This is a genomic window from Enterococcus sp. (genome assembly GCF_032555305.1).
Taxonomy (GTDB): Bacteria; Bacillota; Bacilli; order Lactobacillales; family Enterococcaceae; genus Enterococcus_A.
In genome coordinates this window covers 1-57671 of the sequence record NZ_JAWGOQ010000007.1, presented here as the reverse complement: position 1 = coordinate 57671, position 57671 = coordinate 1, and the positions used below count along the sequence as shown (strand labels likewise).

Sequence of the window (57671 nt, the reverse complement as noted above, 5' to 3'; positions counted from 1 at the left end):
CTGTATGGTCGTCCGCTTCAATCCAGCGATTATTACAATGAAAATCCGGTTGTCGTGATTGATCAAACAGCGGCAAAAGCGATTCAAAAGGAAGAACCGGCTTCATTAGTGGGGCAAAGTGTTAAGATCGGCGGTCATTTGTTTGAAGTCGTCGGCATCATGGCAGATCGCAATGCAGGTTCACTTGTGTCAACACAGGAGGATTATGTGGTGGCGGAGGTGCCTGAAAATGCCTTCGAAAACTATTTCAATTCAGAAGATCGCAGCATGATTCAAGTAAAAATGAAGCAAACGGCCAATGTAAAAAATGTTTCGAAGGAAGCCGAAGAAACTTTAAAAAAATACGGGACTTGGAAAGAACTGGGAAGCTATAAGACTGAGGATTTAGCAGGACAAGTGGATCAATTACGGATGCTGTTAACCAGCATCACGCTTCTAATATCTGTGATCGGCGGAATCTCACTCTTTATCTCAGGGATCGGAGTCATGAACATGATCTACATCTCCGTTTCAGAACGGACCAAAGAAATCGGTGTCCGCCGAGCAATGGGCGGCACAAAAGGCAATATCATGATGCAATTCTTGCTGGAAGGGATCTCATTGACTTTAGTTGGCGGAACGATCGGCTATCTAATCGCGATGCTGCTAGGCTTTGCTATCAGTATGTTTACACCGTTGTCGGTGCGTCCAGATCTGTTCACGGTGACGCTGGCCTTTGGGTTATCAGTTGTGATCGGGATCGTCTTTAGCTGGTTGCCAGCGAAAAGTGCGGCGAAGAAAGATATTGTTTCGTTGTTGCGATAAATAGAATGAAAAATCATCGCCCGTAAACAGTTGGTTTACGGGCGATTTTCTCGTTCATCTTATAAATACAGATGCATTGGGTAAGTCATATAATCCGGTCCAGCAACTTTTTCTGCTGTAATGAAACCAGCCGGGGCTTTGATCACAGATGGAATCCGATTCACCATCGTCGCACAGGTATGAGCAACGGTATCGGGTTTATCTAATGAGAAGACCATATCCGGTTCGCCGGTGATCTCCCAATCACACATATCACCATCGGTTTCGCGATACACTTTTCCGATACATTCGACTTCCAGCTCGATGCCTTGATGGGTTTTGATCGTCGTCACAGCCGACATGCCGATCGCATCACCAGCCTTGATCGTTGCTCCCAATGTTTCTGAGTAAACATCTTCATCCAACGTGAATGGTACGCTCTTTTGAGATATGCTTTGGATCGTCCAGTTCATTTTTGAACAAATCGCTTCGCCGGCATTCCACATATAAGATGGCAGGCTTTCTGCTTGAGCGATTTCTTTGTCGAAACGTTCGAGATCATAGCCGGCACCATGGGCTTCAGCCAATGCCAAGCCGTAATCCTCCACGTTGTAACTAACGGCTCCTTTGACTTTCTTGATGTCATTCATCCCAGCCATCATCAGGCTAGGCATATTGATCCAATAAATATCCTGCATACCAGCACCCATGATCGTCACACCATTGTCTTTCGCCAACTTATCCAGCTTGTTGGTTTCGGCTGGGGAGGTATTCCATGGATAGATCGCTTCTTCACAAGTGGTGATCACATTGACCTTATTCTTCAAACACAATTCATAAAATTCGTACATTTCCGGCATGTAGCTAAAGATCGTCACTAAGGCAACATCTGCATCACAATTGTCAAAAACTTCCTGCGCATTATCCGAAATCTTGATTCCTGTAGCATACCCCAACTCCGCGAACTCACCAATATCTTTTCCAACAACCTCAGGGTTTGTATCAATCGCACCAACAATTTCAGCCCCATGTTTGTACAGATAATTGATGATTACCTTTGCCATCTTGCCGCACCCAAACTGAACAACTTTGATCTTTTGTAAACCCAATGAAATGTCCTCCTTTTTTATTGTGTTGTATTTCACAATAATAGTATAATGTCTATAGTAACTATAGAGTCAAGGGAGAGTTTGTGGAATGTTTGCGAAAATGAAGATCGGGCACTTTGCGAAGTACAACAATATCTCTGTTCAAACCCTGCGCTACTATGAACAGATCGATTTACTGCATCCGGCATTTATCGATGAAGAGAGTAATTACCGCTATTATCATATCAATCAATCGGCTGCCGTCGATAATATCCAATTTTTGAAGCAGTTCAATTTTTCATTGGAGGAGATCAAGCATATCATGAATGACACGGAGGGCTTGGCGGAGCTCAGCCAGACAGTCGAGCGGAAGAAAGAGGAGCTCTTGGAGCAGCGGGCTGCCTTAGATCAGCAGCTTGAAGATATTGATTCCTTTCAGGCGGGAGCACTGATTTTTCAGGAGAAGAAAAACCAAACCGAGATCGAGGTGGCTCATTTTCCAGCTCGTCCGGTCTTGACCTATCCCATCGACAAAAATATTTATGAGATGTCAGATGAGGAATATGAATATTACTTACGTGCATTCAAGAATCATGTGAGTCAATTAAAAATGCCGATCGGCCGCTTTAATCGAGTAGGTTCGATTATGTCTAAGAAGCAATTTTTAGCAGAAGACTTTGTCTCGCAGGAGCTGTTCATTTTTACGCCAAGTCATTTTGATCATAAGGAAAGCCTGAAGAGCGGGTTGTACGCGACCTTTTATTGTCATTCCTTCAAGGAGGAGCTGCCGGCTTTGAGTCAGTTCAAAGCGGCGCTTCAGCAGGAAAATTATCAAATCGTAGGCGATTATGTCTGCGAAGTCGTCTATGAAAAAAATAAAACCGATGCCATGAATCGAAGGATGTTTATTCGGATGCAGATCCCAGTCAAGAAACGAGTAGAAAATTTATGGAAATAAATACAGTCTGTGACTGTATTTTTTTGTTATTTTGACAGTTATTTAAAACCGTTCAATAGTCAGTTCCATACCATAATCGTTGTGTTTTATTCATTTTTTTAAAAAATATAACGTCGAAAGGGTAGAAAAAAACGAGTAATGGGCTAGCTTTTTTCTTAACTGAGAGTTATTTTTAAATTATAAAGTTTGTAGAACGAGGGAATGAAAGCGTTATATGAGACGTATGTGTGTTTATATTACTACTGAAAAATGATTAGAGGAGTGGAAGAGGATGCAAATGAAGCGCTTGGAAAAACGGCAGCTGTTCAATATGCTGGGCAGTAATCTTGAAAAACGAATCATCAAATTTTACGGTGAGACCAAAGATGTCTCGACGGTCATTGAATATGTGGTCACGCTCTTGGTACGGCAAGCGTTGACGTTGAACTTTTCTGATATTCCCTTTATCTGTCAGGACGTAATCAGAGAAATATTTCTGAACGCAGCACCCACTAATACATTGCGTCGCTTTAGCGTGTTCTTTGAGGACTACTTCGATAAAAATGAGTGGAAAATAATTAGCGCTCGCCTGTATCGTGACAACACTAACTTTCTTGCTGCCACTGAGGAAGCGCGTTTATATAAAGCGTATCTGAAGGAAAAGGACCCGACGAGAACGGATGAATTGGCTGATCATCAATTTGTCCTCAAATCTGTTTTTATAGGAGCGAATGGGCGAAAACATACCTGGACGCTGAAGAATGCCCATCCAACGAAGAACCGGGAAGAAGTTGCGGGTGCCTTGAAAATCCTGACGATGCTGACAATATTCGAGACGAATGGCGTCCGAAAATTCTGCGAATTCGTTGATTTTCATCGCGACGCGTTCAAGCCGGATCTGCAATTTATTGAAGAAGAAGAACAAGCCGAGGCGGTTGAGGAGACTGCGGAAAAGAACCCGCCGAAACCGAAAAGCAGCAAGAAAGCCGCTGGCAAAAAGACTGAAAAGCAACCGAAAAACACTCCGATTGGAAATTACGAGGACAGTAAAGATCTACCAGTCAGAGATTTGATTGATAGGCAATTGGCTGATCAAAGTATTTCAAGCGAACGCGATCCGAATGAATCGGCAGAGCAGTCTTCAGGAACGCTGGAGACACCGCCCGATTCAACGAAGGAAAAGGATCCGCCTGCTGATCAGCATTCGAGCGCTAAAAAGCAGAAAAAAGCTGGTAAACAGGAAACCAATCAGACTTCTGGAAAAAGCCAAGAACAGAGAGACAAGGAGAAAGATGAAAGGAAGCTTCGAAACAAAGTCGCGAAATACTTTAAGAAAAGGGGAAAATAAGAAAATGAATGTGGAAGCAGTATTTACCAATGGCGTGGGGCAAACCCATAGCTGGAGTTTCAACAATAGTGAGGAGCAATCGAATAAAAGTATTCATCAAACGTTAGAGAGTTTGACGACGGCCAAGCTTTTTGATGAAAAGGGGATCGAAATCTTCAAAACGCTGGAAGCGGCTTATGCTGTCAAAAGGACGGAGACAGTACTCTTTGGCGACCCATTCGAAGCGTATCCTGAGGAAGACGAAGAAGACAAGATCATCCAATCCTTCGAGCGGCTTTTACCACATGAGGCCCCGCGCCTGTTAACAGAAAAAGTTGATTTTCTAATGAAGCAATGGCCAGCTGGGACTTATTTGAAAGGATTTCAATTTGTGTCCTTGTGGGACACGGAGGATGAAGAAGAGGAGCCCAAGGTTATTTTGCGATCGATGAATGACCTGTTGTAAAACCATAAAGCGTTTTATATACTTTTACTAAGGGGCAAAACGGAGAAAGAGGGGAGGGAGTATTTTGAATTTTCATCAGTGATCGTGTGTAACACTCTGCCTTAGAGTCTCTAAGAATGTGAATTTGAAATTCTCCTCCCCAACGGACCTTCTTTTGCCATGGATGGAATCCATTCATTGAGGAAAGTCGTTTGGGAACATACGAGGGTATGTTTCTTTGTTGTGGGGTCAATTGAACGGGCTACGCAAAAAGAGGGAGAGTCCTGGGCTTCGATAGAAAATCGAAGTAAAAACGACAAATGAATGGAGAAAAGAATGAAAAAAACAATTATTGGATTGTTAGCATTAGTTACCTTGGGATTAGCAGGCTGCGGCGGCGGTGGGAATGAAGCCGATACAGCCAAATCTGAGAAAAAAGAAGCATCAGGCTTTACCGGCGAGTACATCGTGGACGCCGATTATGTAAAGAAAAATCTGGATGATATCATTTTGATCGATGCGCGTGGCGAGGAAGAAGCCAACAAAGGTACGATCAAGGGCGCGACTGCCATCGGTTGGCAAAACCTTGCTTCAGTCGAAGAAGGAGCCTCAGGCGATGAGAAGTGGGGCCTGATTCTGGAACCAGCTGAGCTAGGAAAACGCTTAGGCGAAAAAGGGATCGCGAAGGATAAAGAAGTTGTGCTGTTTGCTGGCGCGCAAAAAGGCTGGGGCGATGACGGACGGATCGCTTGGGAGTTATTAGCGGCTGGCTACAAAGATGTCAAAATGGTCGATGGCGGCTACGCGGCACTGAAGAAGACTGGACTTAAAACGGCAGTTGAAAGTACAAAGTTGGATCCTGTCGATGTCAAGATCGACTCGATCGATCAGAAGCATATCATTCGGACAGAAGAATTGAAGAAGGATTATGATGACTACAAAGTCGTGGATGTTCGTGAAGACAAAGAGTATAAAGGCGAAGTTTTATACGGTGAAGCCAAAGGGGGTCATCTGCCAGATGCGATCCAGATTAAATTCACGGATATCTTCAAAAAAGACGGCAAGCTGAAGAGCAAAGAAGCGTTGACGAAGCTTTTTGAAGATGCAGGATTGAAAAAAGACGACAAGATTGTTGCTTATTGTACCGCAGGGATTCGTTCGGCTTACATGGAATTGGTAATGGATATGTGCGGCTTCAAGCAGGTGAAAAACTATGACGGCTCTTACTATCGCTGGGCTAAAGTCGAGGATGTTGAAAAATAATGGATAAGAAGAGCAAGCGGAAATTTGCCAGGATTCTTTTGGTTCTGGTCATTTTACTGGCGTTGGTTGGCTTTTACCTGGTTCCAGAGATTCGCTCGAAAATCACACAAGTTCTGATGCTGTTTCGTTCCATGAGCGTGGAGAGCATCGTAGGCTATTTACGATCCTTTGGCGTCTGGGCAATTGTCATCTCATTTTTCCTGATGATGTTTCAATCAATCATCGCGCCGTTGCCGGCCTTTTTGATCACCTTTGCGAATGCGGCGGTTTTCGGCTGGTGGCAGGGAGCATTGCTTTCGTGGACGAGCGCGATGGCGGGAGCACTGGTTTGTTTTTACATTGCGCGGATCGCGGGACGAGATATCGTGGAGCGGTTGAACAAAAACTTTTCACTTGAAAAGCTGGATGAGTATTTTGATCGTTACGGCAAGCATACGATTTTGATTTGCCGTCTGCTGCCGTTTATCTCCTTTGATTTTATCAGTTATGCAGCCGGTTTGACGGCGATCAAGCCGATCCCATTTTTGATTGCGACAGGAATCGGACAGCTGCCGGCAACAGTCGTTTATTCTTATGTCGGCAGTAATCTGACCGGCAGTACGAAGACAATTCTTTTCGGATTGTTGAGCATGTTTGCGTTGTTTATCGCTGTTTATGTCTTTAAGCAGATCTACCAGAGCAGACAGGCGAAGACGAATAAATAATTTAATCAGCAAAGAAACAGCCTGCACAAGTTAGTTTGTGCAGGCTGTTTGCGCGTTACTTCAATCGATCTAAGAGCCAATCAATCCCATACGTACACGTTTTTTGTGCTTCATTGTTGCCGCAATGAACCGCGCCGGGAATTTCATAATACTCCTTATCTTTGCTGGAGCAATTTTGATAGATTGTTTTTGCTCCCGCCGTGCCGATCACCGGGTCCTCTGCTGTATGCTGAACTAAAACCGGACAGGTGATATTGCTGAGAACATCATCAAGCTTCATTTTATGGGAAATCACCTCTGCTTCCTCTAACGTTTCCACATCGAACTTATTTAGGAAATTGTATAGATAAAATTTGTCGATGCCGGCAAAGCTGTGCATCGTTAACTGGTCAAGCTGCGAACAGCCGCCTCTGACAACTAAACCTGAAAATTCTTCTGGGTAACGACAAGCCGCGCTGGTTGCCAAATAACCGCCAAAGCTTACCCCAGCAAGTCCGATTTTATCTCCTAAGTTAGGCTGATCTTTTATATAATCAACGATTGCTAAAACCGCTTCATCATAATTAGTTTCAGTCAGGTATAAGTCACGATTCAAATTGCATTCCCCTTGGCCCGGTCCATCGAAAATGATCGCGGCTGCTCCGCGGTTCAGTACTGTTTCGGCGATAATGAAATTTTCTTCCTTGAAGCCTGTTGCCCCAACGACGCAGATTACGACCGGAACATCCTTCGGTGCGTTCTCAGGCAGCAATAGGTACGCGGGCATTTTTTTGTCTTCGAAAGGCACTTCGATGTATTGGACTTCCTTCTTTTTCATTAATTGTTTGCTGCGCTTGAAGCTATCAACTAGTTTTCCGTAGATGCGATACTTTTCTTCATCGACTCCTTTGATCCCATAGTCTCCCAAACGATATAAGGCATTTGCATTGAAGTAGTATTCGCTAGCGGTTTCCAAGTGGCCTGCTTGCTCATTTTTTTCTGCATAAGCGTAGGCTTCATCACCTAAGCGTTCGCAAACGTTTACAAAATCTTCCGCTTCATTCTCAGCAATTTTTTCTAAGGTATCACAATTGAGTTCAGTCGCGTTCATCATTTTAATGAAATCTTCTGGTGCCATTTTACCGCCTAAAATCCGGCCGATGTCTTGTGCGGGTGGTCTTCTTCTAATCGTCATGTCGTTCTCTCCTTTAGTAAACTATTTTTCCAGTACATTGTACTATACAATGATAGTACGATGTACTGGAGGCGTTGTCAATTTCTTTTTTACTTTTTTCTTGGATTCGATTATGATAAATGAAATAGAACAATCGAGGGTGCTTATGACGGATAAGAAAACGGCTATTTATGAAAGTGCAAAGGAATTATTTATACAAGAGGGGTATAAAAACGTATCGTTGCGAGATATAGCGGAGGCTGCTGGTACAACGATCGGGAACTTGACCTACCATTTTCCCAAAAAAGAAGATTTGCTATTAAGAATTCAAAAGGAGCTTTACGAAGAGTTCTTTTCTGTCTTCGATAGCGAGATCACGCAAGAAAATGCCATGAACGTATTGCTGAATTCTTTTCATGAGGTTCAAGATATTCGCGAAAAGAATCGCTTTTATTACGAGTACATCATCAATATCCATGAAGAATTTCCCAGCATGAAGGAAGAATTGTTGAGTTTTAGGAAGCGGCTGACAAACTTTTATCAAACGATTTTTCGGGTATTGGTTGAGGCGGGGAGCATGAGGAGTGATCTGTCAGCTTCAGCTTATCAGCATTTAGTGACGACGATATCTTATCTTACTTACACGTGGTACCAAGTAACGACGCCCTATTACGATGATAGGGAGAATATGTCTTTATCAGAAACCTTGACCTCATTAATTCAACCCTATTTGACCTAACAACCACAAAAAAGCCTTGAATTCTCGTAAGCGAGTTTTCAAGGCTTTTCGACTATTTAGTTTGAGAATTGCAGAGATTCTTTATTTTGTTCAATGTAATGTTCATAAAGCATATCTAAGAATTGGATCTCGGTCACATTTTGATAGGGCATTACGTAAAAATTTGTAACCTGGAAGATCGCAGTGAGGTTCCAGAAAAAGAAGGAGCAGCGCAGGATCAGAAATTCCAGCTTGTAGCCATGCATGATCTGACGACTCAATAAGATCGCATCCGAAGCACTTAAGCTGTCATCCTTTTCTAACAGGTAATTTGTCATGGCATAAGAAGCCGTTTTGACGATTCCCGGAATGACGAAAAGCAGCGACCAAAAGAACGTATAGATGGCGATCAAGACGTTTGCCTTCAAGACACGATTTTTTTGTGCTTTGATGAAATAGGCAAAAATCTGTAGGCCGTCCGCGCGATTTCCTCTAAGAGTATGGATCGCACACCATTGCAAGACGGCAGTAGTTAATGCAGCAATCAAAAAGATCAGGATCAACGCAGCGATCATCACTAAGAACCATAAAAAGAGTGAAATGCCGGAATACGGTCTGCTGTAGCCATAGCCGTAATCATAGTATCCTCCGTAATAACCATATGGGTTGATTAAACTGGACATCCCCAATATCCCATTAGTAAAAAAGCGGACATAAGCAATTTGAAAAATAAAGCTGGCGACAAAATTGGCAACAATCAATAAAATGATCGTTTTGCACCATTCGCCGTATCTGCCGGATAATTTTTCTTGTGCCTGTTTTTTGATTTCAGCACGGGTGATGTTCAAGCCTTCTGCCTTTTCTAGCTCCAGCTTCATAGGTTCCTGCTGTTTTGGTTGATAGCTAGGTTCGTTGCTTTCTGAATCTGTTTGGGGCCCAACCGCTGGACCTTCTTGTTCTAGATTATACCCGCAAGACGGACAAAACTTTGCTTCCGGACGTATTTCTGCCCCGCAATTTGGACAATAGTTCATTTTTCCACCTTTTTCCTATTAGTTTGAAATGAGCAATTCATTTTCAACTATCAATTATCATCGATAAACTGAGGTTCGTCAACAATTCCTGTGAAAAAGAATTCTGCGGCGATTGGACCAGCAAATATTCCTTTACACTACTTGAACAATAGCTTATCATCTAGTAAAGATATCTTTACTGGGAGCGAACAAATTGAGCGTTGTTAATCATATTCGAAAAATAAGAGAAGAAAAAAAGATCCCGCAAAAGGAAATGGCACAGGCGTTAGATGTCTCGCGCCAGACGATGACTGCGATCGAAAAGGGAAAGTATAATCCTAGTTTGGAGCTTTCTTTAAAAATAGCGGCTTATTTTGATATGCCCTTTGATGAAATATTTTATTTAGAAGGGAAGAAATAATTTATGGCGTTTTTTCGTGTAACAGGGGTGAGTAGTTTTGTGTCTGGGGCTTTGTTGGTATTCGCCCTGTTGTCTATGTATGCCTTTTTCTCATCTATCTTCTTTTTAGGGAAAGAGCTTTTGAAAAAGAATGATGAGTTAGTCAGGAAAGTGGCTTTTGATGCTATGGCGATGAGTTTTGTGCTGATCGTGCTTTTGCATCTTATTCAAATGATCGTCCGTGTCGTGTATTTCGAGAAGACCGGAGAGGACATCAATTTAGTAGTCATGCCAGGTTTACTCATTTACAAGCTGGAGGAGCTTCATCTGCATTTAGAATCCTTTGGTGTGGATCTGGGAATTTTTGCGATCTGTCTTTTGATCAATAGATTACGCTATCGGCTTTAATAGAAATGTGAACCAATAAATGGATGCTGTTGGATTTTTTTGAACAAGAAGGAGTGGATGTTGTGAAAAATGTGTTGGATATTTACTTGAAGGAAAAGGGGCTTTCCAGAGAGGCGTTTTTGAAAAATGAAGCATTCTCCGAACAAAAGTTAGCCAAAGTCAGCAAAAGAGATCCAGAAAACTATTCTGAGGAAACATTGAATAGCTTGAGCGAAGAGCTAAATGTTGCTAGTGATGTGCTTTTGACGGATTTAAAAAGAATCCGAGACAGCGATGCACTGTTTGAAGTCACGACTGCGGATGAATTGAAGCAAAAGGTCAAAGAACAGGAAGATGAATTTCTGGTCAAAGGAGATTTCCGTGAATTAATGAAGGAAATCAAGCGAAGCCAAGTCTCTGAAACAGCGGAGCTAGGTTTTGAATTGGGATCAGGCGGATCAGGAACGATCGTAGCACGAGGAATTTTACGTGTGTTGAACTTATTTGAAAACGATCGGAAACTGGAAAATCTAAAGCAGAATATCGGACATCTGTATACAATCGACTTTATTAATGAAGACGAAGCCAAGCTAAGGTTGAAGCAGTTGGATTATTAAATAAATATAAAAAGCGCACCCGTATTCTTGAGGACGAGAATGCGGGTGTATTTTTTTACCAATTATACGAAGCGTGGTGAAATTCGCTTGAACTTCGTGGGATCATTTTTCTCATATCTGATTTTTACGGTATCGCCAACTTGAAAAAATATAGGCACAGTAATACTTTTTTTTGGCGATGTATTTGTACCCATCAACAGCATATGAGACAATAGCAAGCTTTGCGTTGCGGATAATCATCTGTTCTGGTCCCACAGTAGTTACCTCTTCGATCGTTGCGGTCGTTTCAGCAGCTTCAGATTTTGTCGTTTTATTCCTCCGTAAATAATTATCCTCCTAACTAATATTCTTTTACGCGTTGATTCCAATTTATCTGCTTATACAAAAAAACACCCAAATCCTCGTTCCCAAGGACTTGAGTGTCTGTAAGAAGTCTTACATTAATTTGTTGTAGTATTCAACGACTAGTGACTCATCGATTTCTGGGTTGATTTCATCACGTTCTGGTAAACGAGTGAATGAACCTTCTAATTTTTCATCGTCGAAGCTTACGAAAGCAGGACGACCAACAGCTGATTCAACTGCTTCTTTCACAGTAACCATGTTTTTAGATTTTTCACGGATACCGATTACTTGGCCAACTTCCACTTCGTATGAAGGGATGTCAACACGTTTGCCATCGACAGTTACGTGACCGTGGTTTACTAATTGACGAGCTTGGCGACGAGTTGAAGCCAAACCTAAACGGTAAACGACGTTATCTAAACGGCGTTCTAGTAAGATCATGAAGTTAACACCGTGTTTACCTTCTTTGATTTTGCTAGCGCTCAAGAATAAGTTACGGAATTGACGTTCGTTTAATCCGTAGATGAAACGTAATTTTTGTTTTTCTGCTAATTGCAAGCCGTATTCAGATTTCTTTCCACGGCTGTTTGGTCCATGTTGACCTGGTGCGTATGGACGACGTGCTAATTCTTTGCCTGTTCCTGATAATGAGATACCAAGACGACGAGATTGTTTCCATGATGGTCCTGTATAACGTGACATTAAAAATTCCTCCAATAAATTGTTTTGGAGTAAAATAATCCGTTGAAAAATTCATATCCGTGTAGTTCGTTCTTCAATCTTCACCTTCGCAGCCGCGGTTACACAATTGAACCAATACTGGCAACGAACTGGGGACGGGCTATTATTCCTCTGCTGCATTATTTTACACAAATGTCAGTATAACTGAAAAGAGCAAGCCGAGTCAAGTTCAGGTGTTGCTTTTTTGAAAAAAATGTGTTAATTGTTGAGTGCTGTCGAAAAACGATTACTTTTTTTCAAAGAGAGAAAAATATTGAGTGGAAATTACGGAAGAAGTTTTTGCAAATTCTCTGAAATTTCTCTACAATGAAGGTGGTTAAGGATGGATTCTCTAATTTTTCCGAATCAGCCGGAGCTTGCGGAACCAATGGCGCGCTATATGAAGGATCATTTTCCTTTTTGTGGAGTCAAAAAGCCGCAGCGAGCGTTGTTGGAACGTCCTTTTTTAAAGGAAAGTTTATCTTTGCCAATGCCGGAATTGATTCAGGAGATTTTCCGCAACTATCGCAAAGAAGAGCGGGAATATCAGTATTACGCGATCGATTTGGCGCAAAAAAATATCAAGCGTTTTTCACTAGAGGATCTGGCAGCATTGCTTCCTTTATTAGGTGAGAAGACTTGGTGGGACAGTATTGATGCGTGGCGCAAAGTTTTTTCTACTTGGGTCTTAGCGCATCCGACAGAGATCGAACAGGTTTATGTTTTTTTCTATCAGCATGAGAATTTTTGGTATCGGCGTGTGGCGATCAACCTGCAGTTGATGTTCAAGGAACAGACCGATACAGCGTTATTGGCGCAGGCGATCTTAGCAGATCTGACGACGGATGAATTCTTTATCCAGAAGGCGATCGGCTGGTCATTGCGTGATTATAGTAAAGTGAATCCTGATTGGGTAATAGCGTTTATGCAGCAGTATTCCTTAAGTAAGTTAGCCCTACGTGAGGGCAGCAAATACATAAAAATGGAGAGATAAATTTTGGAAAGAAAATTAATCGCACTAGACATTGATGGAACCTTGTTGAGCAGCCAAAGACAACCTTTGGAGAGCACGATGAAGGCGTTGAAGGCATTGCGTGAGGCTGGACACTTAGTGACTATTGCGACGGGACGTTCCCGCTTGTTGGCTGGTGATGTGATCCATCAACTAGGCTGTACCAATTACATCATTTGTAATGGTTCGGCTGGTTTCCTAGATCATGAGCAGGTGTATAAACGCACTCTTGATCGTAAAGCCTTGACTCGGATGATTGATTTTGCCAGTGAACGAAAGATCGACATCATGCTTTTTGGGTTAGATTCCTTTGGTCGGGTGACGAACTTTGATGGTGCAAAAGTAAGTGATGCGATGGCATCTTTCGGACAACAGGCACCAGAGTATGAAGCAGATTATTTATCTCAACATGAAGTTTACCAGGGCTGTGCCTTTTATGATCAGTCGATGGATGCAGAATTTGAAGCGGCCTTTCCAGAATTTCGTTTGGTTCGTTGGCATGAAAACAGTGTCGACATCATTCCGAATCATGGTTCGAAAGCCCAAACGATTTTAGCGTTAGCGAAAAAAGTCGGGATTAAACCGGAGAATATTATTTCCTTTGGTGACGGCAACAACGATATTGAAATGCTGGACTTGGCTGGTACAGGTGTAGCGATGGGCAATGCGGCGAGCCATGTTAAAGAAGCGGCAAATATCGTGACGGATACGAATGATCAAGATGGCATTTACAAGGCATTGCGCCAGTTAGAATTGGTTCATTAATTAAATAGTAAGAATCAGTGAAATTCTTTATAACTCTCAGACTATAGACAACGTTCATTTTTGAACCGCGTCTATAGTCTTTTTTTGTTAAAAAACACTATTTTTGAAAGGGATCTCGTTTTGTTTATCCAATCAATGAATAAATAAGAAGATGACGCTCGATTGATTATTTGTTGTTCAAATGTGAAAAACGAAAGTGACAAATTATATAGATATAAAGATTATAAAATCTTTATTTAACATTTCGTTTTATTAATTTTATTTGTTTTTTTAAAATATATGAATCGGTTGTTAATTTCCTCAACCGTGTTGACGATAGCGGTTATTAACGTATATCATATAGATAATAAGTGTTTTTTTATTAAGTTACAAATAGGATATAAAGGAGGAAAAAACATGAAAAAATTTAGGATGTTTAGCGGGTTGGTTTTACTGAGCAGTTTGTTATTGACAATGACTGCCTGCTCAGGCGGCAGTGAGACGAAAAAGGCGGAGAAAAAAGAAAGTACGGCCCAAACCTCGAAGGTTGAATTGAGTGTTGAAGGGGGCAGCTACATCATCCCTGATGGGGAAAAGGTTGATGATGAGACGGGCTTTTTAGCGTTAGATATCAAGGTCAAAAACAAATCGAAGGACAAGCTGGATGTCTCCTCCAATGACTTTGCGTTGTATGATGAGGACGGGAAAAAGGTTTCTTCGGAGCATGTCTATGATTCCAACGATAATTTCAAGGTAATGAGCAGTGAAAGCTTATCAGAGGACAAAAGTTTTACCGAGCCGCTGGTTTTTGAGGTCACGAAGGATGCGAAGTATGAGCTGCATTACAAACCCATGTATTATTCAGAGGACGAAAAAGACGAAGGCGTGGAATTGGAGCTTAACACCAAAGACTACACTGATGACACCAAAGCGGTACAAGCCTTGACTAGCCAATACGTGACGAAGGTCTTTTACGGCTCTGACGAAGTGAAGGATGAGGACAAGCAGGCGGCTGGAAAGCTTGAGTTAGCCAATGACATAGAGACAGAACGCAAGACCTATAAAGAGGAAAGCGTCAATTGCCTGAAGGACGAATTCTCAAATTATGAACCTTCAACAGCCGAACTGGAAAAGGTTGTGACACAGATCCAGCAGACCAATGCGGAAAAAGGCAAAGTGACCTATACGTTTAAGGAATTTTTCCCAGAATCAGTGGTGATCTACGTGCGTCCGGAGATGGTCTTTTTAGATGATGTGGACACAAAATCGATCACGGACAAATTTGTTGAAGAAAACAAAGGCAAATACACCGATTACACCAGTGTTCGTCGCGATGCTGAGAAATATTTATTGCAGGAATTGCCGACAAAAATCAATGAAGCGCCGATCAACACCGATGACAATATGAACGGTGAGGGCTATCAAGTGAAGCTGGAGAAAAAGGACGGCAAGTGGGAGCTGAATTCAGCCAACGAAAGCCGCAATTACTATTTCAAATCAATGAAAGCAGCCTTCCGAGGCGGGTTGAATGACTAGAAAAACTGGAACGCTGGCAATCATTGGCTTTATCGTGCTGGCTGTTTTCGGATTTGTCGGTTATTCCAGTTATAAAAATAGTGAGGATGCAACCGTGAGTCGCCTTGCCAGCGCTTTGCTGGAGAAGGATGAGGCTGCAGTCAAGCGATTCATGCCGAGCTTTTCCAACAAGAAAAAAATCACAAACGAAGCACGAACCATTTTTTACAAGCAATTGAAGCAGTTGAAGAAGGAGCAGGTTATCGAACGATTGCTGGATGAAGAGAATTTTTTGATTGAAAAAGGCTCTTCCCTATTTAAGCCGGCACAAGTCTATCCCAATGCCCGGTTTCTCGTGATGGAGCTGCCGAAGGGAACCGATTTGCGGGCAGCAATTCAAGCGCAGGAAATGTCTGGCGAATATGTGGAGGACTGGAACAAGTACACCTTTGGTCCTTTTCTGCCGGGAAAATATCAGGTGACCTATAAAATGGCTCATCCAAAATTCGGCTCAAAGAAGAACAAAGAAACGGTCGACCTTGAGGCGGCGGATCAGCGGGTGACAGTGAAAGAGAACAGTTTGTATGAAGGCAATCAAAAATTTCAGAAGCATTTGCTGGCCTCAGCGGTCAACTATTTCGATACCTTCAATAAGGGCATTCGTGAGAATCTGAATGTTTCTTCGATGACCGCCTCAAAGCAGCACAAAGAAAAGCTTCAATTGAGCTTTGACAAGCTGAAGCCTTATTTAAAAAGCTTTGATCAGCAATTTCAGACAATTAAGATCAATTGCGATTCAATCTCGGTGAATGCCGGACAAAGCAAGGTTCAATTTGATTTATACATTGATCTAAAGCGTTCGATGCAGCTGGCTGAGGAAGTCGGAATTGACGAAGCGTTGGTCTCAGACAAGCAAAATGCCATCGCCAGCCTGATTTATGATGAAGAGCAGAAAAAGTGGCTGGTGGATGAACTGGATTTTGATACCTATCAGCAGGACCCCGAAAAGTGGGAGCACGTTCAAAGCTATCGTGCAGAAAGCGAAAAGAAGGCTCATTGGGATAAGGATACTAGCGATAATATCGTATAAAAAACTGCGGAGCGATCCGCAGTTTTTTTGCGCTATCCGAATTATTTGCTATTCTGCGGATCATTTTCCTTACGATATTTCCGCGGTGTACAGCCAAAATAATCTTTGAAATGACGGTTAAAGCTGCGCAATGAATCGTAGCCGACATAAGCCGCGATGTAGGCGATCTCTAGTTCCGTCGCTTTTAATAACGCACAAGCATAAGCCATCCGAACGCTTAAAAGCAGATTGGAAAAGCTGATGGACAGGTTGTTCTCGACGGTTTGCTGAATCGTGTAAGGACTGAGAAATAAGCGTTTGGCGACTTCTTCGATTGTGAGACTTTCTTTGAAATGATCCGCTACAAACAACACGATTTTCCAGACGGTATCGGCTTTTTCACTGACAGCTGTTTCCTGTAGGCCATCGCCTTTTCGATAGGCTTCCGGCGTTGTTCCTTTTAGTTTTTTGAAGTTGCGGTAGAAGGTGGCTGGTGATTGATAACCGACATAGTTTTGGATGTAGGCGATCGATAATTCGGTAAAGGGCATCATGGCGCAGGCATTGCGGATGCGGATCTCATGGAGATTATCCATGAAATTCTTGCCGGTTTTCCGGTAGAATTGATGGTTCAATTGGGATACTGACAGCTGGAATTTTTCAGCTAAGTCTGCAGCGCTCAAGTCTTGATTAAAATACAGGTGCATATATTGCAGAGCCTGCCAGATTGGGGAGAATGCTGGTTGAGGGTCTTCATTCCTTTGGGATGCTCGCTCGAATTGTAAGGAGAGCTTAGCCAATTCCACCATAATCATATTGTCGCTGTACAGCTCCGCCTGCTCTTTTTCGGCTAATAGCTCTATGAAGGATTGCTGAACGGAGCTGCGTTTGGCAGGTGGGATCGTTACAAGTGGCGGCAGGTTTTCGAGTATATAATAACTTTCATAGCGTCGCGACAGATCGACATCGGCATACATCAAAACGGAAAGGGGAAAGCGGCAATAGACGTACTCGATAGAGGTATCCTTTTTTTCCAAAGCATGGATGTGAAAGGCAAACAGCCGAAGCAAATCCCCTGCCTGAAAAGGATACTGGTTGCCGTTGACATTCAAGGTTCCTTGTCCATCCTGGATATAGATCATCTCGATCGAGTCGTGAGCATGCAATTCTTCAGAGCGTGATAAGTGTTCTTTCCCCGTCTCGAAATCCAGCATCGAAACGCGCTGTTGTCGATATTCTGCCAATGAATAGGTGTGGATATTTTCGTAATCGGTCATTTCTCGACCCTCCTTATTCGTTTTAATTCGCGTAAATCATCCCGCTAGGTTCTTGAGACTAAAAATGAGCGAACTTCGTTTTTAGCTGTGCATTTTCCTAAACATGAAAAATGCTTTTATCGTCGTAGCTCATACTATTTCACAAAATCTTATTTAAAAATGCGAAGTCCTCCCCTTGAATTCTCTCTAAGACAAGGTTAACACGGAATAATAGCGTTTTTTTGCTTTTTGTCTAGTGATTTGACAATATCTAGCTTCTTTTTGTCCAGAATTTCTCTGATGTCTATGAGAGAATATTGTTGAACAATTCACAAATAAGGATGTCAGCTCAACTTTTCGCAGGACATTAAGAAAAGGAAGAATTTAACAGGAATTGGTTAAATCCCCAGTGACCCACTTTAGTTGAATGATATACGGCATTCGAATCGAACTAATTTTTCATTGAAATAAATAAGGATGTCAGTTCAACTTTTCGCAGGACATTAAGAAAAGGAGGAATTTAACAGGAATTGGGTAAATCCCCAGTGTCCCCACTTTAGTTGAATGATATACGGCATTCGAATCGAACTAATTTTTCCTTGAAAAATTGATTCATTGAAACGAATAAGGAGGGATTGCGATGTTTCCAACACTTTTTTCTCCCGTCACAATCAGGCAAATGACATTGAAGAATCGCGCGATTATGCCAGCCATGGGAACTAAATTTCCGAAAGACAATCAGGTGACACAACAGCTGATCGATTATCACATTGCTCGTGTAAAAGGCGGCTCTGCTTTGAATATCGTTGAGGTAACGGGTGTTCATGCGGGTTCTATTCCAAGTCACTATTTATCCTTAGCAGAAGATCGGTTTATCCCGGGGATGCAGCAGCTGACAGCGGCGATCCATGAACATGGCGGAAAAGCTGGTGTACAGCTGTGGCAGGGAAGCATTGCCGTAGCATCTGATCCGACGGTACAGGTAATCGTTGCCAGCGACATGCCAGTTTCCCCAGAGTATACGATCCCGGGTGCCAGCAAAGAGTTGATCGCTGAATTGATCGACTGCTTCAAAGAGGCTGCCCGGCGCGCGGTTGAAGCCGATTTTGATTGTATCGAAGTCCATATGGCCCACAACTACATCCTGCATTCGTTTCTTTCCGGCGGGATCAATCGGCGGACCGATGAGTATGGCGGCAGCTTGGAGAATCGCGCTCGGTTCCCATTGGCGGTGATCGAAGCGATGCGTTCAGCGATGCCAGACTCGATGCCGTTATTTATGCGGATTGATGCTCACGATGATTATCTGGAAAATGGCTTGACCATTGAGGAAGTCATTCAATTTGTTAAATGGGCGAAGGAACGAGGTGTCGATGTAGCGGATGTTTCTCGCGGCAATATCATTTCCAGCGGATTAAAATATGAAGTACCGCCGATCGATATTCCATTTGCCTTCAATATTGATAACGCTGCGCGGATCAAAGAGGAAACGGGAATTATCACAATGGGTGTTGGCCGCGTCAATTACCCAGCGCTAGCAGAAGAAATTTTGGCAGAAGGCAAGGTCGACTTGATTGGTATCGGTCGTGCGCAATTGTCAGATCCAGACTTTTTGAATAAGGCAGAAGCTGGAAAACTTGATGACATCGTGTATTGTGTCGGCTGTAATCAAGGCTGCTACGACGCCTGCGAACGGCCAGATATTCCTCACATCACTTGTCTGCGGAACCCCGCATGTGGGAAAGAACGTGAATATGAGCTGGTTCCGACGACTGATCAGAAGAAAATCGTAGTTGCGGGCGGCGGAATGGCGGGGATGGAGGTCTCCATGACCTTGCAAGAACGCGGCTTCGAAGTGATTTTATGCGAAGCCTCTGATCGCTTAGGCGGTCAATTCCTCTTGGCGGGAATGGCGCCGCGCAAACAGGAAATGCGTCAAGCCGCAATATTGAAGGGGGAACAAATCCAACGTGCCGGTGTCGAAGTTCGACTGAATACGCCAGTCACTGAAGCATTACTGGCTGAGCTCAAGCCAGACGTCGTGATCAATGCTGTCGGCGCAAAACCATTGCAGCCGAAAATTCCTGGTATCGATAATGACAATGTGTATGATTATGTCGATATTTTAGAAAATAAACCGCAGCTCACAGGCCAGACGGTCGTGATCGGCGGCGGCTTAGTGGGATTGGAAGCAGCTGAGACGATTGCTGAAGCTGGCGGAGATGTGACCGTGATCGAAATGACGGATGCAGTTGCCAAAGATTTAGGCTCGACGAGGAAGATCACCGTAATGGAGCAGCTCTATGCAGACGATGTAACGACGCTGACAGACACTACTTGTCTCAGTATAACGGACGAGGGTGTACAAGTGATGAAAGACGGCCAGGAGACCCTGTTGGAATGTGATCACGTGGTAGTAGCAATCGGCTCGCAAAGCCGTGATTTCAAAGCAATCGAAGAGTATTGCGCAGCTCAGGGCTTAGCGTATTATGCCATTGGCGATGCCGTAGAGCCTCGACGCGCGATCGAAGCAACCGCAGAAGGAGCAGCATTAGCTAGAAGTATTTAAGAAAGGGAAAGGGATCATTAACATGGAAAGAAAAATCGCGATCATCAGCGGTTCCGCGACCGGAATCGGCAGAGCCAGTGCGGTTCGTTTGGCAGAGGATGGCTTTGCTTTAGTATTGGCTGACTGGAATGAAGCGGAAGGCGAAACCACTTTAGGCTTATGTCGGGAAGTCCACGAGGATGTTGATTTTGTATTGACGGACATGGGAAAAGAAGCTGAGGTCGAAAAGCTGGTTAAGTTCACGATGGATAAATACGGCAAGATCGATTTCTTCTTTAATAATCAAGGAGTGCTCCACATGCCGCGTGATTTTGATGAGCTGACAGCAGAAGATATGGATTATGTGCTGCACTCGAACTTCAAAGCCTGCTTCTTTGGGATGAAGCATGTGTTGAAGGTGATGAAGGAGCAGCGCTATGGTCATATTCTAAACACGGGTTCTTCTTCTGGAATTCGACCAGAAACAGGCTTTGGCGTTTATTCAGCGACAAAACACGGAGTCATTGGGATGAGTAAGGTCGCAGCGATGGAATATGCCCGTTATGATGTACGGGTCAACTGTCTGTGCCCAGGCGGCTTTATTACGCCGATGACGATGAAGGTCGGCCAATTCATGCAGGAAACCCAATACCAGCAGCCGAAACCATCTGTTGCCCTATTAGGACCGGCAAAAATGGGGGATACCAGCGAAATCGTCGGCATGGTTTCATTGATGGCTTCTGAGAATTCTAGCTACATGACAGGTGCCGTGATCAGCTTGGATGGCGGAAATACCTTGTAAAAAAGATCGAATCACAACTAGCGAGGGCTTTCGAAAGATGAAGGCCTTCGCTAGTTTTTTGTCAGTCGAACTTTTTGTAGCTACTAATGAGATGAGATCAAAGAAAACAGTTAACTCAACCTAATGAACAAAAAGTTTAGTTCGATGATATGCGTAAAGAGAATAAAACTCATTTTTCATAGAAAAATGAATTCATTACCCCGAATTAGCTGCAATATCGATAATTTTCTTTTTAACCTAAACGATCATCAAGGAATCTTTTATTTTCAAGCAAAAACAACTATAATAAGACAAGATGCTTAACTAGAGAAGGGGAAAAAAAGTGCGCTTATTATTCATAGGAGATGTTGTTGGTTCGTTAGGTCGGCAGATGTTGAGTGATTACTTACCGCGATTAAAGAAGAAATACCATCCACAGTTGACGATCGTCAATGGAGAAAATGCGGCGGCAGGTCGCGGAATCACCGAGAAAATCTATAAGAAATTTTTGCAAGATGGGGTCGACGTTGTTACAATGGGGAACCACACGTGGGATAATAAGGCGATTTTCGATTTTATTCCCGACGCGAAGAAAATGATCCGCCCAGCGAATTTTCCAGCGGGAACACCTGGGATGGGGCATTTATACGTCAAAGTGAACGATCTGGAATTGGCGATCATCAATTTGCAGGGACGTTCCTTCATGGCGGATATCGATGATCCTTTCCGCATAGGCGATCAATTGATTTCAGAAGCGGAAAAACGCACCCCTTACATCTTTGTGGATTTCCACGGAGAAACCACTAGTGAGAAGCAAGCGATGGGCTGGTTTGCGGATGGACGTGTCTCAGCAGTCGTCGGCACACACACCCATGTCCAAACCAATGACGCCAGAATTTTGCCTAAGGGCACGGCCTATTTAACGGATGTCGGCATGACGGGGCCTTATGACGGGATTTTGGGAATGAAGAAGGAAGCCATCATTGAAAAATTCATAACGGCGCTGCCCAATCGTTTTGAAGTCATTGAAGAAGGGCGCACGGTGCTTTCAGCCTGCGTGATTGACATTGATAAAAATGGTCGCGGACAAAAAATCGAAACGGTCTTGATCAATGAAGATCGTCCATTCAGAGAATAGAAGCAGAGGGATAAAATGAATCTAGCAAATGAAGCCGCCGTCGAAGCGGCTTTATCTCATTTAACAGCATTATTAGGGGAAAATGAAGTGATTACACGTTACCAGCAGCTCCAAAAGCGCGTGGAGGAAAACGACACACTTCAGCAATTAGAAGAAGCCATCAAAGCCGCACAAAAAGATGCGGTCCAGTATGCTCATTATGGCAAACCAGAAGCGGAACGGGAAGCGTTGAAGGAAGCCGATCGCCTAACCAAAGAGTTCGATCAGCATCCCTTAGTGGTGGCCTACCGCGAACAGCTATATGAAGCCAATGATCTCTTACAGCATTTGACGAATATGATCCAAAAAGAAGTCAATGCAGCGATCGAAGCAAATGAAGTGACAGAGGAGGGAGAGCACTAATGCCTCAAAAAACGAAAAATACGCCAATGATGGAACAATACTTGGCGATTAAAGAACAATATAAAGATGCGTTTCTGTTTTATCGTCTAGGAGACTTTTATGAGCTCTTCAACGAAGACGCCATCAAGGTTTCTCAATTATTAGAATTGACCTTGACCAGCCGTAACCGGAACGCTGACGATCCAATCCCGATGTGCGGCGTGCCGCATCATTCAGCCCAAGGTTATATCGACACTTTAGTTGAACAAGGCTACAAAGTCGCAATCTGCGAACAGATGGAAGATCCGAAGCAAGCCAAAGGCATGGTCAAACGGGAAGTTGTCCAATTGATCACTCCGGGAACTTTAATGGAAGGCAAGGGCATCGAAGCCAAAGCGAATAACTTCTTGACTGCTGTTACCCAAGTCAAAGACAAATTTGGCTTCGCCTATGTTGATCTTTCAACTGGTGAACTAAAAACCGCGTTATTACACGATGAAGAAGCGGTGATGAACGAAGCTACGGCGTTACAAACAAAAGAAATCGTTCTTGGCAGCGAGATCCCAGAGGGGCTGCAGAAAAATCTAGCGGAACGACTTGGTCTGGTCTTTTCTCATCAAGAAATGATTGAAGACAACGCGGAATTCAGCTTCTTAACAGCCGATATTACCGATGAACTGGAAAAAGAGGCCACAGGTAAGCTGTTGACCTATTTATCGGTTACGCAAAAACGCAGCTTGGGTCACATCCAAAAAGCGGAAGAATATATGCCGGAGCATTTCTTGAAGCTGGATTATTTCTCGAAGACCAACTTGGAATTAACCCGTTCGATTCGGACAGGCAAAAAACAAGGAACACTATTATGGCTCTTAGACGAAACGAAAACCGCGATGGGCGGACGTTTATTGAAGCAATGGATCGATCGACCGCTGATCCAAAAACGGCAGATCAATGCCCGTCAAGCGATGGTTTCATCGTTATTGAATGCTTATTTTGAACGAATGGATTTAAATGAATCATTGACAAAAGTTTATGACCTAGAGCGCTTAGCTGGTCGTGTGGCATTCGGCAACGTCAATGGGCGTGATTTGATCCAATTGAAGACTTCCTTAATGCAGGTACCGCAGATTCGTCAGTTACTTACAGGTATCAACCAAGGCGAATGGAACGACTTGCTGGTAGATATGGAGCCGATGGATGATTTGGTCAACTTGATCGAAAAAGCGATCAACGACGAAGCGCCGCTGCAAATCACCGAAGGAAATGTCATCAAAGACGGCTACAACGAACAATTGGATCAATACCGTGAAGCTATGAAAAACGGCAAGACTTGGTTAGCCGAGTTGGAAGCGCGGGAGCGGGCAGACACAGGAATCAAAACCTTGAAAGTCGGCTACAACCGCGTGTTTGGCTACTATATCGAAATTACGAAGTCAAACCTTGCCAATCTAGAAGAAGGCAAGTACGAGCGTAAACAAACATTAGCCAACGCGGAACGCTTTATCACACCAGAGCTGAAAAAATTAGAGACCTTGATTTTAGAAGCGGAAGAAAAATCAGTCGCGCTAGAATACAATCTCTTCTTAGAAGTTCGAAACGAAGTCAAAAAAGCCATCACCCGTCTGCAAAAATTGGCGAAAAGCTTGAGTGCAACGGACGTTTTGCAAAGCTTCGCGACGGTCAGCGAACGTTATCAATATGTGCAGCCGTCTATGGAAGTCGGCACCCACAATTTACAAATCAAAGAAGGCCGTCATCCAGTCGTGGAAAAGGTTCTTGGCCATCAGGAGTACATTCCCAACAGTGTTCATATGAGCCCCGATGAAATGCTGCTGCTGATCACTGGACCGAATATGTCTGGTAAAAGTACCTACATGCGTCAGCTTGCACTGATGGTTATCATGGCACAAATGGGCTGCTTTGTTCCTGCGGAAAGTGCGAAGCTGCCGATTTTTGATCAGATCTTTACCCGCATCGGAGCTAGTGATGACTTGATCGCCGGCCAATCAACCTTCATGGTGGAAATGATGGAAGCCAATCAGGCCTTGCGTCACGCAACACCAAACAGTTTGATTCTCTTCGATGAATTAGGACGAGGAACAGCGACTTATGATGGAATGGCTCTCGCACAAGCGATCATTGAGTACATTCATAAAAATGTCAAAGCCAAAACACTCTTCTCGACCCACTATCATGAGTTGACCGTTCTAGAAGATACCTTGCCAAAACTGAAAAATGTTCACGTTGGTGCGGTGGAGCAAAATGGCGAAGTGGTCTTTCTGCATAAATTGATGGATGGACCAGCGGATAAAAGCTACGGGATTCATGTGGCGAAGATTGCGGGCATGCCAACGGATTTGCTTTCCCGTGCGGCAACGATTTTATCTGCTTTAGAAGCCGACACACCGGTTCAGAAGAATGTTGAGGTCGCCGAAGAAACCGAGCAGCTTTCGCTATTCAGTGAAGTTTCCACTGCCGAACTAGGGGTCGTCGACAGCATCAAGAAAGCCAATTTGCTTGAAATGAACCCAATGGAAGCATTAAACTTCCTGTACGAATTACAAAAACGGATTTAACTTTAGGAAAGGACGGATACGATGGGAAAAATCCAAGAACTATCCGAACGCTTAGCCAATCAGATTGCTGCCGGGGAAGTTGTTGAACGCCCCGCCTCGGTCGTCAAAGAATTAGTGGAGAACGCCATTGATGCCAAGGCGAGTCAAATTGATATTTTGATCGAAGAAGCCGGTCTAAAAAAAATCCAGATTGTTGATAACGGCGAAGGCATCAGCCAAGACGATGTTGAGAATGCCTTCAAACGACATGCTACGAGTAAGATTCATAACCGCGATGACCTGTTTCGCATTCGGACGCTGGGCTTCCGTGGTGAAGCCTTGCCTTCGATCGCTTCTGTTTCGGAGATGACCTTGGAAACTGCAACGGCCGATGAAACGCAAGGTTCGTACCTGTTCTTAAAAGGCGGGAAGATCGAAGAACATCGTCCCGCTTCATTACGAGCAGGGACGAAGATCACGGTAGAAAACCTCTTTTTCAATACACCGGCGCGATTGAAATATGTAAAATCGCTGCAAACAGAACTGTCCAACATTGGCGATATCGTCAATCGTATGGCTCTAAGCCATCCCAACATCGCCTTTCGTTTGGTTCATGATGGTCATAAAATGTTGAGTACTAGCGGCACTGGCGACCTGAAACAGACTCTCGCTGGTATTTACGGCGTAGCGACGGCGAAGAAGATGTTAAAAGTCGAAGCGGAAGATTTGGACTTTAAGCTAAACGGCTATGTGTCGTTGCCAGAAGTGACGCGGGCGAGCCGTAACTATTTGTCTGTGATCATCAATGGCCGCTATATCAAAAACTATATGCTAAATAAGGCGATCATCAACGGCTATCAATCCAAATTAATGGTAGGACGTTATCCGATCGCGGTGCTTGAAATTACGATGGACCCGCTATTAGTCGATGTCAATGTCCATCCAACCAAGCAGGAAGTTCGCTTATCAAAGGAAAAAGAATTGATGGAGCTGATCAGCCGCGGGATCGCCGAAAGTCTGCGCCAGATCAATTTGATTCCCGATGTGGGTGAAAATCCTAGCTTTAAGCGCAAGGTCGAAAAAATCCATACGGAGCAATTAGACCTGCCGTTAGAAGAACAGCCAAAGAAAAAAAGTGATTTGAACTATGATCCGAAGACAGGAATTTTCTATGTTGAACCGAAAGCATCAGAACCAGTCGAAACACCGGTTCCGTTGAAGGAAGAAATAGTCGAAAAAACCATGACCGTTCCGTTAGAAACCGAGCAGGAAAAAGCCTCAATCGTAGAAGAAACACCTGAACCGCTAACGGAAGAAGCAACAGTTGAAGAGGAAATCTATGAAGAAGCGGCTAATGCGGATCACCCAGAGTTTGATCTCAGCACTCAATCCGGCGAAAAAGTGATTGAACAAGCCATTACGAAGCTGGAGCAGGAACAGCCGAAGGAACGTTTTCCGATGCTGGAATACTTTGGTCAAATGCATGGAACGTATCTCTTTGCCCAAAGCAAAGATGGCTTATACATCATCGACCAGCACGCAGCACAGGAACGGATCAAATACGAATACTTCCGTGAAAAAATCGGGGACGTTTCTGATGATTTACAGGAATTGCTGGTGCCCTTTGTGCTGGATTATCCTAACAATGATGCTATCAAGCTAAAGGAACAGGCCAAGTTGCTGCAGGAAGTCGGTATTTATTTAGAAGAGTTTGGTCCAAACAGCTTCATCGTGCGGGCACATCCGACTTGGTATCCGGCGGGTCAAGAGGAAAGTATCATTCGTGAAATGATTGATATGCTGCTGATTACGGGCTCTGTGAGCGTGAAGAAATTCCGCGAAGCAACAGCAATTATGATGAGCTGCAAACGCTCGATCAAAGCCAATCATCATTTGAATGAAGCGCAGGCCCGGGTCTTATTAACGGATCTGGCGCAATGTGAGAATCCTTTTAACTGTCCACATGGTCGCCCTGTATTGATTCATTTCAGCAACAGCGATATGGAGCATATGTTTAAACGCATCCAAGATCCGCATTAGCAGAATGATCTATGTGGTGAAAAATGAATCCATTAATATGAACTAGGAGCACGAATATATGACCGTTATTTTAGCTTCACAATCACCGAGACGACAAGAATTACTGCATTGGCTGATGGATGATTTTGCCGTTCAGCCGGCGGATATCGACGAAGAAGTCAAAAATCAATACACGCCAACCGATTACGTGATGGAGATGGCCCGCCAAAAAGCGGCGGTGGTTGCCGACGAGCATCCAGAAGCATTGGTGATCGCCAGTGATACCGTCGTGGTGTTGGAGGAACAAATCCTCGGCAAACCCAAAAGCCGCGAAGAAGCCTTCAATATGCTGAAAAGCATGAGCGGCGGCAGTCACTTGGTTTATACTTCTGTGGTTATTCGCCAAGAGGACCAGCTAGAAGAAAAACTAACCTCTGCCAAAGTGACCTTTTATCCTTTGACCGATGAAGAAATCAATCGCTACCTCGACAGCGACGATTACAAAGACAAGGCTGGGGCATACGGCATCCAGAATGGCGCTGGTGTATTTGTTGAGAAGATCGAAGGTGATTATTACAGCATCGTTGGGTTCCCTGTTGGTGCGGTGAATCAGATGCTGAAGCAGTTTAACTATTAGTATAGAAGAACTAGGAACGCCGGATAATGATTCGGCGTTCTTTACCTTTTCGCAGTAATTCAAAGGAGTTATGAGCATATTCTTCGTATCTTTTTCTGTTCGGGTGTATGCTCAGCGTGTTCCAAGTAAGCTTGAAAGAGGGGAAGAACGATGGAGCAAGAAGAATTGAAGAAGAAACTCTCACCGATGGAATACGCAGTGACGCAGGAGAATGCGACAGAGCGGCCATTTTCCGGTAAATACGATGATTTCTATCAAAAAGGCATCTATGTGGATGTCGTTAGTGGGGAACCACTATTTTCTTCCAGTGACAAATACGATGCTGGCTGTGGCTGGCCTGCTTTTAGCCGTCCAATCGAAAAACGGGGCGTCGCAGAGAAAGCTGATTTTTCTCATGGTATGCACCGGGTCGAAGTCCGCAGCAAAGAAGCCGATTCCCACTTAGGACATGTATTCAATGATGGTCCGCAAGATCAAGGCGGCTTGCGTTATTGTATCAACTCTGCAGCATTACGCTTTATTCCTGTCGAAGAGATGGAAGAAGCCGGCTACGGTGACTATAAAGAGCTTGTTAAATAAGTTTTATTTACAATACTATATGAACTGGAAACGGACGATCCTTTTGTGATCGTTCGTTTTTTTGTGGAATAGCACTTCTTAGAACAACAGATCTTTTCAGAAAATGCATGAAATTTCAACATAAGTTGGTGAATCGGCTGATCCTTTTTCGCTATACTAGAACTATCCTATTTTAAGAAAAGGCGATATTTTTGAAACTATTTAAAGAACTAAGCTTATTATTACTTTATTCCATTATCGGAGAAGGACTGCGGATGTTTCTCCACTTGCCGGTACCGGGAAGCATTATCGGTATTTTACTCTTATTCATTTCCTTCCAAAGCAAGCTTTTAAAGCCCTCCGCGATTGAAGATACAGCCAATTTTCTCTTGAATCATTTGACGATTTTATTTGTACCGGCTGGTGTCGGTTTGATGCAATATTATGGAGCGATCAAATACACGTGGCCGATCCTGCTGGGGGCAGTGGTTGTCTGCTCGTTAGTATCCCTTGTAGCTGTTGGTAAAACAGCCGAATTTGTTGAAAAAATCAGCATGAAGGGCAATGCGGAAAAGGCACGTTTAGTTGAAAAAGTTGACGGAAAAATCAAAACGATGCGAGGTGAAGCGGATGATCTCAGCGCTGGCGAGTAACCCGCTTTTTGGTTTAGCCCTGACCCTGCTAATCTATGTAGCAATGGAAAAGCTGTTGAACAAGGTCAGCATTCCCTTCATCAATCCTTTGATCGCAAGTGTCGTTATTATCATCGTTCTATTGAAAATCAGCGGAATCAGTTATAAAGCCTACAATATGGGCGGCAGCTTATTTACGATGATGATCACACCAGCGACGGTAGCCTTGGCTTTGCCGCTGTATCAAAATTTCGATAAGCTCAAAAAATACTTTTTACCTGTGATTTTAGGAACGCTGGTAGGTGTCGTCCTTAATTGCTTGATTAGTGTTGAGATTGGTCATTTATTCTCCTTGAAGCAGGGAATCATCGTTTCCTTATTGCCAAAATCCGTGACGACCGCGATTTCGGTTGATCTTTCTAGCCAGATGGGCGGCATTTCACCAGTCACGCTGGCGATCGTGGTTTCGACCGGAATCTTTGGCGCATTAGTGGGAACAAAAGTCTTTCAACTGTTTAAGATCAAAAGTCCGATCGCGCAAGGAATTGCGTTAGGCAGTACTTCTCATGCGATCGGTACTGGCCGGGCGATCGAGATCGGTGAGCTGGAAGGGATTCTGGCTGGTTTATGTATTTGTGTCAACGGCATAACGACGGTGGCGCTCCTGCCGCTGCTGTTTCGCTTATTCGAAGGACTTTAGTAGTAACTCCTTGCGCTCTTTTGCTAAAATGAGGCGTGAAGGAGTTTTTTTATGTATATTAAAGCGCTGGAAGTACAAAATTACGAAAAAGAGATTTATTTTAGTGTTCGCTTATTAGAATTGATGGATGACGGACAATTATATAAGAAAAGTGAATTGGCGGAAGCACTGGGGTTGGACGCTCGCAGCGTACAGCGCCTATTGGAGGAAATGAGCAAGCGATATCGCCGTTTCACGGAGACGGAGCTGCCTTTATTTGAAAAAAAAGGCAACAATTATCGTCTGATGATCGCCAAACAAACGATGGAGCAGAATCAATTTTTGGTGGATCTGATTCGCCATTCTTTAGCTTGCCGACTGCTGGATCTAGTAATCAATGGAGAGGCTCGGACAATCAAAGAGCTGAGTGAAAAACTATTTCGCAGCGAGTCGACCATCCGCCGCAAATTGAAAGAGTTGCAGAAAGAGTTTGCGCCTTTGGAATTAACGATTCAACAGGGACAAGTTCTTTTTTGCGCACCGGAGCCGACTGTACGGATGTACCTGTCCGTCTATTATTGGCGCTTGTTTCGGGGGAAAGTTTGGCCGTTTTCTCTGCTTCAGCATGAGCTAGTCAAAGAAATCAGTCAGGGAATCCAAGGCTTTTTCCAGATTGCGCTGAATCCGATCAAGGAGCAGCGACTGGAATATTTGGTAGCCGCGCATTTGCTGAGAGAGGCTCAATCCTATCCGCTAGAAAGAAATTCAGACAGTCAAAACACCTTGAGTAATGATCCGCTCTTCAATGATTTTTATCGTCAGTTAAAACCAATCATGCCAGCCTATTTTCACAGTCAAGTTTCGCTGGGAAATTTATTTTTAAATCTGTTGACGCGGGAAGAGTATTATCAGGTGCCGACTATGGCCAAGCGAATCCGGCACTTATTGGCAAAGCCGCCTTTTTCAGTAATAGCTGAGTTAGAGGCGATGTATCGATTGCTGGAAAAGAAGATCAATACTCCTTCGACATGGCAAAGCTTTCAAGCTCTGCATGCGGAGAACTATTTGATCAGCGGACATTTGTACCATCGTCTGTTTCCTGTGATTCGCTATAATATTAATGGGAAAGCCTTTTGGACGATGGTCACACAGCAGCAGCCCAAGCTTGTGGCATTTGTATCAGAGATTTTAGCGGATCAAGGTGGAAGCGAATCGATTTTATTCGGTCGTTATCTATCTGTTTTGCGTCGTTTGCCTGAATTAACGGACCAGCCTGTGCTGAAGATCTTTTTACAAACAGATCTGCCTGAGTTCGAAGAGTTGATTTTAAAAGAAGACCTGCGGCGTTTTCTTGCCAATGACTTTCAGGTCGTTTTTGTGGAAACATTAATCAACAGTGATCTCTGTCTGACGACCAGTCTACTCTACGAGGATGAGGAAGTTCCGACTTTGACAATCACACAGGAATTACGGATGGCGGATTATTTCGCCTTATTAAGGTTATTACAAGGATTCGGCGGTAAGAGTTTTTAACCGTCGATTTTTGTGCTAGAATAATGAGAACATATGTGCAGTTTGTCATTGGTTTTAAGAACGAAAAACGAATGGAAATGAACCGTATAGTACCTGTTTAGAAATTCATTTTCTTTACACAAGAAAGGAACAATTATGTACGAATATATTACAGGTCGTTTGACCTTCATCAGTCCCGGCTATGTGGTGCTGGATGTAAATGGGATCGGCTATCAAATCGCGATGGGCAATCCGTATCGTTACAGCAGCAAAATGGAGCAGTCCATCACAATCTATGTGCAGCAGATCATTCGTGAGGACGCCCATTTACTATATGGTTTTGAAACACTAGCCGAAAAAGAGCTGTTTTTACGCCTGCTGTCTGTTTCAGGGATCGGTCCGAAAAGCGGATTAGCGATCATGGCAAATGAAGACCATCAAGGACTGATTCAAGCAATCGAAGCCGGCGATGTGACCTATTTGACGAAGTTCCCCGGTGTCGGCAAAAAGACTGCTCAGCAAATGGTATTGGATCTGAAGGGCAAGCTGACCGAATTAGTCGAAGATCCGATGTCGCTATTTTATGAGGGCAACGATGATACTGCGCTGGCGGAAGCGATGGAAGCCCTGCAGGCGTTGGGCTACAGTCCGAAAGAAATCAAGAAGGTCGAAAAGGTGCTGGAGAAAGAAACACTGCAGAATACCGACGATTACTTGCGAGCAGCACTAAAATTAATGATGAAGAAATAGGAGGACGACTTAAATGGATGAAGAACGTTTGCTTTCACCTGATGCAGATGAGAGTGATAAGAGTTTAGAAAAATCATTGCGTCCTCGTTATCTTGCACAATACATCGGGCAGGACAAGGTCAAGCAAGAGCTGTCGATCTATATCGAAGCGGCGAAAAACCGGCAAGAAGCGCTGGATCATGTCTTGCTTTACGGGCCGCCCGGACTAGGGAAAACGACGATGGCGATGGTGATTGCTAATGAAATGGATGTCCAGATTCGTTCGACCAGCGGGCCGGCGATTGAACGACCGGGTGATCTAGTGGCGATTCTGAATGAATTAGAGCCTGGCGATGTCTTGTTTATCGATGAAATACATCGCTTGCCGCGGGTAGCGGAGGAAACCTTGTATTCAGCGATGGAGGACTATTATGTCGATATCATGGTAGGGCAAGGCCCGACTGCACACCCCGTGCATTTTCCATTGCCGCCGTTTACCTTGATCGGGGCAACGACACGGGCAGGAATGCTGTCCGCACCGTTAAGGGATCGATTTGGAATCATTTCCCATATGGAATATTATGAAGAGAGTGATCTGCGGGAGATCGTACTGCGTTCAGCGGATATCTTTCAAACGGAAATCGTGGAAGAAGGCGCAGTCGAGATTGCCCGTCGTTCGCGAGGGACTCCGCGAATCGCCAACCGTTTGCTGAAGCGTATCCGGGATTTCGCACAAGTTCAGTCGGATGGTGTGATTGACCGCATTGTCGCGGATCAGGCACTAGGGTTATTACAAGTTGATGAAGCCGGCTTGGATTATGTCGATCAAAAGCTGTTAAAGACGATGATTGAGCTCTATCACGGCGGTCCAATCGGACTTAGCACACTCGCTGTCAACATCGGCGAGGAGCGGGAAACGGTCGAAGATATGTACGAACCTTATTTGATCCAAAAAGGCTTTATCAAACGAACACCACGGGGCCGCATGGCGACACCGTTAGCTTATGAACATTTCAATTATCCTTATCAAGCATAGAAGGTGAAAAAATGGCGGAAGGAAAAGCGACCAAAGAAACATTTGTCCAAGCACTAGTCGCAGCGTGCCAAGAAAAGAATTACGACAAGATCACTGTTCAAGATATCAGTCAAAAGGCCAGCTTGAACCGCCAAACATTTTATTATCACTTTAAGGACAAGAATGATCTGCTCCATTACGCCTATTATCAGCGGGGACTGCAATATTTGGTCTCCGACGATTTAGCGTTGACCAACTGGGAAGAATCCGTTCTGAAAATGTTGAAGGAAATGCAGGTCTGCCATCAGTTCTATTTGAATACGGTGAAGGCGACACCGGAAGTATTGACGAAAGAGTTCAATGAATTGGCACAGCACTTATTTGTTCGCTTATTTGATGAAGTTGATCAGGAGGGCGAGCTTTCGCCAACCGATAAAGAGTTTTACGCCCGTTTCTTAGCACATGGTTGCGGCGGAATTTTGATCGACTGGCTGTTAGCAGGTGCTGATCAGCCGCCCATCACGATCGCAGCACAGTTATTTCGTTTTGCTAAAGATATTGAGTTTTTTGCTTATCGACTATACGAAAAAGACTGGAACGAGCGTTAAGCTCAGTCCAGTCCGTTGACGATATGTTTGATCGGCTGCTGATTTAATAGCGCGATCGCATTTTTTGCCACGATTTCAGCCATCTGATCCCGTGCTTCTACACTGGCGTTACCGATATGCGGGGTGAGGATGACGTTGGATAGTTCTTTCAATCCCTCGGTGACTTGCGGTTCAAATTCATAAACATCTAATGCAGCCCCGGCAATTTGCTGGTTCTTTATAGCTTGCAGCAAGGCAGCTTCGTCAATTAATGGACCGCGGGCAGCATTGATCAGCAAGGCGCTGTCTTTCATTTGTTCAAATGTTTCGCTTGTTAGCAGGTGATGGGTATCTTCTGTTAGCGGAGCATGTAAGGTTAAAACATCAGCCTGCTGGATCACTTCAGCTTGAGAACAGTAACTTACCTGTAATTTTTCCTCAAGCTCAGCATTTAATGGATGCCGCTGATTGTAGATAATCTTCATGCCAAAAGCATTCATCATTTGGGCTAAGGCTTGACCAATCTGTCCCATACCGATGATTCCTAAGGTTTTATCTTTAAGCTCATGGCCCAAGAAAAAGAGCGGTGCCCAGCCGTCAAAGCCTTGATCGTGCATTAAACGATCACCTTCGACGATTCGGCGTGATAGGCTGATAATTAATCCAGCCGTCAACTCCGCAGTGGCATTCGTAGAGACGACCGGTGTATTCGTTACATAGATTTTTTGCTCTTTGGCATAAGCACTGTCGATATTGTTAAAGCCGGCCCCAAAATTGGCGATCAATTTCAGCTCAGGTGCGGCATCGATGACCTCGCGATCGACCTGTGTAGAGAGCGGACAAATCAATACTTGGCAGTCAGCGACATTTTCGATCAATTCCTTTTTCGAAATCAGTCCGCTGCCTTCATAAACCTGATAATCAAGTCCAGCTTCTTTTAATAAGTTTGTGCCAAGCTCGGGCAGTTTGGCGGAAAGATAAATTTTACTCATTTACAATCCCTCGTTTCATTTCGATAAATTGACTATAGCACAGGAGGAATGACATGAAAAAGATTCTATTTGTATGTATGGGAAATATTTGCCGTTCACCGATGGCCGAAGCGATTTTTCGCGATACGCTGGAAAAAGAGCGGAAGGATAATTATCAAGTCGATTCAGCAGCCACCAGCCGCTGGGAGGTCGGAAACCCGCCCCATCGCGGAACCCAGAAGCTGTTGTCGCAGCATCATATTTCTACTAAAGGAATGCGTGCTCGCCAAGTGACTACTGATGATTTCTATGAGGCAGATTACATCATTGGGATGGATCAGGAAAATGTCCACGATTTGGAATCGATGGCTCCAGCGGGCACGGAAGATAAGATTTATTTGTATCTGGATCGCGTGCCGGGACATGAGGGAGAAAGCATTCCGGACCCTTGGTACACAGGAAATTTTGAAGAAACCTATGAATTAATTGAAAAAGGTTTAAACGAATGGTTAACTTTTTTTGAATTGGACTAGATTCCTTGTTTTTTCTTGTGAATTTAAGTAAAATCAAACTACGCAACCGTGCTCTTGATAGGAGGAAGCTGAATGACTAAAAACGAGAAGCCAAAAAAGAATTTAATCAAGCTGTTTTCAAATTCATCGTATCGTTTCATCTCGGATTTTTTGAATGATTCTGCTGAAAAACGTGCCCAAGAGCAGGCCAACGAGAATATTTTTCTCAAACTGAAGATGGCAGCTCTACAGAATAGTTTAGTGGTCATTCAAGTTCAAGATGAGAAAAACGAAGAAAAGTTTCATACGATCTCAGGCTGGCTGCCTAAAGTTGTCGCTAATGAATCTATCGTTATCCGCACTCAAGACAATCAATTGGTGATGCTGACGATTGATCGGATCAAAAAGGTAACGACCCTATCACCAAGCGGTGATCAGGAAAGTATTTCACGATAAAAGTATTTTATACATTTACGAGCAATCAGACATCTGTTATACTCTGGATGTACTAGAAAATAGAATAATACTGTCGCAAAGGGGAGCCCTCGGGCTGAGATTGAGATTACTCTAAACCCTAGTACCTGTTTCGGTTATTCGAGCGTAGGAATTGTGATGAAGTAAAGATATTTACTTCTCCTTTGTGGACTGTATGTTCAAAAGGAGGAGTTTTTTTATGCACAAAACAAGAATCATGATCGAAGGGACGATCGTGGCGGCATTGGCTTTCATGCTGTCATTGATCCCGACAACGATCGGCAGCAGCTTTACCGTTTCACTAGGGATGATTCCAATGACCTTATTCGCATTGCGCCGTGGTGTGAAGCCCGCGTTGCTTTCAGCGTTCATCTGGGGAATCTTGCATTTTCCAGCGGGAGATGTTTACTTTTTAAGTGTCATTCAAGTACTGATCGAATACCCGATTGCTTTTACCTTTGCGGGATTCGCCGGGCTGTATGCTAAGAAAGTTCAACAGGCACTAGTTGATGAAGACTTGCGAGGTGCTCGTAAAAATATTATTTACGGGACGATTATGGGGACCGGAGCAAGATTCTTCTGGCATTTTATCGCCGGTGTGGTTTTCTGGGGCAGTTATGCTTTATGGGGATTGAATCCGTGGATCTTCTCACTGATTATGAACGGAGTCAGCGGCTTGGCGACAGCCGTTGTGACAGCAATCGTTGCGGTCATCGTTGCTGAAAAAGTCCCACAGCTATTTTTACCGAAAGACGGGAATTTGATCCAGAAACAAAGCCATCAATAAACAGCAAAAAAAGCATTTGTCCTTAGCAGACAAATGCTTTTTATTAGCGGAATGAGAAGACCGGATCATCATTTTCGACTTCCAATGACCATAGCTGTTTAGCAGTGTCATAACTGATCTCTGCAATCTGTTGTTCTTTCTTATAATTTTTAGGACTGCGGCGCCAGCCTTTTTCATCAGATAGGAAAATTGGGATACTGTAGACCCGATTTTTTAGTTCGGACTCACTGAGACAAAAAATTGCACCTTCCTGCAAGATCGGATATAATTCCTTCAATAGTTCGCCATCTAATGGTGCGACAGAAGAACCTTTACGGAAAAACGACCGCCGATCATTGACCCTTTCCAACACGACACGGGTCAATTTGCTGGCAAGGATACGATAGAACTCATCTAAATAGCGATAATATACTCGCATTGTTCCATTGCCCAAATTGAAGTACACGAAATTATTCTGTAACTTGTAAAAAAAAGGCGAATGCAGGTGTGTCCGCATATGACCAAAATAAAGCAGTTCTGAAATTTCTAATGGAGTTAGTTCTTTTAGCATTGCTAAATCATTAAAATCAATCCACTTGATTCCTTTGGATTGAGTGAAGACTTTGTTGTTGAAAAATTGTTGGACTTGTTCAGGACTATTAACGATCTTCAAACCTGTATGAGGCTCGTATTCTCCAGCTTCTGCAACAGGATCTAGCAATAACAAATGTTTAGGTTGATGGACGATTCCATCAACAAAATCGTTGGGTGAAAAACCTTTTGAGAGCACAGCATTACTTGTGGAATCGATGTAAGCAAATAACGTATCTGGCACAAATTTTCACCCTTTCTAATAGTCGTCACAATCATTTTAACTCAATAATAAAAAAAAAGCTCGTATCTTTTATTTTAAAATTAGATTACAAATGCCTTAAAAACTGCAACATTGAAGCACTTTGTTAACATTTAAAATCATTTTAATAAATAACAACTTTCTAATGCATTTATTTCTTTTTTTAATTTTTTTTCTATTAACTGAAAGTAGTATCACGGGAATTAATAGAGTATGATATGATTAGCGGGAGAAAGCGGGAGGCTTGAGATGAAGAAAAAAAGAAATTGGTTAATAAATATTTTTCTTTTCTTATTATTGTTAGTAGGTTTAGCTTTGATTTTCAACAATCAAATCAAATATTTTTTGATGCAATATAATGGCGAGCGCTATGCAGTAGCGAAAATAGACCGAGCCGAGATCGATAAAAATATGGAAAAAGAAGCATCCTTTGATTTCGATGCGGTGCAGCCAGCCAGTACAGAAGCAGTACTACAGGCACAGCTAAGCAATAAACGGCTGCCTGTGATCGGCGGGATTGCGATCCCATCGGTAGAGATCAATTTGCCGATTTTCAAGGGCTTATCCAACGAAGTGTTGCTCTATGGGGCAGGGACATTGTCGCCAGATCAGAAATTAGGCGAAGGAAATTATGCATTGGCGAGTCACCGTGCGGATCGCCCAGGCCTTTTATTTACACCGCTTGAGAGTGTCAAAGAAGGCGATTTGATTTATTTGACGGATCTGCATAATATCTACACCTATAAAACGACGCTGAAGGTTCGCGTTCAGCCGACTGAAGTAAAATATTTGGATGTGCAGCCGGACAAACAGCAGGTGACGTTGATTACCTGTGGTGAGATTGAAGGTGTGACGCGGATCATCGTACAAGGAGATCTTGTGGCTATGACACCAGTCAACAATGCAACAGATACAATGCGCAAGGCATTTGAGATGGAACAAAAAACCTATTAGAAGTTGTCGAGACAGGGAAATCACTTTTCTGTCTCGCTTTTTGTTTGTCCAGCTTTTCGCGATACCAATAAGTTGGAGAGTATAGACTAAACGATTCAGTCTATATCAATTGGCGAAATGTTGTTAGAAGGTATAGAAAATGAAAATTTATTAACCATTTGCCAGAAAACTTCAAAGTGCGCTTTGAAGTTTTTTGTTGGAGGAATATTTCTGATATACTAAAACAAATATACTGAGTTGATTTGACAGACGGCAAATCAGGGGAGGAAGCGATGGAGCTAAAAAGAATTTATGTATCGGATCTGTTAGCGGTTTGGGAAGAGTTCCAACAAACACATCTGCTTTTTCCTTTCTATGCGTCTCACGGACAGGCACGGACAGAATTTTTGGCGGCGGTCAAGCGCGGGGAAGGCTATTGGGTGCAAAAAAAATCCCAATGGCTGCTTGTAGACAAGACAGACAAAGGGGATGCTTGGCAGATCAATAATTTGCTCATCTCAGCGAATCTGGGCTGGCAGACGGCTTTTGTGCTGCTAGAAAATGCTGCCCGTCAAAAGTTTAAACAGGCGCTCCACTTGAGGCTGGATGCTAACTTGATTTTGCAGCAATGGCTAATCACAGAAGGCTATCAGCTGTCTAATGGTATGTGGCAAAAAGAATTGGTCTATCACACGGGATTGGTGCTGGGGGGCGGCGGTGCGCGAGGCTCCTATCAAATCGGTGTCTGGAAGGCCCTGCTAGAAAAAAATATTCAATTTGAAGTGATCACCGGAACCTCCGTCGGCGGCTTGAATGGGGCGTTGATCACACAGGGAGATTACAATCAGGCCTTAGCGCTTTGGGAAGAGATTGAGACGGATAAGGTTCTGGACATCACCTTTAAAGAAGTGGAGGAGCTGGACTTTTCAGCCCAAGTCGACCAATTGCGTACGTTTATTCGAACATCTTTGCGGCAACGCGGGGTTTCCTCCGAACCGCTCAGACGCTTATTGGAGGAACGTTTGGATGCCCGAAGAATTCAATCGGGCTGTCCTTTTTATGTCGTTGCGACAAAGGTCCCAGCTTTCCAAGAAGTTGTTGTGCCAATCCACCAATGTCCGAAAACAGAGATCATTGATTGGTTATTGGCTTCTTCGGCCTTCTTTCCTATGATGGCAATGGCGAAAATTAAGAACGAGCTCTATGTAGATGGCGGCTATCGTAATAATCTGCCTGTCGATATCGCTATGGAAAAACCAATAACGGAATTGATTGTCGTGGATGTTCATGGCCCCGGACTGGATAAAAAATATCGCTTACCGAATGAGATTGCCGAACTGGCTTTGGCGAGCCCGTGGAGTTTAGGCGATTTGTTGCTGTTCCAAAGTGCACGTTCATCGGAAAATATTGATCTTGGTTATTTGGAGGCTAAGCGAGCGTTTGGGGAACTGCAGGGCTATCGCTACTTTTTTAGTCGTTCTGCTGATTTTGAAACGATCACAAAGAAATTTTTGCGCTATCTAAAAACCAAAATCACGGTCAATTTGAGTTCGCTATATACCGAGCTGCAAAAATATTTCCCTCAAAGTGTTCCGATCGAGCTGCTTAGTTTAGCGTTTATGGAGTTTTTTGCCTATTGGGTAAAGGTCTCGCCGGTAAAGGTTTATACGCCGCAAGAGTTTGTCGAAACGATTCTGCAGCAATTCGAGATGCCGATCAAATTGAGTGCGAATTATTCGGTACAGGAGCAAATTGAAGATTTTCTTGAGAATCACAATGTTTTTTCAGATTATTATCAGGTGTTGCAGATCTATCAGCAGGATGGAGCGCTAGAGGCTGCGTATCGTCGTTGGCCGATTCCTACCATGCTTGCGCTCTTTTTCAAGTACCTGCGAGACGGCAATTTTATAAATGATCTGTTTGATGAGAAATAACCTTATTTATAGATAAGTAGGAGGAATTATGATGGCTGAATTTAATTATGAAATCGTAGAAGAAATCGCAGTTCTATCGGAGAATCCGAAGGGCTGGCGTAAGGAATTGAATCTGGTGAGCTGGAATGAACGTCCGCCAAAATTTGATTTGCGGGATTGGGCACCCGGTCATGAGAAGATGGGCAAGGGTGTAACCCTGAGCAATGAAGAATTTGCAGTGTTAAAAGAGACCTTGAGCAAGATGTAGAAGAGAGGATCAGAACAAATGAAAAGTATGACTGGTTACGGACAGGCGGCACAAACCAATGATACCTATGAGTTGAATATCGAATTGAAAAGCGTCAACAATCGATTCTTGGATTTGCAGATCCGGATGCCGAAGGAACTAAATCCTTTTGAAGCGCTGATTCGCAAAATCGCGAAGGAAAAAATCCAACGCGGAAGGGTCGATGTATTCATTAATTTGACGCCGTTGAAAAGTGGTAACAAGCAGGTTTCGGTGGATTGGATATTGCTGCAGCAATTAGTCGCTGAACTGCAAAATGGTGGGAAAGAACATTTTGGTGTTGTGGATTTTCCAGTCGATCAGGTTTTAGTCAAAGCAATGGAACAGTCTGATTTTGTCACCTTAGTCGATCAGCCGACCGAAGAAGACACGCTAGAAGAATTGGTCCAGGCTGTTACTGATAAAGCCTTCACCCAATTAGCGACCAGCCGTGAGCATGAAGGCGCTGGTATTCAAAAAGTTTTGGTTGAGTATGGCGGAAAGGTCCAAACCCTAGTCGCTGAGTTGAATGGATTCGTGACAGAATACGAAGCAGACTTCCAACAACGGTATCAAGCGAAGCTGGAAGAATATCTGGGCAATACCGTGGATCAAGATCGTTTATTGACAGAATTGGCGATTTTACTGGAACGCGGCGACATCCATGAAGAGCTGGACCGTTTGAGCATCCATTTAGAAAAGCTGGCGAAACTTTTGCAGACAACGGAGCCAGTCGGTCGCGAACTGGATTTCTTATTGCAGGAAATGAACCGTGAAGTCAATACGATCGGCTCAAAATCAAGTCCAATCCAAATCAAAGATATCGTTGTCCAATTGAAAACGATCCTAGAAAAAATTCGGGAACAAATCCAAAATGTCGAGTAGTTCTGTGAAATTTTATAAGAATTCAGAGGCTGCTTAGCGATGCCTCTTGAAATTCTCACAAAAAAAGTGCACAATAGGCGTTAGCGAAAAAGAGCATGAAAGGGCGTTAGTATGTCTGAACGAGGACTGTTGATTGTATTGTCGGGACCTTCCGGAGTTGGAAAAGGAACGGTCAGAAAAGCCATTTTTGAAAGAGATGATAATGAGTTCCAATACTCTGTCTCAATGACCACCCGTCCTATGCGGGAAGGGGAAGTTGACGGCGTCGATTATTATTTCCGTACCAAGGAAGAATTTGAGGCGATGATCGAAGCAGGCGAGATGCTGGAGTATGCTGAGTATGTCGGAAATTATTATGGCACACCGCTAACTTATGTAAACCAAACATTGGATGAAGGCAAGGATGTCTTTCTAGAGATCGAAGTCCAAGGAGCCCAACAGGTGAAAGAAAAAGTGCCAGACGGCGTCTTTATTTTTCTAACACCGCCAGATCTTGCGGAATTAAAAGCCCGCATTGTTGGCCGAGGCACTGATAGTCCTGAAGTAATCGAAGAACGGATGCGCGTTGCGCGCCAAGAGATCGAAATGATGGCTCTTTATGATTACGCAGTTGTTAATGACCAAGTACCAAAAGCTGTTGATCGAATCAAAGATATCATCATCAGTGAACACTACCGAGTTGACCGAGTAATTGGTAAATATATTAAAATGTTAAAGGAGATATAAGCTTATGATGTTAAAACCTTCGATTGATACGTTGTTAGACCATGTAAATTCAAAATATTCTTTAGTAATCTTAGCCAGTAAACGTGCACATGAATTAGATGCAGGTGCGCAGCCTACTTTGGATTCATTTGAATCTGTTAAAAGTGTGGGTCAAGCCTTAGAAGAAATCGATGCAGGTGCTGTGATCAATGATCCGCATCCAGAAATCAAACGTGAACGGTTGAAAATGGAAGAAGAAGAGCGCCACTTGCAGCGTGAACGTGATCAACGCGATCTAGAAGCGCGCATCCGCAACGAACAAAACTAGGCATAGATTTTTTCTTGCCGAAGAAGCGTAAATGGGATTGTACCAAATACTTTTGGCGCAGTCCCTTCTTTTTTGTGTCAAAGTTTTCCCTACATAGTTTCATAAACTTAGACGTACATAGTTGAAATCGAGTACAATATTCAAGAATGGAGGCGGAAAAATGAAATTAGCACAAGTGATTGTAGATGTGCCGGCAATGCAGACGGATCAACCGTTTAGTTATTTGATCCCGCCTCAATTAGCAGTAGAAGTCGGCATGCGGGTGGAGGTTGGCTTTGGTCCAAGACATGTTCAAGGTTTCGTTGTTGGTTTTGAGACTGCGCCAGAACCACTGCCAGATAATTTAAAACCGATTATTCGTGTGTTGGACTTAACGCCAGTTTTGAATCAGGAGTTATTGGCGTTGGCGGATTACATGAAAGAAACGACCTTTGCCTTTAAAGTGACTTGTTTACAAACCATGCTGCCTAGTGTGATGAAGGCAGATTATCAAAAACGGCTGTTTCTTGTTGAGGAAAATGCAGCCGTCCGAGCGAAATACTTTGGCGATTCAGATTCACTCACGTGGGAGGAGGCAGAAGCTCAGGGCTGGCTGAAAGAACTAGCAGTACTACGTGAACAAGGCATTGTTGAGCTGCGCTATGAAGTTCACACCAAAAACAAGGTGAAGACAGAGCGGTATATTAAACGAACTTTTGCACCAGAAAATAAAGATAAATTAAAAGCCGATTTACGTAAAAATTCCTATAAGCAAGAACAGCTGCTGGACTATCTAGCGGAGCTTTCTGAAGAAGAACTGATTGCTGTCAAACAAATGAAGGCGGAAGATTTTTCTTTAGCCAATTTGAATCAAGCAGAGAAAAAGGGCTGGCTGGAATTTGTGGCGGTAGAAAAATATCGCGATCCTTACGCTGAAAGAGAAATTGAACAAACTTCAGCACTGGATTTGAATGCAGAGCAAAGAACGGCTTATGAAGCCATCAGTCAAAAGAGCGATTCAAATGAACATCAGGTTTTTCTGTTAGAAGGTGTAACTGGCAGCGGCAAGACCGAAGTTTATTTGCAGGTGATTCAAGATGTATTGGCAAATGGGCAAACTGCGATGATGCTGGTACCGGAAATTTCTTTGACGCCGCAGATGGCGACGCGCTTCAAAGCCCGTTTCGGCAGTGAAGTAGCCGTTTTACACAGTGGCCTATCGCAAGGAGAGAAATACGATGAATGGCGTAAGTTAGAACGTGGAGAAGCGCATGTAGTAGTAGGAGCCCGTTCAGCGATTTTCGCTCCGTTAGAAAATCTTGGCGTGATCATCGTAGACGAAGAACATGAGACCAGCTATAAACAAGATGAGTCTCCGCGATACCACGCCCGCGATCTTGCGATTTGGCGCGGGAAATACCATCATTGTCCAGTCGTTCTTGGCAGTGCGACCCCTTCGCTAGAATCCCGTGCGCGAGGGCAAAAAGGGGTCTATCGATTATTGAAGCTGACAGAGCGAGCTAACGCCCAGGCAAAACTACCGACGGTTGAAATCGTTGATATGCGGGAAGAAATGCAGCGTCGCTTAAACTCTTCTTTTTCTGAAAGTTTAGAAGAGAAGCTGCGTGATCGCTTAGCTAGAGGTGAACAGAGTGTTCTTTTGTTAAACAGACGGGGATACTCCTCATTTGTGATGTGTCGAGATTGCGGCTTTGTGTTGCCTTGTCCCAATTGTGACATCTCTTTAACATTGCATATGGATACGAAAACGATGCGCTGCCATTACTGTGGTCACGAGGAAGGAATTCCCCATCGTTGTCCGAACTGCGGCAAGGATAAAATTCGCTACTTCGGAACCGGAACAGAAAAAGTGCAGGAAGAATTAGAAGAACTAATCCCTGAAGCTCGGGTTTTGCGGATGGATGTCGACACGACTCGCCGCAAAGGTGCCCATGAGAAGATATTGACGGCCTTTGGAGAGCGTGAAGCGGATATCCTATTAGGTACACAGATGATTGCCAAAGGTCTGGATTTTCCGAATGTGACGCTAGTCGGGGTACTAAATGCGGACACTGCATTGAATCTGCCGGATTTCCGTTCCAGTGAACGAACGTTCCAATTGCTGACGCAGGTTAGCGGTCGTGCGGGTCGCGGTGAAAAAGCCGGTGAAGTGATCATTCAGACCTTCAATCCAGAACATTATACGATTAAGCTGGCGCAGCATCATGATTACGAAAGCTTTTTTCAGCAGGAGATGCGGATTCGTCATCAAACAGATTATCCACCTTATTATTACACGGTGAAGGTGACCGTTTCCCATCAGGAAGAGATGCGGGCCGCCCAAAAAGCGTTCCAATTAGCGGAACAATTACGGAAACAGCTTAGTCCGCAAAGTATTTTATTAGGACCGACACCGGGAGCGATCTTACGAATTAAAAATCGCTACTATTACCAACTGATTATCAAATACAAAAACGAGCCAAAATTACAGGCTACTTTAGAAGATATTTTACAGGTGAGTCAAAAGGATCAGCGCCAAGGCTTATTGATCGCGATTGATAATGAACCTATGTACTTTATTTAGAGAGAAGGGATACAATGCGTTACCCAATTATTATTCATCCTGACGAACGATTATACAAAAAAGCGGAGCCGATCGAATATATTACGGATGAGATCGTCACTTTATTAGACGACATGTATGAAACGATGGTGGCTCACGACGGTATTGGCTTGGCTGCACCCCAGATCGGAAAAAATCTGCGTATTGCAGTGATAGAAGTGGAAGAAGGAGATCGTTTTGATTTTATCAATCCCGAGATTGTTGATCGTAAAGGGACGAGTATTGATGTTGAAGGCTGTCTTTCGATTCCAGAAACCTATGGAACGGTCGAACGCGCAGATGAAGTGACTGTGCGTTACTATGACCGTGAAGGTACAGAGATGGAAGTCACTGCTTATGGCTATTTGGCCCGTGCCTTTCAACATGAGATCGATCATTTAGATGGTAAGCTGTTCATTGATCAAGTGATTGAAATGATTACACCAGAAGATTTAGAAAGATATATGGAGGAACATGCCGATGACTAAAATTGTATTTATGGGAACCCCCGCCTTTTCAGTACCGATCCTTGAAAGCTTGATCGAGGCAGGCTATGATGTTGCTGCTGTTGTCACACAGCCAGATCGTCCAGTTGGTCGGAAAAAGATCATCACACCGACGCCAGTAAAGGAAGCGGCATTGAAGCATGATTTATTAGTTTTGCAGCCAGAAAAAATCAGTGGTTCTCCTGAGATGGAGAAGATCAAAGAATTAGCGCCTGATTTATTAATCACAGCGGCTTTCGGTCAATTTTTACCTGAGAAGCTATTACAAGTCCCTAGACTAGGAGCAATCAATGTTCATGCATCATTGCTACCTAAATATCGCGGAGGTGCCCCTGTACATTATGCGATCATGGAAGGTGAAGCTGAAACAGGCGTGACGATCATGGAGATGATCAAAAAAATGGACGCAGGCGGCATCTTCAGTCAACAAAAAATCGCCATCACGAAACAAGATGATGTCGGTACGATGTTTGAAAAACTTAGCCAAGTTGGAAAAGAATTACTGCTAAAAACATTACCAAAGATCATCTCTGGCGAACTAAAGCCAACACCGCAAAACGAAGAGGAAGCCACATTTTCTCCAAATATCAGTCGTGAACAAGAAGCGATCGATTGGCATAAGACAGCGGAAGAAGTTGATAATCAGGTTCGAGGAATGCATCCATGGCCGGTGGCATTTACGACCTATGAAGGTGCACGATGGAAGATTTTCCGCACGACACCTTTAGAAGAAACAACATCAGCAGCTCCTGGTACTATCATTAAACGTTCAAAAAAAGAATTACATATAGCCTGCGGAAATGGCAGTGTTTTGGCAATTGACGAACTGCAGCCAGCCGGCAAAGCCAAGCAAGCGATCCAAGCCTTTCTAAACGGCAGTGGTCAAGCAGTTGCTGAAGGGCAGCAGGTGGGCTAGATGGCAAAAATTCCCAAAAAATTATTACGCTCAGTCCGTTTTACCGCACTTGAAGCGATCGAACGGATCAATCGTGGCGGTGCTTATTCCAATCTACTGTTGAACGAATTGATTCAAAAGAACCAAGTCGATGGGAAAGACACCGCTCTATTAACCGAGCTTGTTTATGGCACGCTCAGCCGCCAGCTTTTATTAGCGTATGATATTGAACCTTTTATCAAAAAGGCGAAGAAAGTTGATCTGTGGGTCAAAAGCTTATTGCAGCTATCGATTTACCAAATGCTCTATTTAGATCGAGTCCCAGACCATGCGATTATTAATGAAGCGGTGGAAATCGCTAAAGCGAAAGGAAATCCTGGCACGGGAAAATTTGTCAACGGTGTCCTGCGCTCATTTCAACGTGAAGGCGCACCATCGTTGGAGCTGATTCAAGACCCAATTGAACGTTTGGCAACAGAGATTAGTCTACCGAGATTTCTCACAGAAAAATTTGTGTCAGAAATTGGTGAAGAAGAGACACGTAAATTGGGCTTGTCCTTATTGGAACCTAGTCGGGTCAGTGCTCGGATTGATCCGCGGTTCTTAACGCGTGCAGAGGCGATCGAAGCTTTGGAAGAAGACGGAATTGAAGCGCGCCTCAGTGAACTTTCGCCTTATGGCATTGTAGCCGATAAGGGATTTCTAGCCGGTAGTGAATTATTCCAAAATGGCTGGCTGACGATTCAAGATGAGAGCTCGATGTTGGTTGCTCAAGCGATGCAGATCAAACCAGGTCAAAAAGTTTTGGACGCCTGTGCAGCACCAGGCGGAAAAACAACGCATATCGCTGCTTTGCTGCAGGATGAAGGCTCAGTGACCGCTCTGGACATTCATGATCATAAGCTGAAATTAGTCCAGGAGAATGCGGAACGTCTGCGAGTAGCAGATATGGTTGTGACGAAGAAAATGGATGCCCGTGAAGCGGCAGAAAATTTTGAACCAGAAAGTTTTGACCGTATCTTGGTAGATGCGCCATGTTCAGGTTTAGGCTTGATGCGTCGAAAACCGGACATCAAGTATCAGAAAAAACCACAAGATTTTGTTCAATTGCCCAAAATTCAACTAGAAATTTTAAAGAATTGCGCTCCCACATTGAAATCAGGTGGAATTATGGTATACAGTACATGTACAATTGCAAAAGAAGAGAATCAAAAAGTGGTGGCTGAGTTTTTAGCAACTCACCCTGAATTTGAAAAAATTGAACTAGATTTAGAAATGAAACTACAGCCGGCGATCCAAGATCAAATGTTGGTTTTATATCCAGAAATGTTTATGACGGATGGCTTTTTTATTTGTGCAATGCGAAAAAAATAGAAAAAATGAGGTGGACAAAAGGATGGAGATCCAATTTCAATCAGACATCGGCAAGCGGCGCAATATGAATCAAGACTATGCGAATGTATTTACTAATCAAGCAGGAATGTATTTGGCGATATTAGCTGATGGCATGGGCGGTCATTTAGCTGGCGATGTTGCTAGTAAAATGGCGGTTGACGGTTTAGGCGCTGCTTGGTCAACCTCGACTATCGCACAGCCGGAAGAAGCCGCTAAATGGTTTTCAACTGAAATCCAAAATGTCAATGAAGCAATCTATCAAGAAGGAATTGCTCATCCAGAAATGCAGGGAATGGGGACAACGATTGTCAGCACGGCGTTGTTAGATGAAAAATTTGTGTTGGCTCACGTTGGTGATAGCCGGGCATACTTGATCCAAAATAATCAATTACAACAGTTGACAGATGATCATTCCTTGGTCAATGAGCTGCTGAAGTCTGGGGAAATTACTGCAGAAATGGCAGCAATCCACCCACAAAAAAATGTGTTGACTCGTTCAGTGGGGATCGCAGGGACGATTAAGACAGATATTTCAGAGCATCAGTGTCATCAGGACGATTATTTGTTATTGTGTTCAGACGGATTGACCAATATGGTGAGTGAAGAAAATATTTTAGCAATCGTGGAAAGTGATCAAACATTGGAAGCGAAGACCAAGCAGCTGATTAATGCAGCCAATGATGCTGGCGGTGCGGACAATATCACCGTTTTGCTGATCCATTTTGAAGGGGAGGCTCGTCCATGATTGAAATAGGCAAATTGGTCAATGGACGTTACAAAGTTATCGCCAATATCGGCAGCGGCGGTATGGCAAACGTCTTCTTGGCCCACGATTTGATTTTGGATCGTGATGTTGCCATCAAAATATTACGCTTTGACTTTCAAAATGATCAAACTGCAATTCGCCGTTTTCAGCGTGAAGCTTTAGCGGCAACCGAGATGGTTCACCCGAATATCGTAGGAGTATACGATGTGGATGAAGAAGACGGTATGCAGTACTTGGTCATGGAATATGTAAAAGGGATGGACCTGAAACGCTATATTCAAATGCATCAGCATATTCCTTATGGCAAGATTGTAGATATCATGGAACAAATTCTATCTGCAGTGAGCCTAGCTCATGCTCATGGTATTATTCACCGTGACTTGAAGCCGCAAAATATTTTGATGGATCAGGCAGGCGTGGTGAAAATCGCAGACTTCGGTATCGCGATCGCCTTATCTGAAACCTCTCTGACCCAAACGAACTCCATGCTGGGCTCGGTGCATTATTTATCACCCGAACAAGCCCGCGGCAGCATGGCAACGAAGCAATCAGATATTTATGCATTAGGGATTATTTTGTATGAAATGATCACCGGCAGTGTACCATTCGATGGTGAATCTGCTGTAACGATCGCATTGAAGCATTTCCAAGATGAGATGCCTTCAGTAAAAGGCTTTGATCCAGAAGTCCCGCAAGCTTTGGAAAATATCGTGATGCATGCCACTGCGAAGGAACCGGCTGATCGGTATAAAACGGCAGAAGAAATGGCAGCAGACCTTTCAACAGCGTTAACTCCAGCGCGGGCAAACGAATTGCCGTGGCGACCAACAGTGATGCTAGATGAAACGAAAGTGCTGACACCGATTCAACCGGAAGATATTCCAGCTGAAAAGCCCAAAGAAGAAACTCCGGAGCCAGAAGAAAAACCAAAAAAGAAAAAGGGCAGAAAACGCCTGATTATCATTTTTTTATTACTGATGTTGGGAATTGGCGGAGTGGTCGGTTACCTGCTGACGAGCTCAGCCGAGATATCGGTTCCGCAGGTTGAGAATATGACTGAGGCGGAAGCACGTGCAGCTATCAAAAACGCAAACTTGTCGGTGGATAGTAAGACCTCAGAAGTCTCAAGTGACACAGTTCAAAAAGGCCGCGTCGTTAAAACTAATCCAGCAGCTGGAACAATGGTCAAAAAGAGTCGTTCCGTGCGACTATTCGTCAGTTCAGGTACGCAAGAAGTGTCTATCAAAGACTATGAGGGCGAATCGATCGAAGATGCACAAGAAGATTTGGTCGATATTGGATTTGCTGAGAAAAACATCCGCATCAAGAAAATAAATGATGACAATGTCGCTGTCGATCAGATTATCAGTCAAAGTCCTAGAGAAGGAACAAAGTTAAATCCGAAAACAGATGAAATTACCTTTGAAGTATCTAAAGGACCAAAAACCTTTAAGATTGGACAGTATTCAGGCATGACTTATGTGCAAGCGAGAGAAAACCTATTGGAACTTGGAATTGCAGAAAGACAAATCATTGTGAACTATGAATCGAGTGAGACAGTTGCAGCGGAAGTAGTTATTAGTCAGGATCCAGTAAGTGGAACAGCGCTTAAATCAACCGATACAATCACTTTGACGGTTAGTTCTGGAACTGCTTATGTTGAGCTAGAAGATTTAGCTGGTCAGGACAAAGGAACTGCAGAGGCGACACTAACTAATAGTGGTCTGAAGTATACAGAGGTGGAAGAGTTTTCCGATGATGTGGAAGCTGGAAAAGTTACGCGGACAGATCCTGGAGCAGGCTCTAGCTCGCTTAAAAAGGGTGACACTGTGACGCTCTATATCTCCAAGGGACCAGAAAATAAGGAAACGAGTTTCGATGTGACCATATCAGCTAAGTTCACCGGTTCAGAAGATAAACAAGATATCATAACTGTAAGAATAAAAGATGCAAAAAATGCTAATTTAACGGAAGTTTTGAGTTTTCCGTTAGACAAAAACACTGATTCAGCATCACCAACAGTATCTGTAACAACGACTGAGGGGAATCCAGCTACGATCGAGGTTCAACGAAATGGGAATGTAGTGATGACTAAGAATGTACAAAAAGCTGAAACAATTACCATATCATAAAAAGAAGCCTTTCCTATTTTTTTAGGAAAGGTTTTTTAGGTCATTTGTACTGAAATAGGTTTTGAAGTATGCTACAATAAAAAGGAAATTGAAGGATGGTATACGGCTTGAAAATCGAACTAGTTTTCATCGGAAAATTAATTCTTTAATGTGAAAAAGTCGTGGTTTTTCAGTTAGATAAAGGAGATGAGACGAATCAAAGGACAGATTCGTAAGGCTTTAAGTGGTTTTTATTACGTTGCCAGTGAAGGAAAGATTCATCAAACGCGTGCCCGCGGAAATTTTCGAAAAAAAAAATTAACACCTTTGGTTGGGGATGAAGTGGTCTTTAGCAGTGAAGAGAATAGTGAAGGCTACATTCTCGAGTTGCTGCCGCGCAAGAATGAGTTAGTGCGTCCGCCAGTTGCTAATGTCGATCAAGGGGTCATTGTGACTAGCTTAGTGGAACCGAATTTTTCATACAATCTGTTGGATCGTTTTTTAGTGACGTTGGAAAATAAATACATTCATCCAATCATCTATTTATCCAAAACAGATTTAGTTGCTGACCAAGTCTTGGTGGATGAAATTCGATCAGTCTATGAACCGCTTGGTTATCCCGTAATCGATGGCGAACAAGACAAACAAAAACTGACAGATCTGTTTGCCGATAATTTGACTGTCTTTATGGGGCAATCAGGAGCCGGCAAGTCCACCTTATTGAACGATGTTTCGCCCGATTTGAATTTGGAAACAGGTGAGATTTCTGATGCGCTAGGACGAGGTCGTCATACGACACGACATGTAGAACTCTTAGATTTGTTTAACGGTTTGGTCGCCGACACTCCGGGATTCAGCTCGATTGATTTCTTAGAAATATCTGCTGAAGAACTACCCAAAGAGTTTCCTGAATTTCGCGAAGCCGCACCAGAATGTCGTTTTCGTGAATGCCGACATGTAAAAGAACCAGGCTGTGAAGTGAAACGTCGATTGGAAGAAGGCAAAATCGCCCAAACACGTTATGATAATTATTTACAGTTTCTGCAGGAAATCGAAAAGCGCCGTCCTATTTATAAAAAGAATAAATAATTATTAGATGTTATATATAATGCGTATGTAACTACATACGGCTTTGAACTTAGACTTTTTCTGTAAAGAAAAATAAAAACATTAAAATGAAAAAGGATGTCAGTCCAACTATTCGCAGTTCAGCTGTGATAAGAAACAGCTGAAATGTGTAGAAATTATAAGGTAAGAGAAACCTAGTTGGATGATATACGGCTTGAAACTCAGACTTATTTTTTCTGTAAAGAAAAATAAAAACATTAAAATGAAAAAGGATGTCAGTCCAACTTTTCACAGTTCAGCTGTGATGAGAAGCAGATGGAATGTGTAGAAATTATAAGGTAAGAGAAACCTAGTTGGATGATATACGGCTTGAAACTCAGACTTATTTTTTCTGTAAGGAAAAATAAATACATTAAAATGAAAAAGGAGTAAACATTATGAAAATTGCCCCATCGATTTTGAGTGCAGATTTCGCCCGTCTAGGCGAAGAGGTAAAAATGGTAGAAGATGCAGGTGTCGATTACATTCATATTGATGTGATGGATGGGAATTTCGTACCAAATATTTCTTTTGGTCAAGTTGTCGTGAGTGCCTTACGTCCTGTTACTAAATTGCCACTAGATGTTCATTTGATGATTGCTAATCCAGAAAACTATATCAACGATTTTGCCAAAGCGGGTGCCGACATTATCATGGCTCATGTGGAAGCTACAACGCATATTCATCGTGTGATTCAAATGATCAAAGCAGCAGGTGTTAAGCCAGGTGTTGTATTGAATCCAGGAACACCAGTTGAATCGATTAAATATGTTTTAGGTGATGTCGATCAAATCTTAGTGATGACGGTCAATCCAGGATTTGGAGGACAATCGTTCATCGAGAGCCAAGTTGAAAAGATCGCAGAATTGAATCGTTTACGTAAAGAAAATGGCTATCATTATGAAATAGAAGTTGACGGTGGAATTCAACCTGAATCAGCCAGAAAATGTGCAGAGGCGGGTGCGGATGTGTTTGTCGCTGGCTCATACATCTATGACGCAGAAAACCCACAAGAAAAAATCAATGCGCTGCGAGCAGCCATCGACTAATGAAAATTTTACTTGTTGCAGGCGGTGATCCCAATCACTGGCCTGCTTTTTCAAATGATTTTGATAAGGTCATTGGAATCGATCGCGGCAATTTATTCCTTTTGCGTCAGGGAATCGTGCCAGATTTAGCGATCGGTGATTTTGATTCATTGAACGAAGCTGAAAAAGAAGAAGTATTCAGTCAAGTTGTAGAAGTACAGACGTCACCCGCAGAAAAGGATGATACAGACACCCAATTAGCGTTGACGACTGCTTTTGAGCGCTACCCTAATGCGGAAGTAACGTTGATCGGGGCAACAGGTGGACGTTTAGATCACCTATTAGCGAATCTTTGGCTTGGTGTTGAGCCGCGGTTTTTACCTTTTTTGCGCCAGATAAAAATATCGGATCAGGGAAATGATGTTAGTTATATTGCTTCAGGGACTCATCAAATTGCTAAAAATCCGGAAATGAAGTATGTTGCGTTTTGCTGTTTGACTCCTGTAAAGAAACTGACATTAAAAAATCTGAAGTATGAACTATCAGCAGTTGATTTTTTACAACCGACTAGTTTAGCTAGTAATGAGTTCATGACAGGCGATGCTGAAGTAAGCTTTTTGGATGGGTTGATTGCTGTAATCCAGAGTCGTGACATTTAGGAGCGGAGTTGAGAATCGTTTTTTTTGAAACGAATTCGCCGCTCTTTTTTTATTTGTGAGAGATACTAAAATTCTCTAAAATCAACCGCCTCTGCTTTTTAATCCCCTCATTTAGTGGTAAAATTCAATCTATATTATAGCGTTCAGAGGTGCCTAAGTGAGAAAGTTTAATCCAAATAAAAATATTATTATCATGTTAATTGTTGTTATTATTGTCGTGGCAACTGTCTCGATCACCGCAGCAAATCGCGCGAAGGACAGCGATACGAATATTGTTCAATCGACTATCAATGACACGATCAGTGTTGTTGACAAAGTAATTACTGCACCAGGACGTTGGTTAAATAGCGGAGCTGAATCTGTTTCTAACTTGATCAACACATATGAAGAAAACCAAAAATTGAAAAATGAAGTTGATAAATATGATGAAGTGAAGCAGCAAACGAAGAATCAAGCGCAAGAAATTGAAAGATTGAAAGACGAGCTTGAACTAAATCAAACATTGACCAGTTATGAAAAAGTTACCGCAAACGTCATTACTCGTTCACCAGATACATGGCAAGATATGCTGATCGTCGATAAAGGCAGCAGTGATGGTGTGGAAGGAAACATGGCGGTCATGTCTAATAAGGGCTTGATTGGTCGAGTGATGGAAGTAAATGCTCATTCATCTAAGATTCAATTACTAACTTCTGATAATAAAAGTAGTAATTATTTTCCAGTGAAAATAAGTTCAAATAAAGGAAATTCTTTTGGCATCTTAAACAAATATGACGCAAAAGCACAGCAATTGATTGCGTCGGAAGTTCCTGAAGATCAAGAGATTAAGGAAGGCGATGTTGTTCAGACTTCTGGTCTGGGTGGGAATTCACCAGCTGATCTGCCTATCGGTACAGTCGCTAAGGTTAAACCGAACAGCACTGGGATAAATCAAGAAGTTTACATCAAACCTTATGCACAAATGTATGATATTTCAGTCGTAACAATCGTCCAAAGAATGGCGGGAGTAACTGAATGATTAAACGAACAACATTGAAATATATTTCGCCCTTCTTATTATTTTTCTTGTTTCTGTTAGATGCCCACGTGACCCGGTTGATCACATCTTGGACAAATAACGTCTATGTCGCAAATGCGCACTTGGCACTGTTAGTCTTGCTGATCATCTCGCGGATCGTTGATGAACGGTTTTTGTTAGGAACTTCTCTAATTTTAGGGATTTTGTATGATCTATACTATATTGGAGTTATCGGCATTTATGCTGTGATTTTTCCGGTGCTGGTCATGTTGCTCTATTTCTTTAAGAAAACTATTCAGCAAAATATTTTAACACTTTTTTTTACGATCGTAATAAGCGTTACGCTTTTTGAACTAATCAGTTTATTATTGCAAACTATTTTCGGTTTGACAGGAGTCAGCAGCAACTTTTTTGTCCCCCGTTATCTAGGTCCGACATTGCTTTTTAATATTCTGACTTTTGTAATTTTAATTTTCCCATTAGAGAAAATTTTGATTGGACCTTCCGAGCAAGAGCTTGATGTATAAAGGAAAATCCAAACATGCTAATGAATATAAAAAAACAGAAGAAATTTTCTTCTGTTTTTTTGTCGACTCGATTTGTAACTAAAAAATAGCGAATTGAAATGTTTTTGTAACAAAGCTATTATCTGCATGACATACTGCTATGGTAAACTCATCAATGTGTTAGAAAAAAGTCTAATAAAATTCAAAAATAAATTTGAGTAGTCGGAGGACATTAGAGTGAAAAAAAGTTTGTTATCAGCATTAATGGTATGTTCAGTAACATTAAGCGCATTAGCAGCTCCAGCCGCAGCTTCTGCCGATGAATTTGATAGTAAAATTGCTGATCAAGATGCAAAAATTTCAAGTTTACAAAATCAACAAACCGATGCACAATCACAAATCAGTGCATTAGAAGGTGAAGTTGCTTCAATTAACGATAAAGCCCAAGGGTTATTAAACGAACAAGCATCATTGAGAGAAAAATCTCAAGAATTACAAAAGCAAATCGAAACGTTAGAAAAACGTATCGAAAAACGTTCCGCTGCAATTAAAGAGCAAGCGCGTGATACACAAGTCAAACAATCATCAGGCACGAATGTTATTGATGTAGTATTAAACGCTGAATCATTTACTGATGCTGTCAGCCGTGTTCAAGCTATGACGACGATTGTCAAAGCAAATAACGACCTTGTTGAACAACAAAAAGCGGATAAAGCAGAAGTAGAACAAAAACAAGCTGAAAATCAAAAACAACAAGAGCAAATCACAGCAAACCAAGCTACTTTGGAAAGCCAAAAAGGTGATTTGATAGCGAAACAAGCAGACCTTAATGTTCAAACAACAACTCTAGCAGCCGAACAAGCTACTGCTGAAGATGAAAAAGCAAGCTTGAAAGAAAAACAAGAAGCTGCAATCAAAGAACAACAACGTGTTCAAGAAGAAGCGCGCAAAGCTGCAGAAGCACAAGAAGCTGCTAAAAAAGCTGAAGCGGACGCTAAAGCAAAAGCTGATGCAGATGCAAAAGCAGAAGCAGACCGTAAAGCACAAGAGGAAGCTGCTGCTAGCACGACGACTACTGAAAGTTCAACTGTTGAGTCTTCATCTACAGTTGAATCTTCAACAACCGAACAAACACAATCTAGTACAGTAGAATCATCAGCAACTGAATCTTCAAGTGACGATAATTTCCAAGGTGGCGGTGCGACACCAACGACACCTTCTAACACTGAAAATTCAGGCTCGAATGATCAAGGTTCAACTTCTTCATCAACAAATAACCAAACGCCATCAACACCGGCACCAACTCCTACACCAAGTCCAGCTCCAGCACCATCTGGAAATGGTTCAGGCGTAGTTGCTGAAGCAATGAAATATATTGGGACACCGTATGTATGGGGTGGAAAAACACCTGCAGGATTTGACTGTTCTGGTTTTACTTCATATGTATTCCGTCAAGCTACTGGACGCGAAATCGGCGGCTGGACAGTGCCTCAAGAATCAGCTGGAACTCGTATCTCAGTTGGTGAAGCTCAAGCAGGAGATTTATATTTCTGGGGTAGCCCTGGTGGTACATACCACGTAGCTATCGCAATGGGTGGCGGACAATATATTCACGCCCCTCAACCTGGCGAAACAGTTACAGTAAGTTCTGTAAGCTATTATGCACCAAGCTTTGCAGTTCGTATGTAATCTAATTTAATCAATCGTGACCGGTACGAATTTCGTACCGGTTTTTTTAATGGAGGAAAAGCAATGCAGAAACAATTGAAAAATGGTAATTTTTATTTAGGTCTTGCTATTTTAATGATGGCTATTTTATTTATTAGTTCTTCGATGACTTATCAACAGCAAAGTCAGGTATCCTTGATTCAAAGATTACTAGTAAATGAGCCATTAAAAGGCTTTTTCAGCCAGATTTCTTTTGATTACGCGGGCAGCGAAGTGAGTATTTCAGCAAAAGGTTATGTCAAATTTGTTGAATTCTTTATTCGAAAAGGCGCGCATTTTATGACGTACTTTGTTTTAGGTGGAAGTCTATACTTAGGATTATTACCTAAATTGAAGCAAAAATCATCGGTCTTAGGTCTGCTTTTCGCTTGGTTGGCTGCGACAGGTTATGCAGCAACGGACGAATTTCACCAGATGTTGACTGGTGGGCGTACACCGTTGTTTCAAGATGTCATGCTCGATTCTTGCGGCGCGCTAACAGCCTGCTTGATCATTATTGCTTTTCGGACTATTCGCAAAAAGCGTTAATAAGGGTTTTTCTTGACGAAAGTGGCTTTCAGGCAGACAATGATAAAGATGATAAAATAATTGGAGGTATGTATCATGTCAGGACATAGTAAATGGAACAATATTCAAGGGCGAAAAAATGCTCAAGATGCGAAAAGAGGAAAAATCTTTCAAAAGATTTCACGGGAAATTTATATGGCAGCAAAAGCCGGCGGTCCTGACCCGAGTACGAATGCAGCGTTACGATTAGTGATAGATAAAGCCAAGTCTGCGAACATGCCTAATGATAATGTCGATCGGGCAATCAAGAAGGCTACATCAGCTGGCGAAGGTGAACACTACGATGAAATTACTTATGAAGGCTATGGTCCAGGCGGAGTTGCGATACTTGTTCATACGCTAACTGATAACCGCAATCGAACTGCTACAAATGTTCGTGTGACTTTCTCAAAAAATGGTGGAAACTTAGGTGAGACTGGCTCAGTCAATTACATGTTTGATCGTAAAGGATATATTGCTATCGAGCGTAAGGATCTATCAGTAGATGAAGATACGATGTTTGAAAAGGTGCTTGAAGCTGGCGCAGAGGACATGGAGATTCAGCCGGAAGTATTTGAAATCTACACTGCAGCTGAAGACTTCACTAGTGTGCGCGATCAACTAGAGGCCGATGGTTTTACTCTAGCTCAAGCAGAACTGACTATGATACCACAGACAACCGTTAGTTTGGATGAAGAGCAGCAAGCGAAGCTTGATCGTTTAGTTGAGAAATTAGAGGATGACGATGATGTTTCAGAGGTATTTACATCTGCGGAATAAGGGATAATCCTTCAAAAAAATAAAGAAAAAAACCAGCGAAACTTTCGCTGGTTTCAGACTGTAGACAAAAGACGTCCCAAACTCGCAATTTGAGTTTGGGACGTCTTTTTATCTGATTTCTTTCGAAATTCAGGACAAAAAAATAAAGGCTC

58 protein-coding genes and 1 riboswitch (1 of these 59 running past the window's edge) are annotated in these 57671 nt (G+C 43.0%); of the genes, 51 read left to right on the top strand and 7 right to left on the bottom strand.

Going from position 1 to position 57671, the window contains the following annotated elements; translation table 11 throughout:
• Positions 1-804: the 3' portion of an ABC transporter permease gene (locus E6139_RS07195; protein WP_316402385.1), read on the top strand. Its footprint begins 411 nt before the window's first position; 804 of the gene's 1215 nt are visible here — the last part of the coding sequence; the start codon falls outside the window, past its left edge; it ends in the stop codon at positions 802-804.
• Between the two features lie 59 nt (positions 805-863).
• On the opposite strand, the gene E6139_RS07190 is transcribed toward E6139_RS07195, so the two are convergent.
• Positions 864-1892, bottom strand: a complete 1029-nt coding sequence (locus E6139_RS07190) for a Gfo/Idh/MocA family oxidoreductase (RefSeq protein ID WP_316402384.1) — start codon at positions 1890-1892, stop codon at positions 864-866.
• Positions 1893-1980: 88 nt separating this feature from the next.
• On the opposite strand from E6139_RS07190, the gene E6139_RS07185 reads away from it, so the two are divergent.
• From E6139_RS07185 to E6139_RS07165, 5 genes are all read left to right on the top strand, one after another.
• Positions 1981-2829 carry a MerR family transcriptional regulator gene (locus E6139_RS07185; RefSeq protein WP_316402383.1) on the top strand — a complete coding sequence of 283 codons (849 nt, stop codon included), beginning with the start codon at positions 1981-1983 and terminating at the stop codon, positions 2827-2829.
• 271 nt (positions 2830-3100) lie between these two features.
• Positions 3101-4156 (top strand): hypothetical protein, encoded by a 1056-nt coding sequence (locus E6139_RS07180; RefSeq protein WP_316402382.1) that lies wholly within the window; start codon positions 3101-3103, stop codon positions 4154-4156.
• A 4-nt stretch (positions 4157-4160) separates the two neighbouring features.
• Positions 4161-4601: a hypothetical protein gene (locus E6139_RS07175; RefSeq protein WP_316402381.1), complete on the top strand. Its 441-nt coding sequence runs from the start codon at positions 4161-4163 to the stop codon at positions 4599-4601.
• A 315-nt stretch (positions 4602-4916) separates the two neighbouring features.
• Positions 4917-5843, top strand: coding sequence for a sulfurtransferase (locus E6139_RS07170; RefSeq protein ID WP_316402380.1), 927 nt, complete (start codon positions 4917-4919; stop codon positions 5841-5843).
• Entirely contained in the window at positions 5843-6547 is a 705-nt protein-coding gene (locus E6139_RS07165) for a TVP38/TMEM64 family protein (protein ID WP_316402379.1), read from the top strand. The genes E6139_RS07170 and E6139_RS07165 overlap by 1 nt, the downstream gene beginning before the upstream one ends.
• Positions 6548-6602: 55 nt before the next feature.
• Here the strand turns inward: E6139_RS07165 and E6139_RS07160 are convergent, their stop codons facing one another.
• Positions 6603-7721: an alpha/beta hydrolase family protein gene (locus E6139_RS07160; protein WP_316402378.1), complete on the bottom strand. Its 1119-nt coding sequence runs from the start codon at positions 7719-7721 to the stop codon at positions 6603-6605.
• Between the two features lie 145 nt (positions 7722-7866).
• On the opposite strand from E6139_RS07160, the gene E6139_RS07155 reads away from it, so the two are divergent.
• Positions 7867-8439 carry a TetR/AcrR family transcriptional regulator gene (locus tag E6139_RS07155; RefSeq protein ID WP_316402377.1) on the top strand — a complete coding sequence of 191 codons (573 nt, stop codon included), beginning with the start codon at positions 7867-7869 and terminating at the stop codon, positions 8437-8439.
• 56 nt (positions 8440-8495) lie between these two features.
• Here the strand turns inward: E6139_RS07155 and E6139_RS07150 are convergent, their stop codons facing one another.
• A complete protein-coding gene (locus E6139_RS07150) occupies positions 8496-9452 on the bottom strand; it encodes a DUF975 family protein (RefSeq protein WP_316402376.1) in 957 nt (318 codons plus the stop codon).
• Positions 9453-9645: 193 nt separating this feature from the next.
• Here E6139_RS07150 and E6139_RS07145 point away from each other — a divergent pair, with 193 nt between their 5' ends.
• The 3 genes from E6139_RS07145 to E6139_RS07135 all read left to right on the top strand — a co-directional run bounded on the left by E6139_RS07145 (position 9646) and on the right by E6139_RS07135 (position 10835).
• Positions 9646-9852, top strand: a complete 207-nt coding sequence (locus tag E6139_RS07145) for a helix-turn-helix transcriptional regulator (protein ID WP_316402375.1) — start codon at positions 9646-9648, stop codon at positions 9850-9852.
• A 3-nt stretch (positions 9853-9855) separates the two neighbouring features.
• Positions 9856-10239: a hypothetical protein gene (locus E6139_RS07140; RefSeq protein WP_316402374.1), complete on the top strand. Its 384-nt coding sequence runs from the start codon at positions 9856-9858 to the stop codon at positions 10237-10239.
• A gap of 62 nt (positions 10240-10301) precedes the next feature.
• Positions 10302-10835 (top strand): XRE family transcriptional regulator, encoded by a 534-nt coding sequence (locus tag E6139_RS07135; RefSeq protein WP_316402373.1) that lies wholly within the window; start codon positions 10302-10304, stop codon positions 10833-10835.
• 435 nt (positions 10836-11270) lie between these two features.
• Here the strand turns inward: E6139_RS07135 and rpsD are convergent, their stop codons facing one another.
• Complete coding sequence (gene rpsD, locus E6139_RS07130) at positions 11271-11882, bottom strand: 30S ribosomal protein S4 (protein WP_316402372.1); 612 nt, start codon at positions 11880-11882, stop codon at positions 11271-11273.
• Between the two features lie 361 nt (positions 11883-12243).
• On the opposite strand from rpsD, the gene E6139_RS07125 reads away from it, so the two are divergent.
• The 4 genes from E6139_RS07125 to E6139_RS07110 all read left to right on the top strand — a co-directional run bounded on the left by E6139_RS07125 (position 12244) and on the right by E6139_RS07110 (position 16261).
• Complete coding sequence (locus tag E6139_RS07125; protein ID WP_316402371.1) at positions 12244-12894, top strand: DNA alkylation repair protein; 651 nt, start codon at positions 12244-12246, stop codon at positions 12892-12894.
• Between the two features lie 3 nt (positions 12895-12897).
• A complete protein-coding gene (locus tag E6139_RS07120; RefSeq protein ID WP_316402370.1) occupies positions 12898-13677 on the top strand; it encodes an HAD family hydrolase in 780 nt (259 codons plus the stop codon).
• Between the two features lie 396 nt (positions 13678-14073).
• On the top strand, positions 14074-15192 hold the full coding sequence (locus E6139_RS07115) for a DUF4352 domain-containing protein (protein WP_316402369.1): 1119 nt from the start codon (positions 14074-14076) through the stop codon (positions 15190-15192).
• Entirely contained in the window at positions 15185-16261 is a 1077-nt protein-coding gene (locus E6139_RS07110; protein WP_316402368.1) for a hypothetical protein, read from the top strand. The genes E6139_RS07115 and E6139_RS07110 overlap by 8 nt, the downstream gene beginning before the upstream one ends.
• A gap of 41 nt (positions 16262-16302) precedes the next feature.
• Here the strand turns inward: E6139_RS07110 and E6139_RS07105 are convergent, their stop codons facing one another.
• On the bottom strand, positions 16303-17517 hold the full coding sequence (locus tag E6139_RS07105; protein WP_316402367.1) for an AraC family transcriptional regulator: 1215 nt from the start codon (positions 17515-17517) through the stop codon (positions 16303-16305).
• Positions 17518-18136: 619 nt separating this feature from the next.
• On the opposite strand from E6139_RS07105, the gene E6139_RS07100 reads away from it, so the two are divergent.
• From E6139_RS07100 to E6139_RS07035, 14 genes are all read left to right on the top strand, one after another.
• Entirely contained in the window at positions 18137-20065 is a 1929-nt protein-coding gene (locus E6139_RS07100) for an FAD-dependent oxidoreductase (RefSeq protein WP_316402366.1), read from the top strand.
• 22 nt (positions 20066-20087) lie between these two features.
• Positions 20088-20846, top strand: a complete 759-nt coding sequence (locus E6139_RS07095; protein ID WP_316402365.1) for an SDR family oxidoreductase — start codon at positions 20088-20090, stop codon at positions 20844-20846.
• 322 nt (positions 20847-21168) lie between these two features.
• Complete coding sequence (locus E6139_RS07090) at positions 21169-21963, top strand: TIGR00282 family metallophosphoesterase (protein WP_316402364.1); 795 nt, start codon at positions 21169-21171, stop codon at positions 21961-21963.
• Between the two features lie 15 nt (positions 21964-21978).
• Entirely contained in the window at positions 21979-22365 is a 387-nt protein-coding gene (locus E6139_RS07085) for a YlbF family regulator (protein WP_316402363.1), read from the top strand.
• Complete coding sequence (gene mutS, locus E6139_RS07080) at positions 22365-24920, top strand: DNA mismatch repair protein MutS (RefSeq protein WP_316402362.1); 2556 nt, start codon at positions 22365-22367, stop codon at positions 24918-24920. The genes E6139_RS07085 and mutS overlap by 1 nt, the downstream gene beginning before the upstream one ends.
• A 21-nt stretch (positions 24921-24941) precedes the next feature.
• A complete protein-coding gene (gene mutL, locus E6139_RS07075; RefSeq protein ID WP_316402361.1) occupies positions 24942-26939 on the top strand; it encodes a DNA mismatch repair endonuclease MutL in 1998 nt (665 codons plus the stop codon).
• A gap of 58 nt (positions 26940-26997) precedes the next feature.
• Positions 26998-27555, top strand: a complete 558-nt coding sequence (locus E6139_RS07070; protein ID WP_316402360.1) for a Maf family protein — start codon at positions 26998-27000, stop codon at positions 27553-27555.
• Positions 27556-27705: 150 nt separating this feature from the next.
• Positions 27706-28134 (top strand): peptide-methionine (R)-S-oxide reductase MsrB, encoded by a 429-nt coding sequence (msrB, locus tag E6139_RS07065; protein ID WP_316402359.1) that lies wholly within the window; start codon positions 27706-27708, stop codon positions 28132-28134.
• 191 nt (positions 28135-28325) lie between these two features.
• On the top strand, positions 28326-28766 hold the full coding sequence (locus E6139_RS07060; RefSeq protein ID WP_316402358.1) for a CidA/LrgA family protein: 441 nt from the start codon (positions 28326-28328) through the stop codon (positions 28764-28766).
• On the top strand, positions 28747-29445 hold the full coding sequence (locus E6139_RS07055; protein ID WP_410470514.1) for an LrgB family protein: 699 nt from the start codon (positions 28747-28749) through the stop codon (positions 29443-29445). Before E6139_RS07060 ends, E6139_RS07055 begins: the two co-directional genes overlap by 20 nt.
• 51 nt (positions 29446-29496) lie before the next feature.
• Positions 29497-30957, top strand: coding sequence for a helix-turn-helix domain-containing protein (locus tag E6139_RS07050; protein ID WP_316402356.1), 1461 nt, complete (start codon positions 29497-29499; stop codon positions 30955-30957).
• A 135-nt stretch (positions 30958-31092) separates the two neighbouring features.
• Entirely contained in the window at positions 31093-31686 is a 594-nt protein-coding gene (gene ruvA / locus E6139_RS07045) for a Holliday junction branch migration protein RuvA (RefSeq protein ID WP_316402355.1), read from the top strand.
• 13 nt (positions 31687-31699) lie between these two features.
• Positions 31700-32701 (top strand): Holliday junction branch migration DNA helicase RuvB, encoded by a 1002-nt coding sequence (gene ruvB / locus E6139_RS07040; RefSeq protein WP_316402354.1) that lies wholly within the window; start codon positions 31700-31702, stop codon positions 32699-32701.
• Between the two features lie 11 nt (positions 32702-32712).
• The gene (locus E6139_RS07035) at positions 32713-33288 is read left to right on the top strand and encodes a TetR/AcrR family transcriptional regulator (protein ID WP_316402353.1); all 576 of its coding nucleotides are present in this window, start codon (positions 32713-32715) and stop codon (positions 33286-33288) included.
• 2 nt (positions 33289-33290) lie between these two features.
• Here the strand turns inward: E6139_RS07035 and E6139_RS07030 are convergent, their stop codons facing one another.
• Complete coding sequence (locus E6139_RS07030; protein WP_316402352.1) at positions 33291-34259, bottom strand: 2-hydroxyacid dehydrogenase family protein; 969 nt, start codon at positions 34257-34259, stop codon at positions 33291-33293.
• A gap of 53 nt (positions 34260-34312) precedes the next feature.
• Here E6139_RS07030 and E6139_RS07025 point away from each other — a divergent pair, with 53 nt between their 5' ends.
• From E6139_RS07025 to thiT, 3 genes are all read left to right on the top strand, one after another.
• A complete protein-coding gene (locus tag E6139_RS07025; protein WP_316402351.1) occupies positions 34313-34771 on the top strand; it encodes a low molecular weight protein-tyrosine-phosphatase in 459 nt (152 codons plus the stop codon).
• Positions 34772-34843: 72 nt separating this feature from the next.
• On the top strand, positions 34844-35206 hold the full coding sequence (locus tag E6139_RS07020) for a hypothetical protein (protein ID WP_316402350.1): 363 nt from the start codon (positions 34844-34846) through the stop codon (positions 35204-35206).
• Between the two features lie 69 nt (positions 35207-35275).
• A riboswitch (TPP riboswitch) is annotated at positions 35276-35374 on the top strand.
• A gap of 49 nt (positions 35375-35423) precedes the next feature.
• Positions 35424-36011 (top strand): energy-coupled thiamine transporter ThiT, encoded by a 588-nt coding sequence (thiT, locus tag E6139_RS07015; protein WP_316402349.1) that lies wholly within the window; start codon positions 35424-35426, stop codon positions 36009-36011.
• Positions 36012-36054: 43 nt separating this feature from the next.
• Here thiT and E6139_RS07010 read toward each other — a convergent pair whose 3' ends face one another.
• Complete coding sequence (locus E6139_RS07010) at positions 36055-36825, bottom strand: hypothetical protein (protein ID WP_316402348.1); 771 nt, start codon at positions 36823-36825, stop codon at positions 36055-36057.
• 267 nt (positions 36826-37092) lie between these two features.
• Here E6139_RS07010 and E6139_RS07005 point away from each other — a divergent pair, with 267 nt between their 5' ends.
• From E6139_RS07005 to E6139_RS06910, 20 genes are all read left to right on the top strand, one after another.
• On the top strand, positions 37093-37797 hold the full coding sequence (locus tag E6139_RS07005; protein ID WP_316402347.1) for a class A sortase: 705 nt from the start codon (positions 37093-37095) through the stop codon (positions 37795-37797).
• A 272-nt stretch (positions 37798-38069) separates the two neighbouring features.
• Positions 38070-39710 carry a patatin-like phospholipase family protein gene (locus tag E6139_RS07000; RefSeq protein ID WP_316402346.1) on the top strand — a complete coding sequence of 547 codons (1641 nt, stop codon included), beginning with the start codon at positions 38070-38072 and terminating at the stop codon, positions 39708-39710.
• 31 nt (positions 39711-39741) lie between these two features.
• Positions 39742-39957 carry a YdbC family protein gene (locus E6139_RS06995; protein WP_010745307.1) on the top strand — a complete coding sequence of 72 codons (216 nt, stop codon included), beginning with the start codon at positions 39742-39744 and terminating at the stop codon, positions 39955-39957.
• Positions 39958-39975: 18 nt separating this feature from the next.
• Positions 39976-40860, top strand: coding sequence for a YicC/YloC family endoribonuclease (locus E6139_RS06990; protein ID WP_316402345.1), 885 nt, complete (start codon positions 39976-39978; stop codon positions 40858-40860).
• Positions 40861-40971: 111 nt separating this feature from the next.
• A complete protein-coding gene (gmk, locus tag E6139_RS06985) occupies positions 40972-41586 on the top strand; it encodes a guanylate kinase (protein WP_316402344.1) in 615 nt (204 codons plus the stop codon).
• 4 nt (positions 41587-41590) lie between these two features.
• Positions 41591-41893 carry a DNA-directed RNA polymerase subunit omega gene (rpoZ, locus tag E6139_RS06980; RefSeq protein WP_316402343.1) on the top strand — a complete coding sequence of 101 codons (303 nt, stop codon included), beginning with the start codon at positions 41591-41593 and terminating at the stop codon, positions 41891-41893.
• A gap of 160 nt (positions 41894-42053) precedes the next feature.
• On the top strand, positions 42054-44456 hold the full coding sequence (priA, locus tag E6139_RS06975; protein ID WP_316402342.1) for a primosomal protein N': 2403 nt from the start codon (positions 42054-42056) through the stop codon (positions 44454-44456).
• Positions 44457-44470: 14 nt separating this feature from the next.
• Positions 44471-44962, top strand: a complete 492-nt coding sequence (gene def / locus E6139_RS06970) for a peptide deformylase (protein WP_316402341.1) — start codon at positions 44471-44473, stop codon at positions 44960-44962.
• Entirely contained in the window at positions 44955-45896 is a 942-nt protein-coding gene (gene fmt, locus E6139_RS06965) for a methionyl-tRNA formyltransferase (RefSeq protein WP_316402340.1), read from the top strand. Before def ends, fmt begins: the two co-directional genes overlap by 8 nt.
• The gene (gene rsmB, locus E6139_RS06960; RefSeq protein WP_316402339.1) at positions 45897-47249 is read left to right on the top strand and encodes a 16S rRNA (cytosine(967)-C(5))-methyltransferase RsmB; all 1353 of its coding nucleotides are present in this window, start codon (positions 45897-45899) and stop codon (positions 47247-47249) included.
• A gap of 22 nt (positions 47250-47271) precedes the next feature.
• On the top strand, positions 47272-48015 hold the full coding sequence (locus E6139_RS06955; RefSeq protein WP_316402338.1) for a Stp1/IreP family PP2C-type Ser/Thr phosphatase: 744 nt from the start codon (positions 47272-47274) through the stop codon (positions 48013-48015).
• On the top strand, positions 48012-50168 hold the full coding sequence (gene pknB / locus E6139_RS06950; RefSeq protein ID WP_316402337.1) for a Stk1 family PASTA domain-containing Ser/Thr kinase: 2157 nt from the start codon (positions 48012-48014) through the stop codon (positions 50166-50168). Before E6139_RS06955 ends, pknB begins: the two co-directional genes overlap by 4 nt.
• 186 nt (positions 50169-50354) lie before the next feature.
• Positions 50355-51236, top strand: coding sequence for a ribosome small subunit-dependent GTPase A (gene rsgA, locus E6139_RS06945; RefSeq protein WP_316402336.1), 882 nt, complete (start codon positions 50355-50357; stop codon positions 51234-51236).
• 416 nt (positions 51237-51652) lie between these two features.
• Positions 51653-52303, top strand: a complete 651-nt coding sequence (gene rpe / locus E6139_RS06940) for a ribulose-phosphate 3-epimerase (RefSeq protein WP_316402335.1) — start codon at positions 51653-51655, stop codon at positions 52301-52303.
• Positions 52303-52941 (top strand): thiamine diphosphokinase, encoded by a 639-nt coding sequence (locus E6139_RS06935; RefSeq protein WP_316402334.1) that lies wholly within the window; start codon positions 52303-52305, stop codon positions 52939-52941. The genes rpe and E6139_RS06935 overlap by 1 nt, the downstream gene beginning before the upstream one ends.
• A 157-nt stretch (positions 52942-53098) precedes the next feature.
• Entirely contained in the window at positions 53099-53959 is an 861-nt protein-coding gene (gene mreC / locus E6139_RS06930) for a rod shape-determining protein MreC (protein WP_316402333.1), read from the top strand.
• Entirely contained in the window at positions 53956-54486 is a 531-nt protein-coding gene (gene mreD, locus E6139_RS06925; protein WP_316402332.1) for a rod shape-determining protein MreD, read from the top strand. Before mreC ends, mreD begins: the two co-directional genes overlap by 4 nt.
• A gap of 216 nt (positions 54487-54702) precedes the next feature.
• Positions 54703-56154, top strand: coding sequence for an NlpC/P60 family protein (locus E6139_RS06920; RefSeq protein ID WP_316402331.1), 1452 nt, complete (start codon positions 54703-54705; stop codon positions 56152-56154).
• Between the two features lie 63 nt (positions 56155-56217).
• Positions 56218-56721, top strand: coding sequence for a VanZ family protein (locus E6139_RS06915; RefSeq protein WP_316402330.1), 504 nt, complete (start codon positions 56218-56220; stop codon positions 56719-56721).
• Between the two features lie 75 nt (positions 56722-56796).
• Positions 56797-57519, top strand: coding sequence for a YebC/PmpR family DNA-binding transcriptional regulator (locus E6139_RS06910; RefSeq protein WP_316402329.1), 723 nt, complete (start codon positions 56797-56799; stop codon positions 57517-57519).
• The last annotated feature ends 152 nt before the right edge of the window (positions 57520-57671 follow it).

Bases quoted from the DNA above. Each gene is read 5' to 3' on its own strand.
- E6139_RS07185 (WP_316402383.1), top strand. From the start codon at position 1,981: ATGTTTGCGAAAATGAAGATCGGGCACTTTGCGAAGTACAACAATATC.
- E6139_RS07180 (WP_316402382.1), top strand. From the start codon at position 3,101: ATGCAAATGAAGCGCTTGGAAAAACGGCAGCTGTTCAATATGCTGGGC.
- E6139_RS07175 (WP_316402381.1), top strand. From the start codon at position 4,161: ATGAATGTGGAAGCAGTATTTACCAATGGCGTGGGGCAAACCCATAGC.
- E6139_RS07170 (WP_316402380.1), top strand. From the start codon at position 4,917: ATGAAAAAAACAATTATTGGATTGTTAGCATTAGTTACCTTGGGATTA.
- E6139_RS07165 (WP_316402379.1), top strand. From the start codon at position 5,843: ATGGATAAGAAGAGCAAGCGGAAATTTGCCAGGATTCTTTTGGTTCTG.
- E6139_RS07160 (WP_316402378.1), bottom strand. From the start codon at position 7,721: ATGACGATTAGAAGAAGACCACCCGCACAAGACATCGGCCGGATTTTA.
- E6139_RS07155 (WP_316402377.1), top strand. From the start codon at position 7,867: ATGACGGATAAGAAAACGGCTATTTATGAAAGTGCAAAGGAATTATTT.
- E6139_RS07150 (WP_316402376.1), bottom strand. From the start codon at position 9,452: ATGAACTATTGTCCAAATTGCGGGGCAGAAATACGTCCGGAAGCAAAG.
- E6139_RS07140 (WP_316402374.1), top strand. From the start codon at position 9,856: ATGGCGTTTTTTCGTGTAACAGGGGTGAGTAGTTTTGTGTCTGGGGCT.
- rpsD (WP_316402372.1), bottom strand. From the start codon at position 11,882: ATGTCACGTTATACAGGACCATCATGGAAACAATCTCGTCGTCTTGGT.
- E6139_RS07125 (WP_316402371.1), top strand. From the start codon at position 12,244: ATGGATTCTCTAATTTTTCCGAATCAGCCGGAGCTTGCGGAACCAATG.
- E6139_RS07115 (WP_316402369.1), top strand. From the start codon at position 14,074: ATGAAAAAATTTAGGATGTTTAGCGGGTTGGTTTTACTGAGCAGTTTG.
- E6139_RS07110 (WP_316402368.1), top strand. From the start codon at position 15,185: ATGACTAGAAAAACTGGAACGCTGGCAATCATTGGCTTTATCGTGCTG.
- E6139_RS07105 (WP_316402367.1), bottom strand. From the start codon at position 17,517: ATGACCGATTACGAAAATATCCACACCTATTCATTGGCAGAATATCGA.
- E6139_RS07100 (WP_316402366.1), top strand. From the start codon at position 18,137: ATGTTTCCAACACTTTTTTCTCCCGTCACAATCAGGCAAATGACATTG.
- E6139_RS07095 (WP_316402365.1), top strand. From the start codon at position 20,088: ATGGAAAGAAAAATCGCGATCATCAGCGGTTCCGCGACCGGAATCGGC.
- E6139_RS07085 (WP_316402363.1), top strand. From the start codon at position 21,979: ATGAATCTAGCAAATGAAGCCGCCGTCGAAGCGGCTTTATCTCATTTA.
- mutS (WP_316402362.1), top strand. From the start codon at position 22,365: ATGCCTCAAAAAACGAAAAATACGCCAATGATGGAACAATACTTGGCG.
- mutL (WP_316402361.1), top strand. From the start codon at position 24,942: ATGGGAAAAATCCAAGAACTATCCGAACGCTTAGCCAATCAGATTGCT.
- E6139_RS07070 (WP_316402360.1), top strand. From the start codon at position 26,998: ATGACCGTTATTTTAGCTTCACAATCACCGAGACGACAAGAATTACTG.
- msrB (WP_316402359.1), top strand. From the start codon at position 27,706: ATGGAGCAAGAAGAATTGAAGAAGAAACTCTCACCGATGGAATACGCA.
- E6139_RS07050 (WP_316402356.1), top strand. From the start codon at position 29,497: ATGTATATTAAAGCGCTGGAAGTACAAAATTACGAAAAAGAGATTTAT.
- ruvA (WP_316402355.1), top strand. From the start codon at position 31,093: ATGTACGAATATATTACAGGTCGTTTGACCTTCATCAGTCCCGGCTAT.
- ruvB (WP_316402354.1), top strand. From the start codon at position 31,700: ATGGATGAAGAACGTTTGCTTTCACCTGATGCAGATGAGAGTGATAAG.
- E6139_RS07035 (WP_316402353.1), top strand. From the start codon at position 32,713: ATGGCGGAAGGAAAAGCGACCAAAGAAACATTTGTCCAAGCACTAGTC.
- E6139_RS07030 (WP_316402352.1), bottom strand. From the start codon at position 34,259: ATGAGTAAAATTTATCTTTCCGCCAAACTGCCCGAGCTTGGCACAAAC.
- E6139_RS07025 (WP_316402351.1), top strand. From the start codon at position 34,313: ATGAAAAAGATTCTATTTGTATGTATGGGAAATATTTGCCGTTCACCG.
- E6139_RS07020 (WP_316402350.1), top strand. From the start codon at position 34,844: ATGACTAAAAACGAGAAGCCAAAAAAGAATTTAATCAAGCTGTTTTCA.
- thiT (WP_316402349.1), top strand. From the start codon at position 35,424: ATGCACAAAACAAGAATCATGATCGAAGGGACGATCGTGGCGGCATTG.
- E6139_RS07005 (WP_316402347.1), top strand. From the start codon at position 37,093: ATGAAGAAAAAAAGAAATTGGTTAATAAATATTTTTCTTTTCTTATTA.
- E6139_RS07000 (WP_316402346.1), top strand. From the start codon at position 38,070: ATGGAGCTAAAAAGAATTTATGTATCGGATCTGTTAGCGGTTTGGGAA.
- E6139_RS06995 (WP_010745307.1), top strand. From the start codon at position 39,742: ATGGCTGAATTTAATTATGAAATCGTAGAAGAAATCGCAGTTCTATCG.
- E6139_RS06990 (WP_316402345.1), top strand. From the start codon at position 39,976: ATGAAAAGTATGACTGGTTACGGACAGGCGGCACAAACCAATGATACC.
- gmk (WP_316402344.1), top strand. From the start codon at position 40,972: ATGTCTGAACGAGGACTGTTGATTGTATTGTCGGGACCTTCCGGAGTT.
- rpoZ (WP_316402343.1), top strand. From the start codon at position 41,591: ATGATGTTAAAACCTTCGATTGATACGTTGTTAGACCATGTAAATTCA.
- priA (WP_316402342.1), top strand. From the start codon at position 42,054: ATGAAATTAGCACAAGTGATTGTAGATGTGCCGGCAATGCAGACGGAT.
- def (WP_316402341.1), top strand. From the start codon at position 44,471: ATGCGTTACCCAATTATTATTCATCCTGACGAACGATTATACAAAAAA.
- fmt (WP_316402340.1), top strand. From the start codon at position 44,955: ATGACTAAAATTGTATTTATGGGAACCCCCGCCTTTTCAGTACCGATC.
- rsmB (WP_316402339.1), top strand. From the start codon at position 45,897: ATGGCAAAAATTCCCAAAAAATTATTACGCTCAGTCCGTTTTACCGCA.
- E6139_RS06955 (WP_316402338.1), top strand. From the start codon at position 47,272: ATGGAGATCCAATTTCAATCAGACATCGGCAAGCGGCGCAATATGAAT.
- pknB (WP_316402337.1), top strand. From the start codon at position 48,012: ATGATTGAAATAGGCAAATTGGTCAATGGACGTTACAAAGTTATCGCC.
- rsgA (WP_316402336.1), top strand. From the start codon at position 50,355: ATGAGACGAATCAAAGGACAGATTCGTAAGGCTTTAAGTGGTTTTTAT.
- rpe (WP_316402335.1), top strand. From the start codon at position 51,653: ATGAAAATTGCCCCATCGATTTTGAGTGCAGATTTCGCCCGTCTAGGC.
- E6139_RS06935 (WP_316402334.1), top strand. From the start codon at position 52,303: ATGAAAATTTTACTTGTTGCAGGCGGTGATCCCAATCACTGGCCTGCT.
- mreD (WP_316402332.1), top strand. From the start codon at position 53,956: ATGATTAAACGAACAACATTGAAATATATTTCGCCCTTCTTATTATTT.
- E6139_RS06915 (WP_316402330.1), top strand. From the start codon at position 56,218: ATGCAGAAACAATTGAAAAATGGTAATTTTTATTTAGGTCTTGCTATT.
- E6139_RS06910 (WP_316402329.1), top strand. From the start codon at position 56,797: ATGTCAGGACATAGTAAATGGAACAATATTCAAGGGCGAAAAAATGCT.